The following is a 56,636-nucleotide window of genomic DNA, read 5'->3' as shown; positions in this document are numbered from 1 at the left end:
ATGTCGTTTCTGACCAGTTTTTCGTAGGCCTCCACCGGGCTGAATTCGGCTTTCGGCAGTGTGCCGAACGCCTGGGCCATGTTGGCGGTGGTTTTGTGTTTCTTCATGGCAGCGAAGATTTCGTCGGCCAGGTCCTTGAGGCCCATGCCGGCATAACGAGTCTGGTTGGCGGCCAGCATATCCGGCAGGCACAGCTCCAGTTCGACGTTGTCGTCATAGTCGCGTTTGAAGTCGAGCAGGGCATTGAGCAAGGTGCCCCATTTGCCTTTGGTGATGCCGATGGAGAACAGGAACAGGATGGTGAAGTCGGTGGTTTTCTCGACCACGATGCCCTGACGTCCCAGGTAGGCCGTGAGTACACAGGCCGGGATGCCAGAGTCGAGCAGGTTGCCGTCGTCGCCCATGCCGGGGCTGAGCACCGAGACCTTGATCGGGTCGAGCATGCAGTAGCCTTCTTCGATGTCACCGAAGCCGTGCCATACCGCGTTGGGATGCAGTACCCAGCAGTTCGGCTCGGTTTTCAAAAGCACCGGGTCGACTTCATGGAACGGCACGGTGGCCGCGCCAACCTGCACGGTCGGCGGCTGCCAGCAGGTAAAGAACCAGTCATCCTTGCCCAACATTTCGTTGTGCATGCGCGAGACAACCTGGCGAAAACTGATGGCTTCTTCGATCGATTCGGTGGTGAGGATTTGCCCGCTGGGCGCTTCCATCATCGCCGAGCTGACGTCGCAGGAAGCCATGATCGCGTAGTTGGGCGAGGTCGAGGCGTGCATCATGTACGACTCGTTGAAGCGCCCGTGTTCGATCGGGTTGCGGCCGTTACGCACGTGAATCATCGAGGCCTGGGACAGGGCGGCCAGCAACTTGTGGGTCGACTGGGTGGCGAACACAGTCGGCTTCGAGTCGTCGTGATCGTCCGGGCTGCCGTGCATGGCGTGGCGCTCGCGGTACAGCGGGTTAAAACGCGCATAACCGTACCAGGCTTCATCGAAATGTAGACGATCGACGCTTTGCCCCAGCAACTCTTCGACGCGGGTGACGTTGTAAGTCAGGCCGTCGTAGGTGGAGTTGGTGATGATGGCGTGGACGGGTGTCGGGTCGATGCCTTGCTTGACCAGCGGGTTGCTGGCGATAGCGGCTTTCACGCCGTCGCTGCTCAGGGTTTGCGGCAGGATCGGGCCGATGATGCCGTAGCGGTTGCGGGTCGGCACCAGATAAGTCGGAATCGCACCGGACAGGGTCATCGCATGCTCGGCGGACTTGTGGCAGTTGCGGTCGCACAGGGCGATCTGATTGCGGGTGACGCTGGCCATGAGGATGACGCGGTTGGACATCGACGATCCGTTGGTGACGTAGTAGGTGCGGTGGGCCCCGAACACCTTGGCGGCGTAGCGCTCGCCCTGGCCGATGGGGCCGCTGTGATCGAGCAGCGAACCGAGTTCACCGACTGAAATCGACAGGTCGGAACGCAGCAGGTTCTCGCCAAAAAACTCGTAGAAGGCGCGCCCCGCGGTGCTCTTCAAAAACGCTGTGCCGCCGGCATGTCCAGGGGTGTGCCACGAGTACTCATAGGTTCGGGAAAACTTCACCAGCGCTCCGAACATGGGGGGCAGTGCGGCTTGGCGATAACGCTCGATGGCCGCCAGGATGCGCCCGCTGAGGAAGCGGCTGGTGTCCTCGGGCAACCAGATGAAGTCGTCGGCGTGCTGCATGACCACCAGCGGAATGCTCGACGCGGTGCTGCGGTCGCTGATCAGGAAGACCGGCACCCGAGTGTTGCGCTCGCGCAGGCTGACCAGCAGTTGGATACATTCCTCGTGGCCTTCGCTTTTGTCCATTTCCCAGCTGAGCAACACGCATTGAATGGCCGGGTCCGAGCGCAGGATCGACGTGGCGTCGCTCAAGGTTTCCGACGCCAGTACCCGAACGGCGCGCTCCTCCACATCGTTGATCAACTGATGCAGGGCGCGACCAAAGACGGTGCGTTTGTCCGGCGGGCTGCTGACCAACAGTGTGAGCATGCCGAGCGTCTGTCTATATTCCGTCATGATTAAGCCTCTACTCTGACTGCTTGCAAGTTATTGACCGGCACCGGCTCGCCCGTGATGTGCTGAGCGCTGACGGTCTGTGTCGGTACGCTGTTGTTGAGCGCTTCGAGGCGGATCAGGCGGTTGTTGACGAAGCCGAACAGCGTGTATCCGAAGATGGTCGCCACGCCGCCGAGCATCAGTGCCTGCGCGCCCGAGCTGTACAGCGCCAGGTAGCTGTAAGCCGCCGCCACCCACGCAATGATGTTGGTTATCAGCGCCGTGCCCGCCGGAACGTTGGAGACCTTTTGAATGGTCATCAACGCGGCCATGGAGAGGATGTAGGGCACCAGGTTGGTGACCACCGCGAGGTTGACGAGAGTGTCGAACTGCTTGCTCAGGTCAGGGCTGATGGTGAGAAAAGCCAGCGCCGTCTGCACTGCTAGCAGCACCAGCATGCCGACAATGGGTGTTCCGGCCTTGTTGGACTTGGCAAAGATCGACAGGAAGTACCCGGTGTCCGCGGAGCTTTTGTAGACCTGAGCGATGGTGAATTGCCAGCCCAGCAGCGAACCGATGCACGCCAGTACCATCGCGGCCATCACAATGTCGCCGACTATAGGAGTGAACATCTTGGCAAAGACCAGCCCGAACGGTGCAGTGGAGGAGGCTAGTTCCGGGTTATCGACGATACCGGCGATGACGTTGGTGGAGACGATGTAAATCACCGCCGCGCCGAGGGTGCCGCCGAGTACCGCAATCGGTACGTTCCTCTCCGGATTTTCCACGGCATCGGTGTTGGCGCACGCCGACTCCAGGCCGAGGAATGCCCACAAGGTGATCGCCACCGATGCACCTGCGGCTTCGAACCAGCCCATGTTGTGGGGGTTCCAGCCGGCGGCGTAGACACTGCTGTCGAACCAGAACCAGCCAATGGTGGACACCAGCACCACCGGCGCAATCACCCCCCAAACCGTAATCGCACCGATCCGGCCGGTAATCCGCGCGCCGCCGAAGTTGGCGAACGTGGTGATCCACAACAGAGCGATGGTCGCCAGACCCACTTGCAGTGAACCCAGTTCAACATGGAACAGCTCCTGGATATAGCCGACCGCGGTAATACTGATCGCCACGTTGGCAATCAACAGCGAGAGGCCATAGGTGTAGTTCGTGATGTAGTTGCCCGCCTTGCCGAAGGTGTATTCGGCATAGCCTCCCATGCCCCCGGTCTTTCGGCTGAGCATCCCGCAGCGCGCAAAGGCATAGGCCAGCGCCAGGGAGCCAGTGGCCGTGATCAGCCAGGAAAGGATAGAAATACCGCCGACTTCGGCAAGTTTTGTGGGGAGCAGCACAATGCCGGAGCCCAACATATTGACGGCTGTCAACATCGTCAGTTGCCCCACTGTCATTTTCTTTGCGACTGACATTCCGTTGCCTCACTTGATTGCATTGAGAGGGTGTTAGCTATAGCTAAGGATTGAAATCTCGCCAGAAATGTCCGTAAGACACTGAGAAAACAGGCGATAGCGCACTTAAGGCATTTTGCTGGCCCCGAGGACTGAAACTTTTGATCAGAATCAATTAATTTTCAGATAGTTAGGATCGAATGCAAATGCGGAATGTGATGGTTGCGCTGATTTCGTTAGGCCTGGCGAGCGTTGCCGCCTCTGTCCAGGCCAAAGAACTGGCCTCGAATGATCGTTACATTTGCAGCTGGGGCGCAGGTACTGCGGCGAGAGCCCAGGAACTCAAGCTGTCCGGGGTTTCACTGTATGCAGCGCGGCAAAAGTTACATACCTACAAGTTCAGCAAACCGTGGATGCACATGATGGCGATGGGCATTACCGAGCAGACCTATGACAGTAATTCGCGGATGAAGCCCGCAGCCCTGCGCGAGAGCTTTTACGAGGAGTGCGTCCGGTACAAGTTGGCGCGCAAATGAGGAGGGCGGTCCGCCATAATCACCCGGACACGGCTACTGCGCCGTGCCGGGTTGGTTACGTCAGGCATTGGATACTTCAGACCTTCCCTAAAGAGAGAAAACTATCGAGTTCTTCTCAGGTTCTTTGCCTTTAACCTCCTGAGCATACCCATTACCGGCTGTAGGAGAGGCACCCTGTCAAAGATGGAAAGCTCATGCAGGTCCGTCCGCGAGGGCCTTTGATAGCCACAATTCCAGGTAAAGTAGTAAGCCAGAATTTCTTTATTCTTATGAATAAGCGTATTGAGAGCAGCGTCATAATGCATCGGACCTCCGTCAGGATGTCCCGGTGGTCGCTCCAGAACCTGGAATAAAAAATCCCTCAATTTCCCAAAGCATTTCCCGTTTACAGCATAGAAATGGGCCAAATGTATTGGCCGGTCGACTGCTTTCCAAGCGGGCAAGTTTGAATTTTCTTCAAACGGATGCCCAAAATAGACGATGTCCCACTCCATACCTTCCAGAGACTCGATCGCCGCTCTCCCATATTGAGAAATATGTCTGGAAAACTGTATGTCGTCCTCCATGATCAAGATATTTTTCAAATTCAGGCGCATTGCCTCTTCCAGCACCCCCAGATGACTCAAAAAGCAGCCTCTGACCCCGACGCTCGGGAAGCCATTTCCCTCACTGGGCGTAACAGCCTCAAAAAAGCCTATTTTTTCATCATCGATGTGAAAGCCGTTGCGAGTGAATTCTTCTACTGTTTCTAAACGGCGATCCTTTCTTGACGAGATATTGATGATTCTTACTCGATCAAAATATTCGATCACATTCATCTGTCAGGTCCTTAGCTCAGACAATCAGGGCAGTTGGATTGGGGAACCCGCAGATTTCGGAAAAAATCGTACGTAAGCACTACCGACAGGAGGCAATCCCTTACGTCTTCTGGGTTGTGTCCGTTTTCTCTATCGACCCCGGATTGCAGTATAGGCAGCATTTCCGGATGAAGTTTTAGTCTCGTAAATCGGCGTGCAGCACCAGTTCGAGAGGACACGCCAGATAGGTGCTCAGTGAATGGGGGCCGGGCGGAAAGCTCCGATAGGTCCGGGCATTTATCGCTGGCGCCAGCTCTTCGGCGGGGTGCAGAGCGAAGTCTTCAAGGTCTCCTATACTGGATCGTTCCGATAGTTTCCCTACCCTTCACAGCGAGGAGAACGCACATGACCATTCGTATTGGCGACGAAGCACCGGATTTCACCGCCGAAACCACCGAAGGCACGCTCCATTTCCACGAATGGATTGGCGACAAGTGGGCCATCCTGTTCTCACATCCGAAGGACTTCACCCCGGTCTGCACCACTGAGCTCGGTTATATGGCCGGGCTCAAGCCGGAGTTCGACAAACGCAACACCAAGATTGTCGGCCTCAGCGTCGACCCGGTCGGTAACCATCAGACCTGGGCCAAAGACATCGAAGAAACCCAGGGCCATGCGGTCAACTACCCCATGATCGGCGACGAGAATCTGGTCGTGGCCAAGCTCTACGACATGATTCACCCGAACGCCAGTGGCGGCGCTCGTACTGCCGTGGACAACGCCACGGTGCGTTCAGTGTTCATTGTCGGCCCGGATAAAAAGATCAAGGCGATGCTGGTCTACCCGATGAGTGCCGGGCGCAACTTCGATGAAGTGTTACGGCTGCTCGATGCTATTCAGTTAAACGCCAAGCACACGGTTGCCACACCGGTGAACTGGCGTCCGGGTGAGGACGTGATCATCCCTACGTCAGTATCCGACGACGACGCAAGGAAGAAGTACCCGGATGGCTTCAAGACGGTGAAACCTTATTTGCGTACGGTGGCGCAACCGAAGTAAAGGTCAGTCATTCATCCTGTCTTCAATCGCGATGCCTTTTACGCGCATTGCATTGATCTGCTCGGCGCGGGTGCCAGGGAGGTTGAGCATGGTTCCCTGTCACAGCGCCGAGACTTCTACAGTGTTCCAGGGCTGGGAATGCACGGGGAGGCTTTACCTGCATGCGCCTTCATGCGTCAAAAACTCTTGGTCGCCGGGTATTTTCAGAAAATTGCCGATAAACCCCGCCTTTACAGGCGTCGTCGGCGGTCGAGCCCATGCCATTGCCCAGGTGCCTCGTTGCCCGGTGTAAGGCGCTGCGCCGGGTCGTGGGCCAGCATCCTGATGCGGGCTGACGCCCATGCGTGAAGCTATTTCACATGGATAGAATTCACAGAGCTGACGTGGTGTTTGTGGCGTTATTTTGACGCCACCCTCCATGAAGGGAAATTTCAATTTATTATTGTGACGAGCTGTTGACGTAATGGCGATGTGCTTATAGGCTCAATTTAGCCGATACAGATTCCTTCAACCGACAAAAGAATAACCCCCTACGCAAGGAGGCGGTGTTATGCGCTCAACACTTGTCATTAAATTTGTGTTGTTTTCTGTGATCCTGAATGGTGCAGCCATTGCTAGTGCTCAGGCGACCAGTTTGGCCAATGAAATTAGTCGCATAGGCAGCGCTTGCGAGGAGTTAGGGCCTCAACTTTGTACGGCTCTCAAAGAGCACACGGGTGGCGCGCTGCTTACTTTTGGAAAGAGCCTTGGCTTGCCTTCATTGATCACTGATATTTACGTTGATGATGCCCATTCTGCGAAAGTTAACAGTGTCATACATCACGCTGACTCGGGCGTGGATGTATCCGTCAATTCTTCTTCGCGTGACAGATTAATGGCGGCGGTTGACAATAAGCAATTCAAGATTGATTCATCTCTCCAGGATAAAAGTCTGGTTGAGGTATCTGACATCAACCAACCCAATGCAGTACCGCTTTCTGCGGCAGCATGGTTATTTTCTTCCGCCCTATTTGGTTTTATTGTGGTCGCCAACCGACGGAAGATATAGGTGGTAGTTAACGTTATTTGGCAATAAGGGTTATTTAGACAGTCACTCTGGTGGCTGTGTAGACACACAGCTTTATGTATTGTTTTTGCGGATGATGTCTGTCTTGCAATGATACTTGGTTTGTAATTGTTGATATCAATTAGTTGCGCTGGCAAACGTAGTCTTAGCCAGGTTGACAGTGTCGCAGTTGAGCCGGCTCAAGCGGGCATGGTGTAGTTAATATTGGCGCGGAATACGTCGGGGGTGGTTTGCTTGCTCCAACCTGTTGTTAAGTAACACTATTTTGTTGTTTTGCACTAACGTTCCGGTTTCGGGTGTGTTGCATTGGCGGAATTGACCGCCCAGAAGCTCAAGGTGATTGCTGTGTAGTAGTTTCTTTGGCTTGAAATAGGCTAGAGTGATTTGACTAGGTTTTTTTGTTCTAAACTCCTTGCATGGCTACTTAGACGGAGGGATCCCGATGTTCCGTTCATTGATACCTGTGCTGTGCGCGCTGGCCGTTTGGCCCAGCATTTCCAATGCCGTCGAAAACGACCCGACTTACCGGCTGAGTCCGGGAGATAACCTTTCTGTTTCCGTGTGGGGCGAAGACAAGCTCAAACAGGATGTACGCGTACTCCCCGATGGCAGCATTACCTTCCCGCTGGCAGGGCAGGTCAATGTTGCGGGGCTTGATGCTACCGCTGTCGCGAAGCAAATCGCTGCCAAGCTTGAGGCTTTCATACCTGATCCGCAGGTGAGCGTTGTCGTCACCGGCACCGAAGGTAATCTCGTCTACGTTCAGGGCAAAGTGCTGAAACCCGGCACCGTGCATATGTCAGGTCAAACGTCAGTGCTGCAGGTAATAAGCATGGCGGGCGGGCTCGACAAATTCGCCGATAAAGGCGACATTAAGGTCGTGCGGCTCAATGGGGCTAGACAAGAGATCCTGCGCGTCGACTACAGCGAGTTGATGTCAGGGAAAGACATGACCACCAATTTTCTACTTAAAGCCGGCGATACGCTGGTCGTGCCTTAGCCTTGCGCGAGGCACTAGGGATTACTTTGCTTGGATTTCGAACTACCGGGGTTGCGACGGCAATCCTGGCTTTGTCGTGTTCGGACATGGCCTATGCTGCTACTTGGCAATCAGCAATAGCAGTGCCTTCGACGGTCGAGTACGACAGCAACCCACTGCTGCTTACGAGTGGTGAGAAGGGGGTGACCCGTACCATCATCGCCCCCGATTACAGCCTCGTGGGTACCTCCGGACGGGATGAGTTCCAGTTCGGTCTCGGGTTAAATATCGTGCGTTCGTCGGATACGTCCATCGTTTCGGACCGTGAAGATCCCAGATTAAAATTAGGGTGGCAGCGCGCGACCGAAACGGGTGCTTTTGGACTCACGGCGAGATATGAAGAAAACTCGACGCTTTCCACGGTGGTTCAGGAAACCGGCGTAGTTGCCTCTGATGGCACGCAAAAGATGTATTTGGTGGGCGGCAACTGGAGTACTGCTCTCAGCGAGCGAAGTACCCTGGTTAACGAGACCGACTACACTCATGTCACTTACGATGTTGGTTCACTGACCGACTATGACGAGCTGGCGACCCGCTTCAGCTGGAACTATGCATGGAGTGAGCAGGTCGAGCTGTTCACCCGTCTTGGCGTGAGGCGCTATGAGCCGGAGAAGGGGTCTGCGGTGGCTTCCTCAAACAGCTACACCCCCGCGGTCGGCTTGAATGTCCAATTCTCCGAGCGGCTTAAGGGGACGGCCTACGCGGGTCTCAACCAAGTCTCCGGCACCGGTAGCGGCCCCAAAGGCCAGGGCGGTTTAATGTTGCAATATGCCGGTGAGCGTATTGATACCAGCATCGACGCCAGTCGTAGCACTCTCGCCAGCGGCGACGGTGGTTTCGTCGAGGTTGATGCCATGAGGGGGACATGGAGCTATGCCGTCGACGAGACCCGGCGCACCGGTTTCGATGCCTCCTGGCAAGACTCCAAAGGACGGACGCCTAATACCCTGAAAAATTACAGTGCCTGGTTTAGCCAAGAACTCTCGCCTTTTTGGATTGCACGCCTATCCTACACATACAAACAACGCCAGCAAGATGGCTTGCCGGATGCCACTGCAAACGTCGTCGGGCTGATGCTGACTTATAGTTATCCCGGTCTCTGACATTCAGCTGTGTGAGAAATATGGCCTCTGAATACGAAATGTCGTTCAACGACTACCTAGCTATCATCAAGCACCACGCCCTGCTGTTGATCGTGAGTTTCGTGGTCATACTGGGCGTGTGCATAGCGGTAGCGATCTCTCTCCCGCCGACCTATGAGTCATCCGGTACGATTCTGGTGGAGTCTCAACAGATTTCGCCAGACTTGGTGGCGGCCAACAACAATACCTTTGCCGATGAGCGCATCGAAGTCATTCGCCAGCGCGTGATGACCCGTGAGCATCTGGAAGGGATCATCGACAAATACAATCTTTTTGCTTCGCAAAGTCGGCAACTGAGCGTTAGCGAGAAGATCGAAGAAATGCGCAATGCGATTGTGGTCTCCCTGGTCAGTGCTGCCGTTAAGGGGCGCGGAGAGGTGACGATTGCTTTCCGTCTTTCCTTTGAGCACCGGCAGCCAGAGATTGCGAACAAAGTTGCCAATGAGCTGGTGACGCTGTTTCTGGATGAAAACATCAAGCAGCGCACCGAGCGCGCCAGTGAAACGACAGAGTTCCTGACGCAGGAGGCGGACAAACTCAGGGTGGAACTGGAAGCCCTTGAGAACCGGTTGGCGGACTTCAAGCAGGCACACAGCAACGCGCTGCCCGAGCATCAAGAGCTGCGCATGAATATGTTGACGCGCGCAGAAACCGAGCTTAAAGAGGTCGACCGTGACTACAAAACTGCCCGTGAGGAGTTGCGCTTCAATGAGCTGGAGCTTTCCGCCGCGAATGCCGGGCTGGCGACCAAGCCTGGAGTACCCGGTGCGGCAGTTGATAAACCACAGGATCTGGCTAGCCTCAAAGCGGAGTACACCAGGTTGCAGTCGCTGTATACGCAAGCCCACCCCGACGTGCGTGCCGTCAAACGCAAAATTGCTGCACTTCAGGCTGGCAAAGGTGCTGGTGGTGCAGCGGCTTCGGTCAATCTGGACGTTGCCAAGGCCCAGACGCGGATCTCCGCAGCAGAAGCACGTATCAAGTCGCTGGCCGATCAAAAGCAGCAAATACTCGGAAAAATAGCCGAATACGAGGCGCAAATTCTTGAGACGCCGCAAGTCGAGCGCGGCTTGGTCACGGTGATGCGTGACCATGATAACGCTCGTAAAAAATATGAGGAGATTCGCACGAAGGAAATGGGTGCGAAAATTTCCGAAAGCCTGGAGCAGGAAAACAAAGCCGAGCGTTTTGTTCTTCTGGAGTCGCCGCTGATGCCCGAAAAGCCGGTACGGCCGAACCGTAAAAAAGTGGTTGCCATGGGTTTCTTGCTTGCCCCGGTGGGTGCTGGCGCGCTGGTGATGCTTCTCGAGATGATGAGTCAGCGTGTGCGCGGTGCCCAGGCCTTGGCCAGCGTGCTGGGTAGACGCGTATTGGTTTCCATTCCCTACATTCACACCAAGGCTGAACTGGCACGCCGCAGGAAATGGCGAATGCTATTGATCGTCTGTGGAGTCGCGATAATCGCGATCTTTCTGGTGCTCCTGCACTTCCTCTACATGCCTCTGGATCTTCTGATGTTTAAAGCTCTGGGCCGGTTTGCATAAGGAATATAACCATGGAAATAATCAATCTCGATACCGAAAAAGCCGAGCAACAGACCTCGTCAAAAGCCATGACACCGACCGCGCAGTCCACAGGTCTGAATGCACTCAGTTATGTGCAAACCAAGGTTGTACCTTTGCGACCAGATCACCTTGAGCGCAACCGCATTGTGGCTTACAACAAAAATTCGAGTATGGGCGGGGCATTCGATCTACTGCGTACACAAGTGCTGAAAATCATGGAAGAAAATGGCTGGCGCACGCTCGCCATCACCTCGCCGACTCCAGAGGCAGGCAAAACGGTGTTGGCTATAAACCTGGCAATGAGTATCGCGCATCACACGACCAAGACGGCGTTACTGGTGGACTTCGACTTGCGTCGTCCGAAGGTGGGTGAGTATCTGGGTCTGCCGATGGATAAATCGCTTAATGAATTGTTGGCAGATGAAGCTGAACTGCAAGAAGTACTGGTCAATCCGACCTTGCCGCGCTTTGTGGTCCTGCCGACGCGTGAGCCGATTCCTCTTTCCACCGAGGTGTTGTCATCGCCTGCAGTGAGCCATTTGATTGCTGATCTGCGCGAGCGCTACAACTCACGCATCGTAATTTTCGACTTGCCGCCGTTGTTGAGTTCGGATGATGTGATTAACGTCTTGCCCAGGTTCGACTGCGTCCTGCTCGTTGTCGCTAATGGATTGAACAGCAAGAAAGAGATCGAGGAAAGCCTGCATCATCTTGGGACAGCCAACCTGATTGGCACGGTGTTGAACAAAGCCGAGCGCGAAAACCGCTCTTACTACTAGAGCATCACCCGCAGGAGATCGGCGCTATTGGCTAGCGCCGACGGTAGTGCCAAGGGTACTTCTGCTCCCAGCTCCAGGCGTGCGCCACTATCTGTTCAAGTGAGCCAAATTGCGGTTGCCAGCCAAGTAATGTGTTGGCCCTGCGGGGATCGGCCACAAGGCGTGGTGGATCGCCCGCGCGACGTGGCGCTTCGCTGACAGAGATATCCTGGCCGGTCACGTAGCGCGCGGTATCTATCACTTGCTGTACTGAGAAACCTTGACCGTTACCGAGGTTGAACGCCGTGCTTGCACCCCCTGCCAACAGATAATCCACGGCAAGTGCGTGAGCGGCAACGAGGTCGACAACGTGGACGTAGTCGCGAATGCAAGTGCCGTCAGGCGTGTCGTAATCACGGCCATAGACGGTGATGGTTGCGCGCCGTCCGGAGGCTGCTTGCAGGATCAGGGGCAGCAGGTGGGTTTCCGGTTCATGGCGTTCACCTAACTGTCCTTCAGGGTCTGCTCCGGCGGCGTTGAAGTAGCGCAGGCAGACCGATTTCAGCCCGTATGCGCGGTCGAAATCCTCAAGCATCTGCTCCACCATCCACTTGCTGCGACCATAAGGGTTGATCGCGACCTTGGGATGCTCCTCGTCGATGGGTACATACACCGGGTCACCGTAGACGGCGGCGGTTGAGGAAAAAATGAAGTTTTTAACCCCGGCGCGAACCATCGCCTGGAGCAGCGTCAGGGTGGCGGCGAAGTTGTTTTGATAGTACTTGGCAGGTTCAGCGACGGATTCGCCCACCTGTATAAAGGAGGCGAAGTGGAACACGGCATCGAAGTGGTGTCCCGCAAACAGGGCGTCCAGCGCCTGTTCGTCGGCTATGTCCAGTTCGACCAATGTCCCGCCCCTCAACGCGCTGCGATAACCCGTTGAGAAATTGTCTGCCACCACAAGATCGTGACCCGCACTCAGTAGCTGCTTCACCATGTGCGAGCCGATATAACCCGCGCCACCCACCACCAAAAATTTCATCCTGATCTCCGATTTCCTGGGCACTATCGCTGTGCAAGCTTGCCCTGGGTGACACCTTTTTTCAAAAACAACCAGCTCGAACCCTGCAAGTCGAACTTGATTGTATAACGGCCATCAAGGCAGGTCGCGGGCAGCTTCTTCTTTTGCTCCAGAATGCCAAGGGTGAACTGTGCCAAGCCTTGCGACTCGCTACGTTTGGAGCGCCAAAGGAGAGATTATTTTGAACAAGATACCGCGAGAGCGCCAATTGGAGCTACCCTCTGAGGAAGCATATGGGCATCCTGCGAGAATAATAATCAAATGAAAAATCCTGCCAAAATTATCGATTACTCATTAAAAATATTTAAAGCAGAATGGCCAAATTTAGTATTGTGGTCATTTCTGCTATCACCGTTGATTGTTAGAGCGCTAACAAACAATCAATACTCTAAAGTTGATTTATTGGTCGTTTACACCCTTGGCATGTCGGTGTTGTGGCTTTTGGCAATTAGATTTATTTCATCCAATCAGTTCAAGGTGCACATCATTCTGCTGCCATTCTATTTGATAGCAGCTATTGATCTCTTTTTGGTGTTGAATTTCAACTCGAGATTAACAGCTGCCTATATATTTATTGGCATGACAAACTATCAGGAGGCAAGCGAATTTCTGCCGACCTATTGGCAGCCAATCAGTATCGTTCTGGTGATTTTCATATTTTGCTATGGGGCTGGATTAATCGGCCTGCATAAGCGCGAATTATATAAAAACAAGGGTATTTTTGTTTTGGTTGTTAGCGCCTTGTTAGTGGGCTATGGGGCGTATTTTTATAAAACCGTCAAACTTAATTCTTTCGGGAAATCTGCAGTCATGGATCTCCTTGCAAAAGATCAAAGCACGCCAGTAGGTTATTTGTCGCAGATTGCCCTGACTGCAAATTTGTATTTGGGGACGGAGGAGCTTATCAAGCGCCGTCGGGAATCCGATGTAAAAATAACCAGTCTGTCGAATCAATCCAATATAGAAACCATCGTTTTTGTAATCGGTGAGTCATCACGGCCGCAGAACTGGTCCCTCTACGGCTATAACAAGGAAACAACCCCGAATCTCGGTAAGCAGGCGGGGCTTTTCAAATTTAATCAGATCTGCACGACAGCTCCCTATACCTCGTTTGCGGTTCCTTCAATGCTGAGCCTTGAGCCTATATCGGATTGGGACGCCATTGCGTCAACAAAATCATTGGTGAGTATCTATCGCGCAGCCGGGTACATGACCTATTGGTTGTCTGTGCAGGAGGTTGATAGTTTTGGCGGAATAATTCCACAAATAGCCGCAGAGGCACAATACCGTCAGTATTTTGAGAGAAGCTATGATGGAGCATTGATTTCAGAATATGAAAAAATACTGAATAAAAGCGGTACAGAAAAGAAAGCCATATTCATTCATGTCAAGGGCAGTCATTTCGAGTATTCACGCCGATACCCGGAAAACTTCGATAAATTCAAGCCATCAACAGACAGCTTCAAAGACAAAATTACCGCGGAATATGACAATAGTATTTTGTATACGGACTGGCTATTGAGCACAATTATTGATCGATTGAAGTCAAGCAAAAAACCATCTGTCTTGTTTTATTCATCGGATCATGGTGAAAACATGATGGATGACAGTCGAGGGCTCTTGGGTCATGGAATTGGCAATAAATATGATCTTCCGGTTTCGGCATTTATCTGGGCATCCGATAATGTTTCAAGCCAGCAATCGCTCAAGCTTTTAAAGTTGAAGGAAAGAGAAAGTCAGAAAATCAGCATATCCTCCTTGCCACATACTCTTTTAAATATCACAGGGGTTTTCACGAGTAAGTACAGAAGTTCGGATGATTTATTAAGTGATGATTTTGTATCGTCGAAATGTCCACATCTGCTCGGCGCAGGCTATGTTCCATCGTTTGATTTTGACGCCCTTTAAATAGCCCTCGCGGAACAACGCCGCAAGGCGTTGTTCCATCAAGTTGAGGTCGGCTGCGCATCGCCTAAGGTTGTGCTTGCGTGACGTCTTTTTTCAAAAACAACCAGTTCGACGCCTGCAAGCCGTCGAACTTGATTGTGTAGCGGCCATCAAGGTAGGTCGCGGGCAGCTTCTTCATTTGCCCCAGAATGCCGTGGGTGAACAGTGTCAAGCCTTGCGGCGCCTGGATGGTTAGCGTGCCCTCGAGGGGCTCAACGTAAAAAGGTATTTTGTCGTCGTCTTGGGGAATGGCGCGGGTGCCTAACGAAATCAGTAAATCCTGCGATCGGCCCAAAGGCGCGTCGTCCAGACTTTGCACCACCACACTGGCGTTGGCGGTCTTCACTTGAACCTTAATGTTGCCCAGGCTGATCGATTCGCCGCCGATCCAGCCCGTAGCGGCCTGGGTACGCGGTGTATTAATGGTGTAGACGCCTTGTTTCCAGTTGCGCTTTAGCTCTCCCGTGTCGGTCGTGGACTCGATGGCATTGGCGTCCAGCAGCGACTGGTCAGGGTCATGAAATTCCTGTGCATTGCTTGGGATAACGCTCTGTTGCAACCAAGGCAACTCCGGCGTTTGTGGCATCGCGATTTCCAGCTTGCCTTTCTCCATGGCTGTGCGCAGTAGAGCAGAGTTGGCCGGTGTGATCATTTGGTTGAACAGGGTGCCTGGCGTCGGCGCGAAGACGTAGGTCGTTGTTGCTTCGCGAACGTCTGCACGGCGATAAAGCAAGGCGGCGGCGGGCAGGGTAGCCAGCATTGCAGGGTCGTTATAGGCGTGCCAGTTGTTGGCACTCATCCCTTGGCCCCCCAATGGCTCCTGGCTGTAGGCATATTGCATCAGTGCATCCCAGCCTTGGTGGCGGGCGGTGCCGGCGATATAGAGTGGCAGCGAATGGCGGTCTGGTGTCGGGAAGGGCTCATTGTTCCACTCGGTGACGGTCAAGGGTTTGCCGATGACCTGGCCGGCGGCAATCCAATTCACTATGCCGTCGCTGTAGAGCGGGTTTTTCTCTATCTGCCCCGAGCCCCCGTAACTATGGACATCTATTACGTCGCCGGCAGTAAGGGCCGGCAGGGAGTTCAGACCATTGCGGCCCCAGCTACTGGTCGTGGCGATGGGGACCTTCACGCCTATTCCACGCAGGTGTTGAATCATGTCGACGTTGAAACGTCGCTCCAGATCGTTAAGGAACAGCTTGGAGGGGCCTGGCTCCCAGGAGCGCCAGGTCTGGTTTGCAGACAGATTGTGCTGTTTGGCAAAAGCCTCGGCCTCCGCCATGTAGACGCGGTTGTGCTTCGGCACATTCTTGTCTGGCAACAGGGCGTTGCCAAAGTGGTTGGTGACGTCGTTTTCGTTGGTGATCAGTACGGCGGCAATCGCCGGGTCGTCTTTGTAGGCGAGACCGGTATAGCTGTTTACATGGGTCATGTAGGCTTCGGCAAAGCGCTTCATGGCTTTCTGAATGGTGAGATTCACATAGGAATAGCCCTTGAGGTAGGTAAAATTTTGCTCTTCTTTTGGCAACTCATCGAAGCCATAAATGTTGTCGTTTTCAGTAAAGACTCGCTGGACGTGCAGATCGAGCCACACATAAATGCCTTCGTCTTTCAGGCACTTGATCCACCAGTCGATTTTTTTCAGCGATTCCGGGCTCAATTGCTGGGTGGTGCTGCGCGTGACCCTGCCGTCGCCAAAGATGTTCGGGAAGACCCATGGCGAGTCATGGTGGTGCAGTCGTACAAGATTGAAGCCCAGTGCCGACAGGCGTTTGGCCTGCAGCTTGATTGCATCGTCTGATGTGAGGAACAGCGTGTAGGCCGAAAGGTTGGTGCCCCAGAAACGCGCCGCTGTGTTGTCGGCAAATAGCAATTGCTCGCCGGACGCTTTGATGAAGCCGCGCTTGCCTGCAGGTTTTTCCTGAGCGTTGAGAAAGGACAGGTCGACCGGCGAGGTTTTCCAGTCGAGCTTGTCAGTCGGCCAGCTCTTTGGGTCCGACAATCCGAAGCGCTCGGTTGTGGTCGGGCCGACCGCCACATCGCCAGAAACGCTCAAGGTGGCTGTGAAGTCCTGGCGGCCAGGTTTGATCGTGTTCTTGTAGAAAAAAGCACGCACCTCGGATTTACTGCCCGGTTCAAAGTACACACCCGCCAGTGCGGGCTCGAAGCGCATTTCGATGCGTCGCCCTTGTGCATTGCCCCAGGTCCAGCCGCGGTTGTCGGGTAGCAAAGTGGGCTCGCCCATTTCTCCAGCGAAAAGAGCGGGGTCGAATTCGAAGACGATGCCACCACCTGAAACGCCAGACTTCCCGCTGTGTGCATCCAGGACAAAGTTCCAGGTCAGCTTTTGCTCGTCTTGCTTCTGAATCTGCGCAGTCAAGTCGAAATCCAGCGCTTTGTTTTTACCTGCAAGGGAGTATCGATAAGGGGTATTTACCTTGAATTCGGTCTGCAAATACGTCCAGTCCCAATTGCGCCCAAAGAACGAGAATGTCGTAGCAATTACCGGACTGCCACCACGCGCCAGCATTGGCAGGCCATTGCGCTCATCCACACTGACGACCCAGTCCGACGCCCAGGTACGAAACGGCCAAATAGCAAAAAACAGCATTGGCAGGAGCAGTATCCGGGGGCGACGAAACAACTGGATCATGGGTTCTACCTGAGTTGGAGGTGGGCGCTCGCCGTGACGGCCGTCGAGGTGTGCTTGAGCCTGCGTGCCATCTGAGCGTAGGCGACGCCCAGTCCAGCCACCGACCAATACACCACGGGGATTACCGTGATACTGCTAACGGTAACGATGGTGATCAGGATCCCGGCCAGTGTCGCCAGAAGTGCACGTCCGAGTCGGCGTGCCTCATCGTCTTCGTTGGGGAACGAACGCATCCCCTTGCGGATGCCCTGCAGAACACTGACGAAAAAAACCACGAAAAGCGTCAAACCAATCAAACCGAACGACAGCGCTATGCCGATATAGGTGTTCACGATATCGATGATCCCCTGGCCCTGAATCATGGACTGCATTTCCGGTGTGCTGCGGAAATTGAAAGAACCCAGCCAAGGGTTGCGCTGGATAACGATCACGGCGTTATCAATCAAGCGCTGCCGGTAGGTGATATTTTCCACTTCCACCGTGCCGATAAACGGTAGCAGATCAAGCACTTTTTGCCCGCCCGGTACGACGGCCAGCAAGGGAAGGGCGAGCCCCCCGGCGGCGGCCAGCAGCATCAGGCGTTTGATCGCTTTACGGCCGGTGCCGATGAACACGACGATGATGACGGCTGCACCGATCCAGGGGCCACGCGACAGCGGTGCGAACAGACCACCGGCGAGCAACAGTGCGCCGAGGCTGCGCTGCAATTTGCTACGTACCTCCTCCTGCATGTACAGGTAAAAGCCGATGGCCACGCTGATGACGAAGCCCAGCGCAATGGCCTGGCCGGTAGTGGCGCTGGCGCGTAATGAGCCACCACGGCTCAAGTAGCCGGGATCCCATTGCATGCCCATGGCGTTGACAACCGCGCTGTACAGCTGCCAGCGCTTGGAATATTCGAAGAGACCTATAAGCGACAGCACCATGGCGGCGAGTACAAAACCGAACAGAGCGTCCTTGAAGTCGCTGAGGTTCTTCAGCGCCCGGCTGGCAACGTAGTAAGGCAAAAAAACTTCGAGAAACAGGTAGAGCATTTGGCGCAAGGTGTCGGTGACGGTGGTTTCGCGCAGCAAAAGCAGACTCGTCAGCAGGAGGTAGGCGGCTAACAGTTTGTCAGGCCAGGTGCGCCCGAAAGGGACCGTGTCGGCGCGCTTGCGCAGAGCCAAAAAAGCCGGAAGCAACACACACAGTGCCAGCAGACGAATATGGTTAAGGACAACAAAATAGTTGATCAGGCCGAAGCCGGGAATCTCCGCCGGGGACGGCGGGATGAGAAACAGCAGCAGGAAAAACAACGCCACGGGATTGCGTTCGTTTTTTCGTGCGAAGGTCAGAATGATCGTGGCAATGCCCGCGTACACCCAGAAACTGTGCGAAACAAATGCCAGTAGCGTCAATACGAACCACAGATTGCGCCGCCGAGTGAAATTACGGTCGGGAATCAGGTCTGCTGCTGGTCGACGTGCCATGGCAAAAACGATGCCAGCAAGGACCAGAATGACGATTAACGCGCGGAAGTGCTCAGGCATGGATGATTGGACTTATTGATTGATGAGCGACGACTAGTGGAATGGCCAGACGCGACTATAGTTCCTTTTGAGCCATTGAGTCCGGGGATGATGTTATGTCGTTAGTTGATTTGTCGCCAACGTTGGGCCTTCGTAAGCGAGCGATTTCTGCCGGGGCATGGAATCTGGGGGCGCTGGTTACGTCTCAAGCCTTTCGCTTGGGCGGCAACCTGATAATGGCCCGTCTGCTGATGCCGGAGATGTTCGGCATCATGATGATCGCCATCACCGTTTCTCTGGTTCTGCACATGCTTTCCGATGTCGGCTTGCGCCAGAACATCATCCAGTCCCCGCGTGGCGACGATCCGGTGTTTCTCAATACCATCTGGACCGTGCAGATCGTGCGCGGCTTTATCCTTTTTGCTTCGACACTTCTCCTTGCGGCCCTCGCCTGGTATGCACAGACCATTAATCTGTGGTCGCCCAATTCCACCTACGCCGCACCCGAGTTGCCGCTGGTGTTAGCCGTGACCGGTTTCTCGGCAATCATCGTTGGCTTTCAGTCGACCAAAATCGACCTGGCAGTGCGCGCTTTCCAGCAAAAGAAAGTGGTGCTCACCGAGTTTGGGTCTCAGGTCGTGGGGCTGGTGGTCATGCTGGGCATCGGTTACTTCACCAGGTCCATCTGGTCGCTGGTGATTGCAGGTCTGATCCAATCGATGGTCAACACGCTGTTGGGGCATTTCTGGTTTGAGGGCCCTTCTAACCGTCTGCAGTGGGAGCGTTCTGCGCTCGATGAATTAGTCGGCTTCGGCCGTTGGATACTGTTGTCGTCGGCAGTGGGCGTATTGGCCATGTACGGTGATCGTGTCTGGTTCGGCGGCAGCATGACGCCCGCTGAACTGGGCGTTTACTCCATTGCCGTGCTGATTTTGGGAGCTGTTCAGCTTGCGTTGCAAAAGGTAGTCGGGGCCGTGGCCTTGCCGGCCTTCAGTGAGGCCTCAAGAACTAATGACACCGTACGGCTCCACGCTTTGTACTACCGCTTGAAATTGATGCTCGATCTTGCATGCCTGTTCCTCTGTGGACTGTTCCTGACCGGCAGTCCCCTGCTCATCAGCATCTTGTACGATGAGCGTTACGCTGAGGCCGGCAACATGATGGCCATTCTTTCACTCTCTTTTTTCACCATGCGCTACCTGCTGGCGAATCAGGTCTGGATTGCCTTGGGACTCACCAAGTACCAGGCTATCGATAACATTATTCGCGTGGTCTCGTTGTGGGTGCTGCTGCCTCTGCTGCTGGCGATTGGTGGGGTCAAATATGCGATTTGGGGCGCTGCCCTGTACACGTTTCCTACGCTTATCCTGGTTTTTTATGTCAATTGTCGTCTGGGGCTGTTCAGTCTCAAGCGTGAGCTGGTAGTGCTGCCAATGTTGGCGGTGGGGGCTTTGTGTGGGGAACTATTGACGGATCTTTTTAAATGGCTTTGATCTGATCTGTTTCTCTTGATGTTTCCAAAGCTGTGGCACAGCGTCGCCATTGAGGTATTGATGGCGGTCGCCAAAAAAATATGGCCTTGATGTGTGGTTGAAATTTCCAACGTAATCTTGATGTCGTGGAGCTTTGAATCATGAGAGAAACTGATTTGAATACCTCTGTGATGGGGCGCAGAGGCTTCCTCCAGGCTTCTGCTTTATTGAGTATTGGAGGGCTCATATTCGGATTTTCCAAAGCCGTTGCCCGGCCTTCTGCTGCTAAATCCGAGTTTGTTGTCATCAACGGATGGGTGCTGCCTGCCCGGCATTTTCGGCAAACACAAGCATGATCAAAGACTACCAATCGCAGAAAGAACTCCGCGACCACTATGACGTCTGCATCATAGGCGGTGGGCCGGCCGGCATTACGCTGGCCTTGCGATTAGCCGGTAATGGTCGGCGTGTGGTGCTTGTCGAGGGCGGCGGGCACGAGTATTCGCCGGCTTCGCAGAGCCTCTATACGGTCTCATCGTCAGGCCTCGAGGTCTACGCTCATGAAACACGCCTGCGCTTTCTTGGCGGGACCTCCAATCACTGGGCAGGGCGATGCCGTCCATTCGAAAAGTCGGACTTTACCGTAGGCCCTCCGGTGCCCGTGCCCGGTTGGCCCATCGCGTTTTCCGAGATCGAGCGCAATCTGTCGGCGGCCATGGATATTGTCGATCTTCCGCCGCACTCCGGATTCAAGGCTATCAATGCGACTTTGGACGGCACCGACTTTGACGCTGATCGTTTTCTACTAAGCCCTCCGACGCGATTTGCACAAAAATATGCCAGGGAACTTAATGAGACCGAGGGGCTGGATGTCTTCATCCATTGCAATTGCGTCGATCTTGAATTCGACAGCGAGACCGGCCGCATAGCAACGATAGTCGTCTCGGACTACGAGTTGCATCGAGAGCGAGTCACGGCAAAACAATTCATTCTGGCGACAGGCGCGATCGAGAATGCCAGGCACCTGCTCAACAGCGAGTCCCTGGCAGCTGGCGGTATCGTAAGCAAGGATGGTTTCGTCGGTAGATGCTTCATGGAGCACCTGAACGTCGAAATGGGAAACTTCATCCTGAAAGACGGGCAGGGTACAGATGCTCGGCAGTACTTCACGACCGATGCATTCGTGATGCAGCACAAGTCAGGTAAAGGGAATGTGACGGCCACGCTTGTAGCTGAAGTGAAATCCTATGGGCGAATGGCTGCCATCAAGAGCTTTTTCGAGAACCTCGTTTGCGAAGTGGGTGCGGAGCGCAAGGTTGAATTTATTGCCAAGTTCGATTGCCCTGGAGATGGGGTGCTCGGCACGCTGATCGAGCAGTTTCCCAACCCTGATAGCCGCATCTCATTGCTCGACGAGCGAGATGCGTTAGGGATGAGGAAGGTCAAGATTCATTGGGAGCTAACTCCTGCAGACAGGGAAACCGTCAAGTCTATAGGGCTCGAAGTGGCAAAGTGTTTTGCCGACACAGGGCTGGGCTTCGTCAAGTTGGAAGAATTTGTGTATGACGTCGATTTGCCACTGAAGCTCAATCCCCATGCTCATCATATGGGGACCACGCGGATGGCGACTTCGCCTGAGTTTGGTGTGGTCGACGAGAACTGCAAAGTGTTTGGTGTTGAGAATCTTTACGTTGCGGGCAGCAGTGTTTTCGCTACAGGGGGGGCCTGTAACCCCACGATGCCTCTTTTGCAACTCGCTCTAAGGCTGGCAGATTATCTCCACCATCAGATGGGGCCCGGGGTGGGCAGATATTCATGAAGGGGGAGCATGTGTGGATTATTTGAGTGTTGGATTTTAGGGAAGCGTCTACTCTTAGGGTAGTGGTAATGAAGAATCAGGGTGTATCTAACTCTGGCACAGATGTCTATCGCTGAATTATTGAGGCTGACAGGATGATTGGTCTACTAAAACGTATTATTGCTCATATTGCAAAAACAACGGGGCATGGGACCTCGCTCTATAAAAAATTCTGTAAACCGGACGGGTATGAATGGGCTAAACATATGGTTCGGTGGGGGGGGCTGCACTCCATCGGTAAAGGCGTATGGATCAATCCTGCTGCCAATATAACTGACCCTTCGCTAGTACGACTCGGAAATAATGTAGGTTTATCTTGTTGCACGCTATTCGGTCACGATGGAATAGTCGGCTTGCTCGAGGTGCGCTATGGTAAAAAACTTGACTCTGTCGGCGCTATCGATATACGTGATAATTGTTTTATCGGCTATGGTTCTATCATCATGCCGCGTGTGACTATTGGTCCTGATTCGATTGTTGCAGCCGGTGCTGTAGTCGTAAAAGATGTTCCGCCTGGAGTAGTGGTTGCGGGTAATCCAGCCAAGGTTATTTGTACAATGGAAGAGGTGTTGGCGAAAGTCGAAGAGCGTAGCGCCACTTATCCGTGGATTGACCTTATCAGGCAGCGCAGTGGTGTATACGACCCGGCACTTGAACCGAAGCTTATAGCAATGAGAGCGCAACATTTTTTTGGCGAGCAACCCAATGGTTAGTGCTCCCCTTGACGTGTTGGTAGTTAATTACAATACAGCGGCGCTGTTGCAACCGATGTTTAATGCGTTACGCCAGTCCAATAGTGTGGATCGCACGCGCTATTTAGTGGTGGATAATGCCTCTGCCGATAATTCGCTGGAGTGTATGGCAACTATTTGTCCAGAGGCATTGCAACTGGCCAATGAAAACAATGTTGGCTTTGGGCGTGCCAATAATCAATTGGTTGAACACCTGCAGGGCAAGTATGCGTTGCTTCTCAATACCGACGCCTTTGTTGCTGCGGATACCCTGAGCAAGACCCTCGAGTACATGGAGACTCATCCTGATTGCGGTGTCCTCGGCGTTCGGTTGGTTGGACGAGAGGGCGATTTACAGCCCTCCTGTCGCTATTTTCCAACGCCGTTGAATGTCTTCCTCTCGCGTACAGGGCTTGAACGCTTTTTCCCTGTGGTTAAGAGAGTCGACGACATGGCCTGGGATCATGCTTCGGTGCGTGAGTGCGACTGGGTGCCCGGGTGCTATTACCTGATCCGCCGTGAAGTCATCGACCAGGTTGGCTTGTTCGACCCGCGCTACTTCCTTTACTTCGAGGAGATAGATCACTGCAAACGCGTTAAACAGGCGGGCTGGAAGGTGGTTTATTACCCGCATACCACGGTGGTGCATATCGGTGGTGAAAGTGCCAAGTCTGTTGACAAACTCAATGCGGTTAGTCGCCAGTTACCCACGTTACAAATCGAAAGTGAGCTTTTGTACTTCCGCAAGCACCACGGTCTGCCTGGTTTGGCCTCACATATGCTGCTGGTGAGTCTGGGTGATCTGATTTTGGCGCTCAAGGCGATATTGAAAGGCCGCGGCCGGGCCGCTTTAGGGGCGTGTTGGCAGCATACTCGTGTGACCTGGGCGTTGCTGCGTGATACCAAATTCGCTAGCCAACCAACACGGTAGAGCCAGTTATGTTCGAAAACATACGTGCGGACTTGCGTGCATACGCCGGAGATTGGGGGGCTCAGGGGTTCTGGGTGATGGTGGTTTATCGCTTTGGGCGCTGGCGTTACGGTGTGCGACCGGCACTGTTACGTAAGTTGTTCTCCTTTATATACAAAGTCCTCTTCAAACTGGTGCAGATCGTCACGGGTATCGAGCTGCCGTGTGAGGTTGTGGTCGGGCGCAACTTCGTCATCGATCATTTCGGCGGAATCGTGATCAGTGGCTTTGCGCAGTTCGGCGATGATTGCCGTATTCGCAATGGCGTCGTCGTGGGCCTCAAGAATGTGAGTGAGCCGATTGCTCCGGTGATGGGTAACAATGTTGATATCGGTGCAGGGGCCAAGGTGCTGGGCAATATCCGCATTGGTAACAATGTCGTGATTGGTGCCAATGCTGTGGTGCTGACCGATGTACCGGACGACTCGGTGGCAGTGGGCGTGCCTGCGACTATCAAGAAAAGGAAGTACGCAGAATCGAGGGAATTCTCATGAACCACCCGATGGATTACTTCAATTGCGTCGCTGAGTGAACGCCATGGCTATGGGGATGGGTGTCGTTGTTATCGGTCGCAACGAAGGCCTACGGCTTGAGCGTTGTCTGACTTCCCTCGTCGGTTCGGCGCAGAAGGTTGTTTATGTCGACTCTGGATCAACAGACGGTTCAGTGCAGATGGCACTCAGGCTTGGGGTCGAGGTGGTCGAGTTGGACATGACGATTCCCTTTACGGCTGCGCGTGCGCGCAATGAAGGATTTGCCTGCATACAATGCTTAATGCCGGTGATGCGTTATGTGCAGTTCGTCGACGGTGACTGTGAGGTTGTCGGGGGTTGGCTGCCCCGGGCGCAGGCCTTTCTTGATACACATCCTGACGTCGCGGTGGTCTGCGGACGGCGCCGTGAACGTTTTCCGCAGCACTCGGTTTACAACTTACTGTGTGATTTCGAATGGGATACGCCGGTAGGTGAGGCCAAGGCATGTGGTGGCGATGCGCTAATGCGGGCTGACGCCTTCGCCGAAGCGTCCGGGTTTCGACCGGGCCTTATTGCCGGGGAAGAGCCTGAATTGTGCGTGCGTCTGCGTGGGAATGGTTGGAAGATCTGGCGTCTGGGCGAGGAAATGACCTTGCACGATGCAACCATGACCCGGTTCGGCCAATGGTGGCAGCGTACCCTGCGCGGTGGTTATGCCTTTGCCGAGGGCGCATTTTTACATGGGGCCGCACCGGAGCAACATTGGTTGCGTGAGTCGCGCCGTGTCTGGTTCTGGGGATTGGGTGTCCCGCTGGCGACTGTTATCGCGAGTTTGGTGTTGGGATGGTTTGGGCTGCTTGTGCTGCTGGTCTATCCATTGCAGATCGTGCGCCTCGCCCGTGGGGGCGATAGGTCCACGCGCGAAAACTGGCTGCGGGCTTTCTTTCTCGTGCTGGGGAAATTTCCCGAGATGCTCGGGCAAGTCAAGTTTCTACTGAACAGATTCGGCGCCGGCAAGACGGCGTTGATCGAATACAAGTGAGACTTATATGAATAATTGGGTGATATTAAAGAGCGTGTTTTTTTTACACGCGGGGTATTCTTTAAGGGCATTGAATAATAAGTTTAAAATGCTGGTTTTGGTTGCAAAAAACTGGTCCGAGCTAAAGTTGTTTTGCGGGCGTATGTCGAGCGCTCTGGGTGAGTCCGGTGTTGAGAAGTTAGGCGGGGATTGTGTGGGCGTTGTTCATTGGCCATACATCAGTAGAAGCTGGAACCCCAAGAATAAACTTAGCGTATTGGCCTCGCATTACGAAGTGGTTACCAAAAGCTGTCCGCAGCTATTGCTGTTGGGGCGAAGTGACAGTTTGCTGCTGAGTGATTTGTCGGAGTTTGCGGCTGGCTGTTCCTTGGTGCTGGATCGTCCGATATGGTTTATGCGTGAAGGGGAGCTGGTGCTGAACTTGTTTCAGGGTGACCTGCGCATTGCGTCGATAGCCTTCACCTTGTGTCGCACGGACACTGAGTTATGTATTTTTATCGGTGCCGTTCAAGGGATACATAAAGGCGTCGAGAGTGAACTGTCGTTGAGTATCTACAGGGACCTGACAAAAGACTTTGAAGGCCTTCGGCCAAGAAGCTTTCTGATCGAAGTTATTAAATACATTGCCATCAATATCGGCGTTGAAAAAATTTATGCGGTAGGGGATGGGTATCGCCACCATCGTCATCCGTATTTTGGCGCTCACAAAGCTCTAGAACTGGCGGCAAATTATGATGTGATCTGGTTAGAGCATGGAGCGACTCCATCAGAGCGCGAAGATTTTTTTGAGATTCCCATGATTCTGTCCAGGAAACCGCTCGACTGTATTGCTTCAAAAAAACGTGCCATGTACCGCAGGCGCTATGAACTGCTGGATGACACCTTTAAAAAGATAGATGGCGTGTTGATAGGCAGTTATAGCAGCAGCCGTGTGGCTAGTTGACGTTCCTGATACCTGTACTACTGTGGGATTACTTGCAGTAATAATCCACCGCAACGACAACTAAGTCTGGTTCCTATGCGCATCGCTTATTTCATCAATCAATACCCCAAAGTCAGCCATAGCTTCATTCGTCGCGAAATTTTGGCGTTGGAACGTCAGGGGTTTGTGGTGCAGCGCATTGCTCTGCGTGGCTGGGATGCCGAATTGGTGGATGCCGAGGACGTGTCCGAACGCGATAAAACCCAGTATGTGCTGCAGGGCGGAGTCAAAGAGCTGTTAGTGCCTGTGCTGCAGCTGCTGCGCGCCCAGCCGCGACGCTTTTTTTCGGCGCTGTGGCTGGCGTTACGCATGGGCCGGCGTGCCGATCGCCCCTGGCCCTATCATTTGGTTTATTTGTCCGAGGCGTGTCGCGTGCTGATGTGGTTGCAGGCGTTCGGTGCCGAGCATGTGCATGCGCATTTTGGCACCAACTCAACCGAGGTGGTGATGCTGGCCAATGTACTCGGTGGGCCGGCGTACAGTTTTACCGTGCACGGGCCGGAAGAGTTCGACAAACCGCAGTTTATTCATTTGGGCGAGAAAGTTCGGCGCGCGGCCTTTGTCGCTGCTATCAGTTCCTATGGGCGCAGCCAGCTGTTTCGCTGGGTGGCTCATGCACACTGGGCAAGGGTAAAGGTGGTGCATTGTGGCCTGGAGCGGGCGTTTCACGACGTACCGGCCGTTGCCGTGCCATCCACGCCGCGGTTGGTTTGTGTAGGTCGTTTGTGTGAGCAGAAGGGTCAGCTTTTGCTGCTTGAAGCCGCCCGCATCCTGGCAGCTCAAGACGTGGAGTTCGAAATAGTACTGGCCGGCGATGGAGAAATGCGCGCGGAAATCGAAACCCTGATTGCACGGCATGGCTTGCAGGCGCGGGTGCGAATTACCGGCTGGATCAGCAGCGATCAGGTGCGGGCGGAGATTCTTGCGGCGCGGGCCTTGGTGTTGCCGAGCTTCGCCGAGGGGTTGCCGGTGGTCATCATGGAAGCCATGGCGTTGCGCCGCCCCGTACTGACGAGCTATGTGGCGGGCATTCCCGAGTTAGTGCAACAGGGTGTGAACGGTTGGTTGTTTCCCGCTGGTGCTGTGGATGAGTTGGCGGCGGCGCTGGCGGACTGTCTCGCGCAACCTGTCGAGGTGTTGCAGCGGATGGGCGAGGCGGCTTATCAGAGAGTGCTGGAGCGACACGACATCGATATCGAAGCGGCCAAGTTGGCTAATTTGTTTAGGGCGCAAGCATGATCACATTACTTAGTTGGCTGTTCAGCTTACTGCTGATACTCATCCTCCTGCCGGTGTTAGTGCTGTTTGTGCAGGTGTTGATGGCCTGCCTACCTGCACGGTCGCGCTCGTCGGCGCAAGGATCGCGACCGCGGGTGGCTGTGTTGATACCGGCACACAATGAATCCTCGATCATCGTCGCGACGTTAAATAGCATTCGGCTGCAGTTGCTTTTGGGTGATCGCCTATTGGTGGTGGCGGATAACTGTTCTGACGACACGGCCGCGCTGGCCCGCACGGCGGGCGCCGAGGTGGTGGAGCGCAGCAATGTTCAGCAGCGTGGCAAGGGTTATGCGCTGGACTGCGGGGTGCGTCATTTGGCGAGTGATGCGCCGGACGTCATGATTGTTATCGATGCGGATTGCCAGGTGGCCGAGGGTTCTATTGAGCGTTTGGCAATCTGTTGCATCGACTCAGGGCGGCCAGCGCAAGCACTTAATTTAATGCTTGCTCCAGCAGGTTCCGGGCTAAAAGTGCGGCTTGCCGAGTTTGCCTGGTGTGTGAAGAATCGGGTACGGCCGCAGGGTTGGACCCGGCTCGGTTTGCCCTGTCAGCTAATGGGCACGGGAATGGCTTTCGTCTGGCGGGATCTGATGTTGATCGATTTAGCCAGTGGCCACATCGTTGAAGATTTGAAGATGGGCCTGGATTTATGCCGAAGCGGCAAGTCGCCTTTGTTCTGCCCCGATGCTCTGGTGACCAGTTACTTTCCGCGCAGCGATGAAGGCTTAACTACCCAGCGTACGCGCTGGGAACATGGTCATCTAGGGGTAATCCTTGGGGATACGCCAAAGTTACTGGTGGAGTCGATTGGCCAGCGTAACTGGAGTCTGCTGGCTATGACGCTGGATTTGCTGGTCCCTCCGTTGGCCTTATTGACGTTGGCCTTGGGGGCGGTATTTGGTGTGGCATGGTTGGTATTTATGCTGTCCGGAGCTTTGGCGCCAGCCTTGATAGCTTCTTCCGGGGTGGCAATATTGGGTGTGACTATCTTGCTGGCATGGAGCCAATTTGGTCGCGGGATTATTTCTTTTTCAGCCTTGTTGTATGCGCCGTTCTACGCGGTGAAGAAAATCCCTCTGTATCTCGGATTTTTGCTTAAGCGCCAGGTTGAATGGGTGCGTTCGAAGCGAGATGACAACTAATGCGTGCTTTATCCTGGCAGCACAGCTGGCAAACGATTACCCAGAAACTCAGGGTGATCAGCGATGTTGATGACGAGCAAGCATTGATTGATGCGTTATCCAGACCTGACGTGACGACAGTGCTCGGGTTCGCGAATGCCCATGCCATGAATCTGGTGGCGTCCAATACCGACTACTTTAACGCGCTGCTGGCTGCGGACGTGTTATTGAGGGATGGCTCCGGCATGGCCATCCTGTTTCGTCGACTCGGCTTAGCGCCGGGGTTGAATATGAATGGCACCGATTTCATTCCCAAATTACTGGCCGTGTTCAAGGGCCGGCGCGTGGCTTTCTGGGGTACTGAAGAGCCCTTTCTAGCCAATGCAGTACAGCGTAGCGAAGCGCTATTTGGGGTCAATGTAGTCTCTGCTCACCATGGTTTCGCGCCGGTGGATGCTTACATAAACCTTGCCCGGCAGTTTCAGCCGGAACTGGTTGTGTTGGGTATGGGCATGCCCAAGCAAGAAGCCGTTGCTGCCAGGTTAGCCGACAGTGGCGTGCCCTGTCTGGTCGTGTGCGGAGGGGCGATTCTGGATTTTCTCGGCGGCAAGGTGACTCGTGCTCCGCAATGGGTGCGTCGTCTCGGTTGTGAGTGGCTGTTCAGGCTAATAGGTGAGCCAAAGCGATTATTCAGTCGCTATGTGGTGGGTAATCCGATGTTCTTGTTACGCACGTTGATCTACAGGGATTCCTGACATTACAAGAATTTGACGCCTGGCCGGCGCCATAAAAACACGGCTGAAATATCTTGCAAAACCCCGACGTAGCACCTTTACTCAGGTTGGAATTATCGACTTGACGGGTATGTTCGGGGTCGTTTTCATCATTAAGATTGGCGTCAACAAAATGTTGTCAGACGCCGCATATTTTGAAAAAAGTGCTCGGCTGTCGAGCGCTCATTTCGAGTAGTTAGGTTATTGATTTGTAAACTCAAATGGCCATTCCTTGAAGTGTGCTAATAACCAAATGAAAAAATACATAGCCGAATTAATACGTAAGTTAATCTCTCCTTCAAGGCGATTTGAGCTAAGGAAAGCGCTCGCCTGGCTGCAAGATATAGGGGGGAGGGCATGTTTTTGGCGCTGGGAAATTGCCAGATTCAAACTGCGCGAAGACAGCACCTATGACATTCTCTATGTGGGCAGGAAAACACAGCGGGAATTTGTAAAGGTTCTACTGGGCGCTGAATCTCAAGCGGTTAATAGCCAATTGAAGTTGGATAATTCAGAGCGGACAGTGTGGGTCAGTGAAATGCCGACCTTGGGTGCATTATATGTGCCTCAATATTTAAGTGCTGTCGTTCCGCTGAGCCGGTCAATTGAAGATATTACGGCAAGGTACAATACCGAGTTGCGTCGAAATCTGCGCAAGAACCGGTTGCGCTATCGTATGAAACAGGCCTTGAACGATGACGAAATTGAAATCGCAGATCGGGAAATGCTGAAGCCCTATGCCAGCGCAAGGCATGGAGCAGCGGCCTCTCAAATTGAATCCCGTGAAGTTCAACGGGTGGCAAAAAGCGCCGGGCGGCTCGATCTAGTACTGCTGGAGGATGAAATAGTTGCATGCCATCTTGGGTGCGTGATTACCCGGGCAGGAAAACGCTACTGGAGCACCGTCCGTTTCGGCTACCCCGATGTTGTATTTTCAGATGCTAAGAAATTACGTGAAATTAACTCGATTACCACGTTCATGGCGCTTGAATGGGCGATAGAAAATGGTTTTGACTATTATGATATCGGAACTTGCCTGGCACGCCCGGACGATGGACTTCTCGAATGGAAAAGACGCCGTGGTGGTGATGTCGATACGCTGGGTAACTACGGCTATTTATTTGTTCGACTGCCTAAGGTGGGCGCGGCGCAATTTCTTTGGGAGACGCCTCTATTTGCTGTCGAAGGCAAAAAGCTGACACTTCATCTTGGGTTGCCGGACGGACCAAGTGATGAGGAGGTCGCGGGTCGATATCGTGAAATGGGTTTTGGTGGACTGTTCAAAATATATCTTCATTGTTCTAGAAAACCGCAAGAGGCGCTTCTCGACACCTTGCGCGGCCGCTACGCTCATCTGGCATTACCCCCTATTCTGGAAACTATTGTATCCACCTGAATAGGTTGCTTTAAAGAAGTACGGTTTACGTGTTTGGCCATAAACGCTGTTTCGGTATAACCACACTACGATGGGGGGCATATGTCGAAATTTAACGCATTGACGAGTGGCGGCCAATCAAAGTGGAGCCTTGCTGCGTATAAACACATTCTTAAAACGCGACTTATACGGAAGCCGTCGTTAACGCTGCAAAGCCTAGCCGTGAAAACGTGGGAAATTGCTCCAGGCGAAATCTCAATTGCTCCGCCCGCTTTTTTCCTTCCCAATCAACTCGAACGTGTGACGGGATGGGCAGGGGAGCTTTTTTATCCTTACGAGCATCCCCGTCGCACAATGGAAGGAGTGGGCAGTGTTGAACATGGGTCAACACGAGGCTACCTGCTTAAAGATGTCTGGTTAATTGATGGCACTCTTTACAAAGGTAATGCCAAGTCTTCGTTGTCGCCTAGATCTGGATGGTTACCAAAGATTCGCGTAGAAAACGAAATTGATCGCGGTGCGATGTTTTGTACGGCGGGAGGGAATAAATGGTTTGGCTCGTGGTTAATGGATGATTGTATAACCTATCCAATAGCCTGCGAGGAAGGCGTTCCGGTGACCACGGCAGTGTCTGCCAACCTTGTGTCCACCGTTACGACCTGCATACTTCACGCCCCCGGCTATGAGGACTGGCTTGGTATGACGCCGGTTCGTTTACGCGATGCTTTTTTTCGTGAACTCGTTATCTTTGACGACCTAAGTCAAAATCGACATAAGCACCTGCGTTTTCGGGCGATGGGTGAAAAGTTACTCTCGCACGTAAAAGTTTGCGATCACCCAGGCGTGTTCGTTCTGCGAGGTGGCACGGGAGAATTGCGATTGTTACGCAATGAATTGGAACTTGCCGAGCGTCTGCGTGACCGCAGGGGGTTTCGGATTATCGATCCTGCAAAATCCGACGTTCCGACTATCGTGGCGGCCTGTGCCGGTGCAAGAACAGTGGTAGGGATTGAAGGGAGTCATCTAATACACGGCGTTAATGTACTCCAGCCGGGTGGTTCGCTGCTGGTTTTGCAGCCCCCTAATCGCTTCCTCTGTTTTTTCAAATATCTAACGGATCGTGATCACCAAAACTTTGGCTTTGTGGTCGGTACGCAAGAGGGCAATGGCTTTAGGATCGATCCCGATGAGGTTGAGCGTACGCTGGATCTATTTCCGGCATAACAGCTTCTTCAGGTTTCTGGATATATGAATTCATGCCGGGGCAGGAAGCCACCCCGGTATTCCGGGTAATGTCAGCTTAGTAGGCATGCTTGCCGGAGAAGGCAAACACAGTTCGTACAAGGATGACGAAATCGAGCCAAAGCGACCAGTTGTTGATGTACTCGATGTCCGAGTCAACGCGTCGGATCATCTGCTCTATATCCCTCGTTTCACCACGATAGCCACGTACCTGAGCCAGGCCTGTGATGCCCGGCTTAATGTTGTGACGCGCAAAGTAGCCAGAGACATCGGGCGAGTACTGTACATCGTGTTGAATAGCGTGCGGGCGAGGCCCCACCAGAGACATTTCCCCCACCAAAACGTTGAACAACTGCGGTAGTTCATCGAGGCTGGTCCGCCGAATAAAGGCGCCAACCCTGGTCATGCGCGGGTCATTCTTTTGCGCTTGCTTGACGACGCCGTCTTCCGGCTGGTGGACGACCATGCTTCTGAACTTCCAGATCCGGAAAGCTTCTCCACTCCATCCCATGCGCTGCTGACGAAAGAATATGGGGCCAGGGCTATCGAGCTTGATGGCAATGGCGACGGCTACCAGGACTGGTGCTGCAAGAACCAAAATGAGAAAGGCCAGGACTTTGTCCTCAAGGTTCTTCAGAAACAGACGCATCCCCATCAGTGGAGTTTCAGACAAGGTCAGCACGGGAATGCCGGCAATTTCGCGAACACTGTGGTTGATCAGGCGCAGTGAGAAAATGTCAGGCACCCAGTTAACAGAGATGTGTTTATCGAACAGCCTTAAATAAACATCCTGGATGATCTCTGAGCCACCCAGAGGGGTCACGAAATAGACGGTACGAATGGCATGTTTAACTACTAACTCATCAAGGTCGGAGATATCGCCCAGTATCGACAGACGTTGCGCGCCTTCCAGACTTTCCTTTCCCCGATCATCGTCCGCGCCAATCAACACACAGCCGACTATGCGCTCACCGAGCCAGGGATTATTGCTGATTTTCTTGTGAAGATAGCTGGCCAGTTCGCCCGAGCCAATGATGAGCGAGTTTTCCAATTGAGTCGGGTGGGTCAAAAACTTCTTTTGCATCTCGCGTGTCGCGAGGTGCAAAAGCAACTGGGCAAAATATCCAACAACAAATAACTGCCCGACCAATAAGCGCGAGTACTGTTCGCTTTGCTTGGTAAGAAAGGCCATGGCAACGAGAAAGCCAAATGTGGCAGTCCACGCTTTCAAAAGCTTGAAGGCTTTGACGGTAAAACCAACGTTGCTGCGGTAAATGGCATAGTGGTCGTATACGACGGCCAACGCCCCCAGCAGCAACAGGAGCAGGATGACATAGGACTGCGTTATGAAGCCGATATGATAATTGATCAAAAACCACGCAACACCGGTCACCGCAACACAATCGAGACCAGCCTGAATAACGATACTGGTACTGCTTCTTCGCTGGAGAACGGAACGGGTACTGTTGGGCTCAAATATCATATTTAGACCTCATGTCTGCTGCCCCTCGCGCTCGATGATGACGCGATTCAGTTCATGCTGCCCTCGCTTGAGAGCGTTGGCATCACCGTGATTAGCCACCCACCTTCGAAAATTACAGGCTTTGGGAGCATGTGGCGACGCGTGCTTTCACTTTAGCAGTACTGTGAAATCATTCACTGAATCTGCGTAGTTCTGAGTAGTTTAGTAGAACCTCCGGGCCTGAAAAAATGAAGCCCATCGAGATACCGACCGGCCTGCAGCGGGGCCGTCCGCGGTGTCTGCAGCAAGGTCGTGCCTGGTCAGTAATCGGGTATGGGGCGCGAGTGTGGTCGCGCAGTGATCGAGACTTACATCGAGCTGAAATCTGTGTGCATTGCGCACTGATTCCATCGCGGTAAAACGAGACGGCGCCCACAATGGGCGCCGTCTTCGTTTGGGCTGATCAGACGCGTTCGAACAACACGGCGATGCCTTGGCCGCCGCCGATGCACATGGTTGCCAGGGCATAACGACCCTGAACACGGTGCAGTTCGTGAATCGCCTTGGTGGCGATAATTGCACCGGTCGCGCCCACCGGGTGGCCCAGAGAAATCCCCGAACCGTTCGGGTTGACCTTCTCCGGGTCGAAGCCCAGTTCCTGCGCCACGGCACACGCCTGGGCCGCGAATGCTTCGTTGGACTCGATGACATCCAGGTCGGCAACGGTCAGGCCGGCGCGTTTGAGGACCAGGCGGGTGGCGGGAATCGGTCCCAACCCCATCAGCTCTGGCTCCACACCGGCATGGGCATAACCGACCAGTCGGGCGATGGGCTTGAGGCCTTGGTCGAGAACCATCTGACCCGTGGCCATGATCAGTGCTCCGGCACCGTCATTGAGACCGGACGCGTTGCCGGCTGTGACGCTGCCGTCTTTTTTGAAGGCCGGTTTCATCTTGCCCAATTGCTCGGCATTGACCTCGGCGCGGACATGCTCGTCCGTCGCAAACGTCACGGTGCCTTTGCGGGACGCCACTTCGATCGGCACGATCTGGTCAGTGAATCGGCCTTCGGCAATCGCCCGGGCCGCCCGTTGCTGGCTGAGCAGCGCCAACTCATCCTGAGCCTGACGAGTGATGCCATAGCGCTCGGCGATGTTTTCCGCAGTAATGCCCATGTGGAAACCGCCAAACGGGTCTTGCAGAGCGCCGAGCACGTAGTCGATGGCTTGCATATCTCCCATGCGTGCGCCCCAGCGCGCCTGCGGCAACAGGTAGGCTCCGCGGCTCATGGATTCGACGCCACCCGCCAGCGCAGCGCCTGCGTCTCCCAACATCAAACTTTGTGCTGCACTGACAATGGCCTGCAAACCAGAACCGCAGAGGCGGTTGACGTTGAAGGCGGGCGTCTCTTTCGGCAGGCCGGCATTCATCGCCACGGCACGAGAGATGTAGGCGTCACGTGCTTCCGTCGGGATCACATGCCCCATCACCACGTGACCGAAGTGTTCAGGTGCCAGCCCCGAACGTTCAATGGCGGCACGGCAAACGTCAGTGGCCAATTGAATGGGCGGCACATCTTTGAGCGAACCGCCAAAGCTGCCGATGGCCGAGCGGACGGCGCTGATAACAAAAATGTCGGATGGGTTCATGCGGGTTCCCCTGGAACAGTCCTGGACTCAAGTGTGCTTTCGCACTGTTATATGGGGATGAGTCTAGACACAGCGATGATTTTGGCCTATGCCAAAACTGCTCAAGGGGGGTGGCGTTTTTGGCCATTTCAGTTGAAGTCGCTTTTTGATCCGTCTGATCCGGTCAAAAGCGTAGAAAAGAAAATAAAAAAGCCCGGTACACGTCCGTAATGCTGTTCACTGAAGGTTGGGGTACATATCCGTTTCTGCGGTCACGGCGGCCTAGGGTTCCGCCCATAGATGTAAAAGCGAAACCGCCAGCAGCCGCTACCGCAGAAATGGATATGTACCCCATCCCATCCCAAACTTTTCTTAAGTGAACAGCATTAGGTACACGACCGGGCTTGATCGTTCCCACCCTGATTCGACCTTACTCATCCAATTGCCGCGCCGGAAAGAACAGCTCAAAGCACGTGATGCCCTCGCTGCTGCTAACGCTGTAAGCCCCATTGTGCAGCTGCATGATCGTCGCCACGATCGACAGGCCCAGGCCGTTGGAGTGCGCCGAGCTTTCGCGGGATTCGTCGACGCGGTAGAAGCGCTCGAACAGTCTGGGCAAGTGTTCGGCGGGGATGGTCGGGCCGTGGTTGCGCCGTGGTTGCGCACTTGCAGGCGGATGCCGTCAGCGGCGGGTGTGGCGCCACTTGCAGGCTGCCCAGGTCGCCGGAGTCGATGGTCGCCGCCAGCGCCGCGAAGGGCACGCCGTCCACACTCGGGTAATGCTGCACGTCGGCCAGCGCCAACGGATGGTCCATGGCCACCGGTGCCAGCGACGGCACGGCGAGGTTTCCGGGGTTGACCACCAGCAAGGGATTTTGTCCGGGGGCGCCGATGGTCAGCAGCGCCTCGCGGTTGCCGAGCATGTTCTGGAACAGCGCCGGTTTGGTCTTGATCAGGTCCAGCGTGTTGCTGTCGTTGAGGAAGGTGCGCTGTTGATCAATGCGATTCACCAGCGCGGCGTCGTCGCGACGGATCAGCTCGCGCTCCAGATCCCGGTATAACGCCACACCCAGCAGAGTCAGCGAGACAAAGGCGAGCAAGGCAAACACCAGTGCCAGGCGCAGCGTTAATGAGTGGCGAAGGCGGGAGGTCATGGTTGCGTATCGAAGCGATAGCCGATACCGCGCACGCTGTGAATCAATTTGAGTTGGAACGGGTCGTCGATTTTCAACCGCAGGCGCCGCACCGCGACATCCACGACGTTGGTGTCGCTGTCGAAATTCATGTCCCAGACTCGCGAAGCGATCATCGAGCGCGACAGAACCTGGCCCTGGTGCGTGGCGAACAGGTGCAGCAGGGCGAACTCCTTGTTGGTCAGTGTGATTCGCACGCCGGCACGGGTGATGCGGCGTTTGAGCACGTCGATTTGCAGGTCGGCGACTTGCACTGTTCTTCTTCCCGGGTGGGACCGCGCCGGGTCAGGGTGCGCAGGCGCGCCACCAGTTCGGCGAAGGAAAACGGTTTGATCAGGTAATCGTCGGCACCCTCCAGGCCCTTGATGCGGTCGGCGATGTCATCGCGGGCCGTGAGAAACAGCACCGGGGTGTCGGTTTCCTTGCGCAAGCGGCGCAGGACTTCCCAGCCATCCATTTTCGGCATCATGACGTCCAGCACAATGACGTCGAAATCGTGCTCCAGGGCCAGGTGCAAGCCATCGACCCCATCGCGGGCCAGGCTGACGGAGTAGCCGAGTTCCTGCAGGCCGTTGAGCAGGTAATTGCCTGCTTTGGGTTAGTCTTCGACTACGAGGATGTTCATGGGATCTGCCTGGTTCGGTGTCGGCAACATACATGTCGCGGCGGCGGGCTACAGAGGTCAGCCAGTGGCGCCAGTGTAGCCCGATCCTCTGTGAGTACAGGCGTCTGATCAGTTATCACCAATGCAACCCATGCCCTGGAACTGGTAATCCAGCACGTGCTTGCGACCCTGATGGTCGAGGTAAATCAGTTGCGCGGGGACGATGCCGCATTCTTCCGAGATGATGTTGCTGGACAGGTCTTTGGCGATATCCAGGTTGACGAAGAAACCGGTCTTGTCGTGGACGACAGGTTCGGTGGTCTGGGTGTCGGCAAACGCCGAACCGGTGGCGAGGAGAGCAGCAAAACCGAGGATTAACATTTTCATGATGATTCCTTCTATTCAGAGGCGGATTGGCTACCGACGGGTTGCCTGGCAGTGGATTCAGGTTAACCAGGCGATCCGCACAGCCGACCCACAGTTGAATGACAATTTTGTATTGAAACGGCGCCGAAGTTACGGTTGGCGACCAGCGGCTTCGAGGATCAGGTCAGCGATTTCTTTGGAGTGGGAGACCAAAAACAGATGGCTCGACGGCAGCTCGATGGTGGTCGCGTTCATGCGCTTGGCAAGGAAGCGTTCCAGGTCCGCGTTGATGGTTTGATCGAGGCTGGAGACCGCGTACCAGGACGGTTTTGTGTGCCAGACGGCAGCGGTGGTGCGGTCGGTGAACAGGGTTTTGGCGATCGGTTGCTGGACGGCAAACAGTTCCATCGCCTTGTCGTGGGGCACGTCACTGGCGAAGTACTTGAGGAAGGCGTCTTGCTTCAAGCTGATGAAACCATCGTGTTCCTCGGTGCCGGCGCGCACGGGCATGGTCGGGTACTTGGCCGACAGCGCGACGAAGTCCTCGCCTGCGTCCGGTGCTCGGGCTGCAACGTAAACCAGCGAACTGACTTTCGGATTGACCCCGGCCTCACTGACCACGGTGCCGGCGTAGGAGTGGCCGACCAGCACGGTCGGACCGTCTTGCTGATCGAGCACGCGTTGCGTGGCGGCAACGTCGTCGGCGACCGAGGTCAACGGGTTTTGCACCGCAGTGACGTGCAAGCCGGCGGCCTGCAACCGGGTGATCACATCCGACCAGCTCGAACCATCGGCCCAGGAACCGTGCACCAGCACGACGTTGTTGGCCTTGACCGGCGCGATGTTGCTGGCCATGGCGGAACCGGTGCCCAGCATCAACAGGCTGGCGGCGATCAGGCAGAGTTTGCTCATTGCTTTCATGGTGTCGACCCTTGTCATCAGTGTGAGGTGTGTCACCCGCGGTGGGTGACTGACGACGCCACTGTATGAAGCGAGGGTGCTGGCTACGCTGACAACTCAATGACAAGTTTGTAATGCACGGCGCGACTGGCTTTATGCCTGACTGCCGTATGTCGGGAGCGAGGAACGCCACCCATGAGAAAACTTCCAAATGAAGACTGTCTTTGGGAGTTTGAGCATGAGTGATGATCAAAAGAGCGATGCCCTGGCGGCCTGGTATCAGCTCCTGAAAGAGCCCCAGATCCGGATGGATTGTGAAGAACAGTACGACGAACTGCTCAAGGCTGCCGATGAGATGGAGCGCACCGGACTCATCAACAGCGTTGAATGGCGCAAGCTGGTTCAAGAGGCGAGCGCTGCTTTTGCCAATGCGACACAAGGGTTGGGGCGCGGAACATAGGCATCCAGTTTTGTTTTTGCGATTTTTGGTGTCTAAGCGTGCGCCATCGCGAGCAAGCTCGCTCCCACGGGGATCTTCGTTGTGGCTAGATCCAATGTGGGAGCGAGCTTGTCTCCGGGCGGCGATCCGACGATGGCTGTTCGGCCTGTTGGGCAAACCACTGCATGATCAGCGAGCAGGCTGGATGAGCGGCGGCGGAAGGTTGCAGGTTCAAGGCGTAAATGCCGCGGGTCTTCAAGGGGTGGCCGAACGGAACGACGAGCACGCCTCGATCGAGTGATTCGCCTGCCAGGGTCAGGTCAGTCATGGCGACCCCCAGCCCTCGCGCCGCCGCATCGAGCGCCAACTCGTCGAGGTTGAAGGGGATGTGGCGGTAGTCCTCAAGTGACTGGCCGCCATTGGCTTGCAGCCACCGAAACCAGTCATGCTTGTCCGCCGAGCGATGCAACAGCGGGAAACGCACGAGATCGGCCACCGATTCCAACGGCTGGGTCGTGCTACCCAGGCCTGGGGCGCACACCGGTACCAGTGCCTCCTCGAACAAGGTCAGGCAGTCAGGATCGCGGGAGGGCTCGGGCAGATAGAGGATGTAGGCGTCGCTGTCGATGGCCGGCTCCACCACTTCCGTGGCCACGGTTTCGATCGACAGCGAAACCTGCGGATGACTTCGATAAAACTCGCTCAACTTTGGCAGCAACCATCGAACCGCCAGCGACACATGCATGCGTATGCGGAAGGGTCGTTTTTGCGGTGTCAGCCGATCTTCAAGGGTTTTCAGTTGCGCCAGAATACTTCGGGCGGTCGCAAGCACCTGTTCGCCTTCCGGCGTCAGTCGAACACTGCGGCTATTCCGTACGAACATCGGCAAGTCGAAGTGGCTCTCCAACTGCTGGATTTTTCGGCTCACTGCGCTTTGGGTCAGGCACAGCTTTTGCGCCGCTTGCGTGAAGCTGCCCGAGCCTGCGACCTCGACCAGCGCCTGCAAGGCCTGGAGAGAAGGAACGTGGTGAATTTTATCCATGCGTTTTTTGAATGGCTCGATGATTTTATAACGTTGGTTGTATCACTACAGGCCTTATAGATTCTAGCTCTAGCCAGCGCCCGCCGGAAATACTCATGCGATGACGTCATGTGCGGTGCTTGCAGAACGACAGGCAGATGAGGTGATGCATGACCAATGTATGTGGCTGGATTGCGCAGGCGGGGAGTTCACCCGCTCGCGATGTTCTCAAAGGCACGCAAAAAGCCGACTGGCTGATTGTCGGTGCCGGTATCACCGGGCTGTGCGCCGCTCACACACTCGCTGAAATGCACCCTCAGGCGCGGATCGTGATTGTCGACAGACAACGGGCTGCACAGGGTGCCTCGGCGCGCAATTCGGGCTTCGTGGTGGGTCACGAACATCCGGCCAAGGATGAGCTGATCGGCAACCCGGGTTTTGCCGGTTTTGAAGTCGATACCTCGATTTCCCGTGCCGCCAGTGACGAAGTGCGCCGACGCATCGCTCGTCTGGGCATCGAATGTGAATTCAGGGAATCGGGCTACTTCTTCGCCGTCAACGATCCCGGCAAGTTGACCGATGTCGCGGCCAAACTGGCAACGCTAAGCGCTGTCGGTGCCTCTGCGCACTTTCTGGAAGGTGAACCGCTCAGCGAACAACTGGGCACCGCGCATTACCGGGCCGCGATCTGGTGCGGCAATGGCAACGCACTGCTGCAACCCGCGAAATACGTGAAGGGCCTGCTGGATACGCTGCCGGACACGGTGACCCTGTTTGAAAACACCGATATCACAGGCCTGGAGCGTTTGGGCAAAGGGCGTATTCGCGCCAATGGCACCGATGGAAGCATTGAGGCCAGGCAAGTCCTGGTGTGCCTGAACGCATTCATCCCGCGCTCTGGAATAGAAGACAGCGGGACGTTCCCGATGGAACTCAGCGCCAGCCTCACACGACCGCTCAGTGACGCCGAGTTCAAGTCCATCGGCGCGGTTGAGCCTTGGGGCGTGCTGTCCACCCGGCCCTTGGGCGCTACGGTGCGACTGACCCCGGACCGTCGCGTGATGATCCGCAACACGGCGGAATACCGTTCTCGGGATTTATCCGACAGTGAGCTGCTGCACCGTCGCAAACACCATGTGCTCGGCTTGCAACGACGCTTCCCGTTCTTGAACGAGCAGGACATTCAATACACCTGGACCGGACACTTGAGCGCTTCACGCACCGGGCAACCGTATTTCGCCAAGGTCGACGAAGGTGTGTTTGCGGTGGCTGGCTGCAATGGTTCGGGCGTTGCACGCGGCACCCTTTGGGGACGCTTGCTCGCCGAACTGGCATCGGGTGATAGCTCGCCCATCCTCGAATCGGTGATGCGCAGAGCCGCGCCGGGCTGGCTGCCACCGCGACCGTTGCTCGATATCGGTGCCATGCTTCGAATGCGCGTGGAGGCGGTCAGGGCCAAAACAGAAATCTAGAACACCCGGCGATCAAAGAATAAAAACTCATCAAACACACGGTGATTGAACATGCGCGTCAATAACATTTCCCTGATGGTCGTGCTGGCGACGTTGTCAGCAGCCACTTACGCTGACGAAGTCGTCAATATTTCAAACTGGAACGGCTACATTGCCGACGACACCTTGACCACGTTCACCAAGGAAACGGGGATCAAGGCAACGTACGACATTCACGACAGCAACGAAGTGCTGGAATCCAAGCTGATGACCGGCAACACCGGCTATGACGTGGTGAGCCCTTCGAACCATTTTCTGTCCCGATTGATCAAAGCCGGGGCGGTTCAGAAACTCGATAAAAGCCAGCTGCCCAACTGGAAAAACCTTGACCCGGCGTTGATGAAAAAACTCGAGGTCAATGACCCGGGCAACCAATACGGTTATCCGTACATGTGGGGCACGGCGGGTATTGGTTACAACGTCGAGAAGATCAAGGCGATCTTCGGCAACACCGATGTCACCCATTCCTGGAATCTGTTTTTTGATGAAAACAACATCAAAAAGCTGAGCCAGTGCGGCGTGGCGATTATCGATAACCCTACGCAGATCCTGCCGATCACCCTGAATTACCTGGGGCTGCCGCCCCATAGCCACGAGCCGGCGGATTACAAGAAAGCCGAGCAGGCGCTGCTCAAAATCAGACCTTACGTCCAGTATTTCCACGCCTCCAAATACATCAGCGACCTGGCGAACGGCAATGTTTGCGCGGTGATCGGTTTCAGTGGCGACATCGTGCAGGCGGCCGCGAGCGCCAAGGAAGCCAACAACGGCATCGACATCGCCTATTCGATCCCTGACGAAGGTTCCACTTTGTGGTTCGACATGGTGGTCATGCCCAAGAGCGCGCCGCACGAGAAGAATGGCTACGCCTACATGAACTACCTGCTGACACCTCAAGTCATTGCCAACATCAGCAACAGCATCCATTACGCCAACCCCAACCTTGCGGCGGATAAGTATGTTGTTCCGGCCGTGAAGCAGGATCTGGCGATTTACCCGCCGACACGTGTGTTGGACAAGTTGTTTACCGTCGAGGAACTCCCCGCCGCCATCGCACGGTTGACTACTCGTCTGTGGACCAAGTTGAAAACCAATACATAACAACATCGGCACGATCCCGCACTCAGGAGTGCAGACCTAACGTCAGTCAGTTAACCCGCAATGCAATCTACAAGGAAGTGCGTCGCAGCTGAAATTGCTTAACTGATTGGTATTAGGCTTACTCCAGAGATTCTTCGTTGCATGTCATCGCCCTAACCATGGCCTACGCTTATCCCGAGATGGATATTCACTGATCAGGGTTTGCTCCCTGATCGACGTTCAATGGGTGCCCATAAAAACAAAAAGTCTCGGGAGAAAACGCATGTTCGCTTTGTTTAGTCGATTCAGCCGCTACATGGCAGTAGGAATGACCGCTGCCGCGCTCGCGACACCGGCCTTTGCGCTGGACACCGTCAAGTTCATGGCCCCGGGTTCTGTGGGTGGCGGCTATGACCAGACCGCCAGGGTTCTGGGTAAAGCCTTGATCGAGTCCAACACGGCCAAATCCACCACCTTCGAGAACAAGGGCGGAGCAGGGGGGACGTTGGGGCTGGCGCAGTTTGCCAACAGCACCAAGGGCGATCCGAATGCGTTGCTGGTTGTCGGCGCGATCATGGTCACTGCCATTGAACAGAACAAACCGCAAATCACCTTGAAGGACGTAACGCCGATTGCCCGGCTGTTTACCGAATACAACGTGATCGCCGTCCGCAAGGAGTCTGAATTCAAAACCCTGGAGGACTTGCTGAAAGTCTTCAAAGACAAGCCGACCAGTATTTCCTGGGGCGGTGGCTCCAAGGGGTCGATCGATCACATCGGCATTGCCGAGTTGGCCGCGAAAATGGGTGTCCCGGTCAACAAGGTGAATTACGTCGCCTTCGCGGGTGGGGGTGAAGTCGTTGCTCAGGCATTGGGCGGGCAGATCAAGGTGATCACCGGTGGTTATGCCGAGCTTGGCCAATACATCAGAAACGGCCAGTTCCGTGTACTCGCCATCGGGGCGCCAGAACGCATTGAGGGCATCGATGCACCGACCCTAAAAGAGAAAGGCTACGACGTGACCATCGGCAATTGGCGGGGTGTTTACGGTGCCGCGAACCTCACACCGGAACAGCGCAAAGAAGTGACCGACGCCGTCGTGGCCGCCACCAACAGCAAAGTCTGGAAAGAAAATATCGACACCAACAAATGGTCACCCAACGTCCTGACCGGCGATGAGTTCGGCAAATTCGTCGACGAAGAGCATGTGCGGCTGCGTGCGATGCTGGTCGAGGTCGGGCTGGTTTCGAAATGACTCAGTCTCGCGCAATCGTGCCGGTGCAACTGGCGATCGGCGCCGGAGTGATTGCCATCAGCGCCGTGTTGGCGGTGGGCGCATTCCGGTTTCCGCCCGAGATGGGGTTCGTCATCCTGGGGGCCCATGTCTATCCGTACGCCGTCGCGGTGTTCCTGGGCGTCGTCGGTCTGTTGCTGTGTTATCAGGCCGTCACCGGTGGTTTCCGCGAGCTGGCAGACCACAGCGACGAAGCTGCCCAAGCGCTGCCCGGCGGCAAATCCGGCGCAGCCTGGGTGACGGCGGGACTTGTGGGGGTGGCCGTGCTGATTAACCTCATCGGCTTCGTATTGGCCGCCGGGCTGCTGTTTGCCTGTTCGGCGCGGGGGTTTGGCAGTCGCCGTCCGGTGCGTGACCTCGCCATCGGCATTGCCTTGACCCTGCCGATTTACTGGCTGTTCAACGCCGGGCTAGGGGTTTCCCTGCCGCCCCTTGTCAATGCCTGGATCTGACCCGGGCCGAAGGAGGTAAACAAGGTGGAAACTCTCGCGAACCTGGCCATTGGTTTTTCCGCAGCGCTGACACCGATCAATTTGATGTGGGGCTTTATCGGCTGTTTGCTCGGCACCGCCATTGGTGTATTGCCGGGTATTGGACCGGCGCTGACAGTGGCGCTGCTGCTGCCAATCACCGCCAAGGTCGATCCGACGGGCGCCTTGATCATGTTCGCCGGTATCTATTACGGCGCGCAGTTTGGCGGCTCGACCACCTCGATCCTGCTCAACACGCCCGGAGAATCGTCCTCCATGGTCACGGCCCTGGAAGGTAATCTCATGGCCCGCAACGGTCGGGCAGGGCCGGCCCTGGCAACGGCCGCGATAGGCTCATTTGTTGCCGGCACCATCGCGACGGTGTTGCTGACGTTGTTTGCCCCTGTTGTTGCCACGCTGGCGCTCAAGTTTGGTCCTGCCGAGTATTTCGCGATTCTGGTGTTGTCCTTCACGACGGTGTCTGCGGTACTCGGCGCTTCGATGCTGCGTGGTTTTGTCTCACTCGGGATTGGACTGACCATCGGCTTGATCGGCCTGGATTCGACCTCGGGCATTGCCCGCTACACCTTGGCGGTGCCGGAGTTGGTAGATGGCATCGAAGTTGTGCTCGTGGCGGTCGGGTTGTTTGCCGTGGGTGAGGCCTTGTACAGCCTGCTTTATCAAAAAGAAGAAGCGTCCGGCCGGCACCGTTTGACCTCGTTGTGGATGACGCGCGCTGACTGGAAACGCTCGGTCCCCGCCTGGCTACGAGGCACGTTGATCGGTTTTCCCTTCGGGTCGATTCCGGCAGGGGGCGCCGAAATTCCGACGTTCCTGTCCTATTCGGCGGAACGCAAATTGAGCAAGTACCCGAAAGAGTTTGCGGGCAGCAAGGGCGAGGGGGCGATCGAGGGGGTTGCCGGTCCCGAGGCGGCCAACAACGCGAGCGCGACGGGTTCTTTGGTGCCTCTGCTGACGCTCGGCATACCGACGTCCGCCACGGCGGCGATTCTGTTGGCCGCGTTCCAGAACTACAACCTGCAGCCGGGGCCGATGCTCTTCCAGACTTCAGGGGAACTGGTTTGGACCCTGGTGGCTTCGCTGTATGTCGGCAACGTGATCCTGTTGGTGTTGAATCTCCCGCTGGTGGGCCTCTGGGTCAAACTCCTGCAGATTCCCCGGCCGTACCTGAACGCCGGCATTCTGGTGTTTGCCACCATCGGCGTGTACGGCATGCGTCACTCTTCCTTCGATCTTTTGCTGATGTTGGCGATCGGTTGGGGCGGGGTCTTGATGCGCCGTTTCGATTTTCCCGTCGCACCGGTGATCGTCGGCATGCTGCTCGGGCCCATGGCTGAGAAGCAGCTGCGCAACGCCTTGTCCATCAGCGAGGGAGACTGGCTGGTGTTTGTCACGCAACCGATATCGGCCGCGTTCCTCGCGCTGACGCTGCTGGTGCTGGTGGTTCCACACCTGCTTCACGCCCGCGGTATCAAGTTGCATGAGGACGATTGAGCGCAGTGGCCAGCGCAGCCTGCCGGGATGGCAGGCTGCACGGGGTGCTTTGGTTAAACCAGATGGGTATTCGGCGTGAAGCGGTCTCGCCAACAGTCGTCGGGGGGACCGTTTTTGGCCTCACCATCACCCTCGTTTAGACAGTTTCCAGTCTGGCCGAATGAAATGGCAGGTGTAACCGTTGGGATAGTGTTCGAGGTAGTCCTGATGTTCCGGCTCTGCTTCCCAGAACGGGCCTGCGGGCACGATTTCAGTGACGACCTTGTCGGGCCACAAGCCAGATGCATCAGCGTCGGCCACGGTGTCCTCGGCCACCTGCTTCTGTTCATCGTTGAGATAGAAGAGAGCCGACCGGTAGCTCATACCCACATCGTTGCCCTGACGATTCGTCGTCGTCGGGTCGTGGATCTGGAAGAAAAACTCGAGGATCTGGCGATAGCTGATCTGGTCCGGATCGAACACGATCTCGATCGCTTCCGCGTGCGTGCCATGGTTGCGGTAAGTCGCATTGGGCACATCGCCGCCCGAGTAGCCTACCCGCGTGGATAGCACGCCGGGGTAGCGTCTCAGCAAATCCTGCATGCCCCAGAAGCAGCCACCGGCCAGGATGGCAGTTTCAGTTCGCGTCGTCATAGTACGGTCCCTCCCATCAGTGAATTTGGGATCAGGTATCAATGTACCTCAAGTAGTTTCGCCTTTTGGCCGAAAAAGCTCACTCAACTCTTGGCCAGCGATCCTCAATCTCATACCACGGCGCTTTCGATGCAACGCACACGTGTTTCTGTTTTTCACTCAGGAACGGCGTATCCAGCGTGCCTATCGCCACGGACATCCAATCCGAAAACTCACCTTTGGAATCAGTCCAGAACAGCGAAGCGCCGCAATCGCTACAGAACTGTCGGGCGACACCTTCGGACGAGTGATAGGTTTTCAGCGTCTCGACATCCGCAATGATCGTAATCGCCGACCTGGGTGCGCTCGCATACGTCGCGAAGGCTGCCCCGTGGCCCTTGCGACATTGGCTGCAATGGCAATGGGTAACCGCTTTCAGCTCGGTGGCCACTCGATATTTCACAGCGCCGCACAGGCAACTTCCTTGGTGGAGTCCATCCATGTTCATGTTTCTCAGGTGTCGGTCGCATCACTGTAGCGGTCTGGTGTGGAGTTTGGCGAGTTGGGTGAAACATCAGGCTCGCTGGCCTTTTCTACGAGTGGTCGCAGTTTGAATCGACAGACATTACCGCCGCGCACCATGCACTCCGTGTGATCGACTTCACCACCGCCTAACGCTCCGATCAAGGCCAGGTTTGCCCTCGCGCGGTATCAGAACTTGCCCGGTACGTCTTGCAGGCAAAAGAAGAGAGCAGGGGACACGCGTAGCCTGGCTAACAGGTGTCCCCTTGGTTACGCAAAAAATCAGAACTTGAACGCTTGTCGGCCTACCAGCAACCAGTGGCCTTTCTGTTTTTGCCAAATCTGGAAGTTCTCGATTTCGGTCGGAACCACTTCGGTGCCTTTGAGCGCTTGTGCCGAGAAGTGATGGCGAACCAAGGCCACGTCACCCGATACGGTGATGGTCTGGTTCTGCATCTCTAACGTTTTGAACGCGCTTTTGCCGGTTTCGATATCGTCGATGAATGCTTTCTTGTCCTGGATCTTCCCGCTGGAATGCCCGTAGGTCAGGTTCTCGGCGGTCAGCGCTTTCAGTTCGGCAATGTTCTTGTGCAACATGGCTTGCGTCAGATGATCGACGGCTTGCGCAACATCCTTGTCCGCGGAAGCGGGGGCGGCTGCTACATAGCCACTGAAGAGGCACAAGAATCCAATCAGCAGTTTCACTTTTTTCATGGGTGTTTCCTTGTTGTTGTGGGTCGTCGGAGCGAGAGTGAAAACGTCACTCGTCGGTCGTCGTACAACCTAGCATGCGACCAAGGAAAAAACGAACTTGCGTTGAGGGCCTGTCTCGAAGTTAAAGGTCGGGACGCTGTTCCAAAAAATGAAGGTGAAAACTCTTGGCCGGGACGACGCTGGGTTCGTTGTTTCACATCGGTTGTGCGGGCTGGAACCTGCCTCGTGAGCACTGGCCGATGTTTCCTGCCCACGGCACGCATTTGCAGCGGTATGCGTCGCAGCTGACAGCGGTAGAAATCAACAGCTCGTTTTATCGACCGCATCGCCCACAAACGTATTTACGCTGGGCGCAATCGGTACCGGTGCCGTTTCGGTTTTCGGTGAAGGTGCCCAAACTCATCACTCATGTGCAGCGATTGCAGGGTTGCGAGCAGCTGCTGGACGAGTTTCTTTCCCAGTGCACGGCGCTTGGCGATTCGTTGGGTTGTCTTCTGGTTCAGTTGCCGCCGTCGCTGTCTTACGACGAGGGCACCGCCACACAGTTCTTCCTGGCTTTGCGGCAGCGATATGCAGGGGCTTTGGTACTCGAGCCTCGGCATGAAACCTGGCTGAACGCAGACGCTTTATTGGTGGAGCAGAAAGTCGGGCGAGTCGCGGCTGATCCGTCGCCGATGCCAGGTGGTGGGACACCGGGTGGCTGGCCTGGCATTCAATACTGGCGACTGCATGGCTCGCCACGCATTTATCACAGTGACTATGAGCCGGATCGATTGCAGGCGTTGGCGCAGCAAATGCAAAAAGCGGCGCAGGCGGGGATCCCCACCTGGTGCATCTTCGATAACACCGCCAGCGGTTTTGCACTGGGCAATGCCCTGGCTTTGCAGGCGCACATCGACGAGTTCGGTATTGCTGGGGTTCCTGATCGCTCATGAAAAACCCAAAGACCACAACCGAAGCAAAGTCTTCAATTGCCGGGTGTAGTCGGCACGACTCGCCATTACAATGCAACATGTAGTAACTCATCATTTATAGGGATATTGGCTAGTGGATGACAACAGAAGGCCCATCAAGACGCGCTCTGCGGGCTGGGCAAAGCGCATCACCGACATTCTGGTGAAAAGAGACATTTCCCCCAATCAGATCTCCGTCGCCAGCATCGCCTTCGCGTTTGCCGGCGTCGTGGCGCTCAATATTGATAGCGGTGTCATTGGATCGATCTGCTGCGCGATCGGCATTCAGTTGCGCCTGCTGTGCAACCTCTTCGATGGGATGGTGGCGATAGAGGGTGGCAAGAAGTCCGACATCGGCAGTCTCTACAACGAATTCCCGGACCGGATTGCCGACAGCCTCCTGATCGTGGGGTTGGGATATGCCATTGGGCAATCCGACCTCGGATGGTTCGCTGCCCTGGCCGCTGCACTGACGGCTTATGTCAGGGTGTTTGGCGGCTCGATTGGCCTCAAGCAGACCTTCATCGGCCCTATGGCCAAGCAGCATCGAATGGCCGTGATGACCGCAGGACTGCTGCTGAATGCCATCGAAGCAAACGTTTATGGCACTCACTACATACTGTTGATCGCGCTGGCTGTCATCGCCATTGGCTCAGTCGCAACCTGCGTCACACGAACGCTGGCGATCGCCAGGCAGCTGAAGGGGACCGACCATGTGGATCAGTAATGCGCTGATTTCTGTTCTTCGACTGCTGATTGGCGTCACGGCCAGGTGGGAGAGCCCGCCGGATCTCACGCGTCAGCGAATCTATTTCGCCAATCACACCAGTCACATGGACACCTTGGCCATCATTGCGGCCCTGCCGCCCAAGGCCAGGTTGAATGTGAAGCCGATCGCCGCTGCCGATTACTGGGGAAAGAACCGGTTTCTGTCGTACATCTCCCAGAAAGGCCTGAATGCCGTGCTGATTGACCGTAAACCGGCGCCCGGTAAAAACGCGCTGGAGCCCATTTTCGATGTGGTGCAGGCGGGGCATTCGATCATCTTCTTTCCGGAAGGCACTCGCTCATCCGAGGCACTGCCCGGGGAATTCAAATCAGGTCTTTTCCGGCTGGCCGAGACCTTCCCCGATGTCGACCTGGTGCCGATCTACCTGGAAAACCTTCATCGCTCCATGCCCAAAGGCAAACACGTCCCTCTGCCGATCATCTGCACGATCCGTATCGGCAATCCGATGGAAAGGATTGCTGGCGAGGATAAACAGGTGTTTCTGGAACGCGCGCGTAACGCCATTGTGGGGCTGTCGAAATGAGTCTTGAAGCAAAGTTTTTGTGGTTCTTTTTTGGATTGGCCTGCTTGCTGGCGATTGCTTCGCTGGCCGGTCGATTGCTGGCCCGGCGGGCCAAAACGGAAGGCGCTGTCTCGACCATCGAAAACCTCAATCAGCGCGTGAATGCCTGGTGGGGGATGGTCATCATCTTCTTCGCTTCCTACCTGCTTGGCGGCAATGCAACGGTCGTCCTGTTCGGATTCATCTCACTGTTCGCGCTCAGGGAGTTCATCACCCTGACACCGACCAGACGGGGTGACCATAACGCCCTGTTTTCGGCGTTTTTCATCCTGATCCCGCTGCAATACATTCTGATCGGTACTCACTGGTATTCGATGTTCACGCTGCTGATTCCGGTGTATTCATTCCTGCTGCTACCGGCGATTGCGGTGCTGAGTCAGGACACTGACGGCTTCCTGGAAAGGACGGCAAAAATCCAGTGGGGCGTGATGATCTGCATTTATTGCATCAGCCATGCGCCCGCGCTTTTGCTTTTGGATCTGGAAGGATTCACGGGCCAAAACGCGCTGCTGCTGTTCTATCTGGTGTTCGTCGTTCAGTTGAGTGACGTGTTGCAGTACGTGTTCGGCAAGCTCTTCGGCAAACACAAGGTCGCGCCGCTGGTGAGTCCGTCAAAAACGGTGGAAGGACTGGTCGGTGGCGGCTTGTCTGCAACGCTGATTGGCGGCTGCATGTTCTGGATGACTCCCTTCAGCTTCTGGCAATCGCTGATGATGTCGTTCGTCATCGTGGTGATGGGCTTCCTCGGTGGTCTGGTCATGTCGGCGATCAAACGCAGTTTGAGTGCCAAGGACTGGGGAACCATGATCAAAGGTCACGGCGGCATGCTCGACCGGATGGACTCGATTTGCTTCGCAGCACCAATCTTCTTTCACCTGACGCGATACTTCTTCTCTGCAGCCTGATTCAGGCGCCCTCAAAACCGAAAAAACATACCGCATGTCGTAAAGACATGCGCGTATGGATATCCGCTTCAATAACCACTCGTGCCAGTCGATAACCTTTTCAGCAAACCAATCCGCAGTTGGCTTTACGCCACTGACAAACGTGCTGAGAGAGGATCCACAGAGTGTCCATAAAATTACGTTTGATTCTGCTGATTGGCACCTGGGCAGTTTCAGTAGCGTATTCAGCCAGCTGGAAGATCAGATGGCCGCCCTCAGCGAACTGATCGAAACCAATACCCAACAGACCAGTGTCGGCACTCAGAAAGTCATCAGTAACGCCAATTTCACCCTCGGCGGCGTCCTCATCGCCAGCCTGTTATTGCTGCTGGCCTTGGGGCGCGGGGTGATGCTGAGCATCATGGGGCCGTTGCAAACCGCCAGCCGCATCGCCGACAGCATCGCCCATGGCAACTTGAGCGAGCCGATTGTCGAGCCCACACACAACGACGAAGCGAGCGCGCTGATTCGCAGCCTCGCGACCATGCAGCGCGACCTGCGCGCCATGATCGAAGTCGTGCGCAGCAACGCCCACGGCGTGAGCGGCATGAGTGAGCAATTGAGCAGTGGCTGCCACGAAGTGGCCGGTAGCAGCCAGCAACAAAGCGTAGCCGCCAGCACCATGGCGGCGGCTGCCAGCGAAATGACCGCGAGCATCGAGGAAATCACCCGGCATGCCGAGCGCGCATTGAACATGGCCAATCAGGCCGAGGCACTGGCCAAGGATGGCGGTCGTGTGATCCATCAGGTGGTCAACGACATGGACGGTATTGCGCGTTCGGCGCAGCAATCGGCCCAGGTGATCCGCACGCTGGACAAGGAGTCCGAAGGGATTTTCAGCATCATTCAGGTGATCAAGGGCATCGCCGATCAAACCAACCTGCTGGCGCTTAACGCCGCGATCGAAGCCGCTCGTGCCGGTGAGCAAGGGCGTGGGTTTGCCGTGGTGGCCGACGAAGTGCGAAGCCTGGCGGGACGCACCAGCGCCTCCACCCAGGAAATTGCCACGATGGTGTCACGCATCCAGCAAAGCACCCGCGAGGCAGTGACCAGCATGGAGGCGGGTGTGGCGCAGGTCGACAAAGGCATGGCCGTGACCGCCGACGTCGAGCGCGCCATCCGCGAAATCCTCGACGCCACGCTGAACACCACGCAACTGGTCAACGACATCACCCGCACCATCGGTGAGCAGAGCCTGGCCAGCAACGAAATCGCCCATCAGGTCGAAATGATTGCCGGCATGTCCGAAGGCAACAGCAAGATCATCGGCCGGACCGCCTCGACCACCGATGAGTTGTCCACCCTGGCGGGCAAGCTGTCGCAGTCGGTGGATCGGTTTCGGCTTTGATGCGGGGCTAAAAGATCGCAGCCTTCGGCAGCTCGGGATTCGCGTACATCCGAGACGTACGCGATCGATGTAGGAGCTGGCGCAGCCTGCGATCTTTTGATCTAGAGGTATTTATCCGTCACCGCGCCTTCCGAGGCGCTGGACACGGTCTTCGCGTACTTGGCCAACACACCGCGTTTGTACTTGGATTCCGGGCGCACCCAGCGGGTTTTGCGCTCGGCCAGTTCGGCATCGGAAACATCGACCGAAATCTGCCGTGTTTCGGCGTCGATGGTGATTTTGTCGCCGTCTTCAATCAGCGCGATCGGCCCGCCATCAAAGGCTTCGGGCGTGATATGGCCCACCACAAACCCGTGTGAACCGCCGGAGAAGCGGCCGTCGGTGATGAGGGCAACGTCCTTGCCCAGCCCTTTGCCCATCACCGCCGAAGTCGGCGAGAGCATTTCGCGCATGCCGGGGCCACCTTTTGGGCCTTCGTAACGGATCACGATCACATCGCCGGCCTTGACTTCGCCGTTGAGGATGCCGGCCAGCGCACCTTCCTCGCCGTGATACACACGAGCTGTGCCTTCAAAGCGCAAGCCTTCCTTGCCGGTGATCTTGGCCACGGCGCCGGTGGGCGAAAGGTTGCCGCGCAACACCACCAAATGGGAGTCTTTTTTGATCGGTTGGTCGAAGGGCAGGATCACGTCCTGTCCCTCGGGATAGTCGGGCACGTTTTCCAGGTTTTCGGCCAGGGTTTTGCCGGTGACCGTCAGCGCATCGCCATGCAGCATGCCGGCGGCGAGCATGCGCTTCATCAGCGGCTGAATGCCGCCGATGGCCACCAGTTCACTCATCATGTATTGACCGCTGGGGCGCAGGTCGGCCACCACCGGGGACACCTTGCCCAGCTCGACGAAATCATCCAGCGTCAGCTCGACATCCACGGCATGCGCCATGGCCAGAAGATGCAGCACGGCATTGGTCGAGCCGGCGAGGGCGATCACCACCCGGATCGCATTTTCAAAGGCCTTGCGGGTCATGATGTCGCGCGGTTTGAGGTCTAACTTGAGCAGCTCCATGACCTGCTGACCGGCGCGGAAACTGTCCGACGCCTTGTCGCTGCCGACGGCGTCCTGAGAGCTGGAACCGGGCAGGCTCATGCCCAACGCCTCAATCGCCGAAGCCATGGTGTTGGCGGTGTACATGCCGCCGCAGGAACCAGGGCCTGGAATCGCCACTTCCTCGATTTGCTTGACCTGAATCTCGCTGATATCCCCCCGCGCGTGCTGACCCACAGCCTCGAACACGGAGATGATATCGGTGTGGCCGGCGCCCGGCCGGATGGTGCCGCCATAGACGAAGATGGAAGGGCGATTCAGCCGCGCCATGCCGATCAGGCAGCCCGGCATATTCTTGTCACAACCGCCCACGGTCACCAGGCCGTCAAAGCCTTCGCAGCCGGCCACCACTTCAATGGAATCGGCGATCACTTCCCGCGACACCAGCGAATACTTCATGCCTTCGGTGCCGTTGGCGATGCCGTCGGAAATTGTGATCGTGTTGAAAATGACGCCCTTGGCGCCAGCGGCATTCGCGCCTTTTTCGGCTTCAATCGCCAGCTTGTCGATGTGCATGTTGCAGGGCGTCACCATCGCCCAGGTGGAGGCGATGCCGATCTGCGGTTTCTTGAAGTCCTCGTCCGTGAAACCCACTGCGCGCAGCATGGATCGTCCCGGCGCGCGTTCCACGCCGTCGACCACTTGGGAGGAATATTTGCGCAAATCGGTTTTGTCGCTCATGACTGCTCCTCGCAGGCTCGTCGAGAAAATCACGATGAGTATAGTGGGCTCAGCGCTCGTGCCCGGACTATCAAGTCGGGAACAGACGCGCGGGTTTGCCCGGTCGTGATATTCTTCGCCCCAACTTGCTTTGACCTATTCAGTTTGCGCGTTCTCGAGACGCGCCAACAGAATCACTGTCGCTCAAGTAGCTGAAGCCAATAACGATAAAAAGTCAGTTCAGTAGGGACATATAAACTGAGGTCGATGCATAAGTCGGCCTTGTGTGCCCACCCTCCAATCCTGATCAGTGCGCAACCCACAGCATGCTGCCTGCATGCCGTGAACCAGGGGGCCTCATGCATGAGGATGGAAGGGCGGATGGCGTTTTATCATAGGTGCTACACATGTTTAAAAAAATGAACACGGCCCTGCTGGGGCTGGCTTTGTCGATGGGGATCGCGTCCGCGCATGCGGAAGAGGCAAAGAAAGTCGATGTGCTGCTCATCGGCGGCGGCATCATGAGCGCGACCCTCGGTGTTTGGCTCAATGAGCTGGAACCGGGTATGTCGATGGAAATGGTCGAGCGCCTCGACGGCGTCGCCCTGGAAAGCTCCAATGGCTGGAACAACGCCGGTACCGGTCACTCCGCCCTGGCCGAGTTGAACTACACCCCGGAAGACGATAAAGGCAACGTTCAGATCCCGAAAGCCGTTGAAATCAACGAAGCCTTCCAGATCTCCCGTCAGTTCTGGGCCTGGCAGGTTCAGCAAGGCGTGCTGAAGAACCCGCGTTCGTTCATCAACTCCACGCCACACATGAGCTTTGTGTGGGGCGATGACAACATCAAGTTCCTGAAAAAGCGCTACGAAGCCCTGCAAGCGAGCCCGCTGTTCGCCGGTATGCAGTACTCCGAAGACCCGGCTGTGATCAAGAAGTGGGTTCCGCTGATGATGGAAGGGCGTGACCCGACCCAAAAAGTCGCGGCCACCTGGAGCCCGATCGGTACCGACATGAACTTTGGCGAGATCACCCGCCAATTCGTCGCGCACCTGCAAACCACGCCGAAGTTCGACTTGAAGCTGTCTAGCGAAGTGCAAGACATCACCAAGAACGCAGACGGCAGCTGGCGCGTCAGCTACAAAAACCTGAAAGACGGCACCAAAACCGAAACAGACGCCAAGTTCGTCTTCATCGGCGCGGGCGGCGGTGCACTGCACCTGCTGCAGAAGTCCGGCATTCCTGAGGCCAAGGAATACGCAGGCTTCCCGGTAGGCGGCTCGTTCCTCGTGACCGAAAACCCGACCATCGCCGAGCAGCACCTGGCCAAGGCCTACGGCAAAGCCTCCGTTGGCGCACCGCCAATGTCGGTTCCGCACCTGGACACCCGTGTCCTGGACGGCAAGCGCGTCATCCTGTTTGGCCCATTCGCGACCTTCAGCACCAAGTTCCTGAAAGAAGGCTCGTACCTGGACCTGCTGACCACTACTACCACGCACAACGTGTGGCCAATGACCAAAGTCGGCATCAAGGAATACCCGCTGGTCGAGTACCTGGCTGGCCAACTGATGCTGTCTGACGAAGACCGCCTCAACGCCCTGAAAGAATACTTCCCGAACGCCAAAGCCGAAGATTGGCGCCTGTGGCAAGCCGGCCAGCGCGTGCAAATCATCAAGCGTGATGAAGCCGCCGGTGGCGTGCTGAAGTTGGGTACTGAGATTGTTGCTTCGCAAGACGGCACCATTGCTGGTCTGCTTGGCGCATCGCCGGGCGCTTCGACTGCTGCACCGATCATGCTGACCGTGCTGCAGAAGGTGTTCAAGGACAAGGTTGCTTCGCCAGCCTGGCAGGAAAAGCTGCACCAGATCGTGCCGAGTTATGGCACTCAGTTGAATGGCAGCCCTGAGAAAGTGGCTGAGGAGTGGGCTTACACCGCCAAGGTGTTGCAGCTCACTCCGCCGCCGGCGATTGGTCAGATGGTGGCTCCGGCTGCTGCTCCGGCTGCTCCGGCTAAGGCGCCAAAAGCTAATGCTGCGACTGATATGGCTCTGTAACTAGAGGCCTGATCAAAAGCCCACTGGATCGGTGACGGTCAGTGGGCTTTTTTGTGTCCGCAATTCGATCTTGCAGATTACGAAATGCTAAGGCTGACGAGTTTTTGTGGCGAGGGGGCTTGCCCCCGTTGGGCTGCGAAGCAGCCCCAGAAAGGTAAACGATCATTCAACGTCGTATATCAATTTCAAGCTATTTATCCATTCATTCGGCGCGTCGAACCTTGCGTAATAAATTTCCCTTTCTGCTCCGCTTAAATCAATAAAGAACGGCCAGAAGTAGTTGTCGTTGTAGTAACCCTGAGCGCCTTGCATATCACCTCCTCACCACAAAGGGTTGTACCCCTCAAACGCTATCCAGGGTGGCGGAACGGCCAATTTCTCAAGCTGAATGATGTTCAGGAATTCGACGCTGTTCGTAACCATCCGGATCGTTGTTGAGTTAAATTCTCCGTCGGATCTGAAATAGACCAGGTGGTTGTTTTCTCGGATATCTGAGTAACGTTTTACGGGAAGGTCGTTGAATGGCTTTTCAGACTTTAACCTGAAATTCGATTCGACGAGTGCCGAAAAGTTATGAGCGTCTTCATTGCCGATTAAGAAAGCAGAGTAATAGGCCGAGATACCGATATCGTCCAAAGATACCCCTTGCGGATAGTCGGTCAGAGACCGAGGGAGGCGTGATAGAGGCTCAGCAAAAACCGACTTCAACTCTGGTATGGAGTAGCCGGCAACTTGCTCTGCCTGGCCACGTCTTACGAAAGTTTTTATTCGACTGAAAATACTCATTCCCTATCCTCGATTCTTGAGATTACCCTCGCAATGGATATCGCAGTTGATCGATGGCGGGCCGACGATCATCGTCGAGAACGGCAAGGTGCTGCAATAACGCCTGCGCCTCGCGCGATTGATCGAGGCCGACATCATGGAGGCCGCACGCTCGAGTCAGGGCATCGAGACCCTTGATCAGATCAAGTTCGCGATCCTG

At 55.5% G+C, this 56,636-nt stretch carries 50 protein-coding genes and 5 pseudogenes (1 of these 55 running past the window's edge); 34 read left to right on the top strand and 21 right to left on the bottom strand.

Annotated features, from left to right (window positions below):
• Together E3W21_RS04080 and potE are read right to left on the bottom strand one after the other, a co-directional pair.
• Positions 1–2,051 carry the 5' portion of an Orn/Lys/Arg decarboxylase N-terminal domain-containing protein gene (locus E3W21_RS04080; RefSeq protein WP_134418542.1) on the bottom strand. Its footprint begins 235 nt before the window's first position, so the window shows 2,051 of its 2,286 coding nt (coding positions 1–2,051); its start codon is at positions 2,049–2,051; the stop codon falls past the left edge of the window.
• A 2-nt stretch (positions 2,052–2,053) separates the two neighbouring features.
• A complete protein-coding gene (gene potE, locus E3W21_RS04075; RefSeq protein ID WP_134418541.1) occupies positions 2,054–3,457 on the bottom strand; it encodes a putrescine-ornithine antiporter in 1,404 nt (467 codons plus the stop codon).
• 185 nt (positions 3,458–3,642) lie between these two features.
• Between potE and E3W21_RS04070 the strand changes: the two genes are divergently transcribed.
• Complete coding sequence (locus E3W21_RS04070) at positions 3,643–3,972, top strand: hypothetical protein (RefSeq protein WP_134418540.1); 330 nt, start codon at positions 3,643–3,645, stop codon at positions 3,970–3,972.
• A gap of 101 nt (positions 3,973–4,073) precedes the next feature.
• Here E3W21_RS04070 and E3W21_RS04065 read toward each other — a convergent pair whose 3' ends face one another.
• Positions 4,074–4,790, bottom strand: coding sequence for a glycosyltransferase family 25 protein (locus tag E3W21_RS04065; protein ID WP_134418539.1), 717 nt, complete (start codon positions 4,788–4,790; stop codon positions 4,074–4,076).
• Between the two features lie 384 nt (positions 4,791–5,174).
• Here E3W21_RS04065 and E3W21_RS04060 point away from each other — a divergent pair, with 384 nt between their 5' ends.
• From E3W21_RS04060 to E3W21_RS04035, 6 genes are all read left to right on the top strand, one after another.
• A complete protein-coding gene (locus E3W21_RS04060; protein ID WP_008155786.1) occupies positions 5,175–5,828 on the top strand; it encodes a peroxiredoxin in 654 nt (217 codons plus the stop codon).
• A 550-nt stretch (positions 5,829–6,378) separates the two neighbouring features.
• Positions 6,379–6,876, top strand: a complete 498-nt coding sequence (locus E3W21_RS04055) for a hypothetical protein (protein WP_134418538.1) — start codon at positions 6,379–6,381, stop codon at positions 6,874–6,876.
• Positions 6,877–7,336: 460 nt separating this feature from the next.
• On the top strand, positions 7,337–7,894 hold the full coding sequence (locus tag E3W21_RS04050; RefSeq protein WP_129436681.1) for a polysaccharide biosynthesis/export family protein: 558 nt from the start codon (positions 7,337–7,339) through the stop codon (positions 7,892–7,894).
• 86 nt (positions 7,895–7,980) lie between these two features.
• On the top strand, positions 7,981–9,036 hold the full coding sequence (locus E3W21_RS04045; protein ID WP_371927037.1) for a hypothetical protein: 1,056 nt from the start codon (positions 7,981–7,983) through the stop codon (positions 9,034–9,036).
• A 20-nt stretch (positions 9,037–9,056) separates the two neighbouring features.
• Positions 9,057–10,619 (top strand): lipopolysaccharide biosynthesis protein, encoded by a 1,563-nt coding sequence (locus E3W21_RS04040; protein WP_134418537.1) that lies wholly within the window; start codon positions 9,057–9,059, stop codon positions 10,617–10,619.
• Positions 10,620–10,687: 68 nt separating this feature from the next.
• Entirely contained in the window at positions 10,688–11,419 is a 732-nt protein-coding gene (locus E3W21_RS04035; protein ID WP_256657768.1) for a CpsD/CapB family tyrosine-protein kinase, read from the top strand.
• 31 nt (positions 11,420–11,450) lie between these two features.
• Here E3W21_RS04035 and galE read toward each other — a convergent pair whose 3' ends face one another.
• Positions 11,451–12,440, bottom strand: coding sequence for a UDP-glucose 4-epimerase GalE (gene galE / locus E3W21_RS04030; RefSeq protein ID WP_134418536.1), 990 nt, complete (start codon positions 12,438–12,440; stop codon positions 11,451–11,453).
• A gap of 23 nt (positions 12,441–12,463) precedes the next feature.
• Positions 12,464–12,616, bottom strand: a complete 153-nt coding sequence (locus E3W21_RS31095) for a hypothetical protein (RefSeq protein WP_166793808.1) — start codon at positions 12,614–12,616, stop codon at positions 12,464–12,466.
• Between the two features lie 124 nt (positions 12,617–12,740).
• Between E3W21_RS31095 and E3W21_RS04025 the strand changes: the two genes are divergently transcribed.
• Positions 12,741–14,387 (top strand): phosphoethanolamine transferase, encoded by a 1,647-nt coding sequence (locus tag E3W21_RS04025; protein WP_134418535.1) that lies wholly within the window; start codon positions 12,741–12,743, stop codon positions 14,385–14,387.
• Between the two features lie 64 nt (positions 14,388–14,451).
• Here E3W21_RS04025 and E3W21_RS04020 read toward each other — a convergent pair whose 3' ends face one another.
• Complete coding sequence (locus tag E3W21_RS04020) at positions 14,452–17,079, bottom strand: glycosyl hydrolase family 5 (RefSeq protein ID WP_134418534.1); 2,628 nt, start codon at positions 17,077–17,079, stop codon at positions 14,452–14,454.
• A 5-nt stretch (positions 17,080–17,084) separates the two neighbouring features.
• Positions 17,085–18,608, bottom strand: coding sequence for an O-antigen ligase (locus E3W21_RS04015; protein WP_134418533.1), 1,524 nt, complete (start codon positions 18,606–18,608; stop codon positions 17,085–17,087).
• 95 nt (positions 18,609–18,703) lie between these two features.
• Here E3W21_RS04015 and E3W21_RS04010 point away from each other — a divergent pair, with 95 nt between their 5' ends.
• The 13 genes from E3W21_RS04010 to E3W21_RS03950 all read left to right on the top strand — a co-directional run bounded on the left by E3W21_RS04010 (position 18,704) and on the right by E3W21_RS03950 (position 31,889).
• On the top strand, positions 18,704–20,080 hold the full coding sequence (locus E3W21_RS04010; RefSeq protein WP_134418532.1) for an oligosaccharide flippase family protein: 1,377 nt from the start codon (positions 18,704–18,706) through the stop codon (positions 20,078–20,080).
• Between the two features lie 140 nt (positions 20,081–20,220).
• Complete coding sequence (locus E3W21_RS04005; protein WP_129436673.1) at positions 20,221–20,415, top strand: hypothetical protein; 195 nt, start codon at positions 20,221–20,223, stop codon at positions 20,413–20,415.
• The gene (locus E3W21_RS04000; RefSeq protein WP_134418531.1) at positions 20,412–21,878 is read left to right on the top strand and encodes an FAD-dependent oxidoreductase; all 1,467 of its coding nucleotides are present in this window, start codon (positions 20,412–20,414) and stop codon (positions 21,876–21,878) included. The genes E3W21_RS04005 and E3W21_RS04000 overlap by 4 nt, the downstream gene beginning before the upstream one ends.
• A 134-nt stretch (positions 21,879–22,012) precedes the next feature.
• A complete protein-coding gene (locus E3W21_RS03995; protein ID WP_129436671.1) occupies positions 22,013–22,630 on the top strand; it encodes an acyltransferase in 618 nt (205 codons plus the stop codon).
• A complete protein-coding gene (locus tag E3W21_RS03990) occupies positions 22,623–23,579 on the top strand; it encodes a glycosyltransferase family 2 protein (protein WP_134418530.1) in 957 nt (318 codons plus the stop codon). Before E3W21_RS03995 ends, E3W21_RS03990 begins: the two co-directional genes overlap by 8 nt.
• 8 nt (positions 23,580–23,587) lie before the next feature.
• On the top strand, positions 23,588–24,112 hold the full coding sequence (locus tag E3W21_RS03985; protein ID WP_129436669.1) for a serine O-acetyltransferase: 525 nt from the start codon (positions 23,588–23,590) through the stop codon (positions 24,110–24,112).
• A 43-nt stretch (positions 24,113–24,155) separates the two neighbouring features.
• Positions 24,156–25,133 (top strand): glycosyltransferase family 2 protein, encoded by a 978-nt coding sequence (locus E3W21_RS03980; RefSeq protein ID WP_134418625.1) that lies wholly within the window; start codon positions 24,156–24,158, stop codon positions 25,131–25,133.
• A 7-nt stretch (positions 25,134–25,140) separates the two neighbouring features.
• Positions 25,141–26,076, top strand: a complete 936-nt coding sequence (locus tag E3W21_RS03975) for a DUF535 family protein (RefSeq protein WP_129436668.1) — start codon at positions 25,141–25,143, stop codon at positions 26,074–26,076.
• A 75-nt stretch (positions 26,077–26,151) separates the two neighbouring features.
• A complete protein-coding gene (locus E3W21_RS03970; RefSeq protein WP_134418529.1) occupies positions 26,152–27,354 on the top strand; it encodes a glycosyltransferase in 1,203 nt (400 codons plus the stop codon).
• Positions 27,351–28,538, top strand: coding sequence for a glycosyltransferase family 2 protein (locus E3W21_RS03965; protein WP_134418528.1), 1,188 nt, complete (start codon positions 27,351–27,353; stop codon positions 28,536–28,538). The genes E3W21_RS03970 and E3W21_RS03965 overlap by 4 nt, the downstream gene beginning before the upstream one ends.
• On the top strand, positions 28,538–29,272 hold the full coding sequence (locus E3W21_RS03960; protein WP_134418527.1) for a WecB/TagA/CpsF family glycosyltransferase: 735 nt from the start codon (positions 28,538–28,540) through the stop codon (positions 29,270–29,272). The genes E3W21_RS03965 and E3W21_RS03960 overlap by 1 nt, the downstream gene beginning before the upstream one ends.
• 271 nt (positions 29,273–29,543) lie before the next feature.
• On the top strand, positions 29,544–30,686 hold the full coding sequence (locus tag E3W21_RS03955) for a hypothetical protein (RefSeq protein WP_134418526.1): 1,143 nt from the start codon (positions 29,544–29,546) through the stop codon (positions 30,684–30,686).
• An 81-nt stretch (positions 30,687–30,767) separates the two neighbouring features.
• Positions 30,768–31,889 (top strand): glycosyltransferase 61 family protein, encoded by a 1,122-nt coding sequence (locus tag E3W21_RS03950; RefSeq protein WP_134418525.1) that lies wholly within the window; start codon positions 30,768–30,770, stop codon positions 31,887–31,889.
• Positions 31,890–31,965: 76 nt separating this feature from the next.
• Here the strand turns inward: E3W21_RS03950 and E3W21_RS03945 are convergent, their stop codons facing one another.
• The 6 genes and pseudogenes from E3W21_RS03945 to E3W21_RS03920 all read right to left on the bottom strand — a co-directional run bounded on the left by E3W21_RS03945 (position 31,966) and on the right by E3W21_RS03920 (position 38,080).
• Entirely contained in the window at positions 31,966–33,390 is a 1,425-nt protein-coding gene (locus E3W21_RS03945; protein WP_134418524.1) for an undecaprenyl-phosphate glucose phosphotransferase, read from the bottom strand.
• A 442-nt stretch (positions 33,391–33,832) separates the two neighbouring features.
• On the bottom strand, positions 33,833–35,017 hold the full coding sequence (locus tag E3W21_RS03940; RefSeq protein WP_129436661.1) for an acetyl-CoA C-acyltransferase family protein: 1,185 nt from the start codon (positions 35,015–35,017) through the stop codon (positions 33,833–33,835).
• 409 nt (positions 35,018–35,426) lie between these two features.
• Positions 35,427–36,150, bottom strand: a pseudogene (locus E3W21_RS03935) (ATP-binding protein).
• Positions 36,147–36,769, bottom strand: a pseudogene (locus tag E3W21_RS03930) (heavy metal response regulator transcription factor). Before E3W21_RS03930 ends, E3W21_RS03935 begins: the two co-directional pseudogenes overlap by 4 nt.
• Before the next feature lie 153 nt (positions 36,770–36,922).
• A complete protein-coding gene (locus E3W21_RS03925) occupies positions 36,923–37,180 on the bottom strand; it encodes a DUF2790 domain-containing protein (RefSeq protein WP_134418523.1) in 258 nt (85 codons plus the stop codon).
• Positions 37,181–37,309: 129 nt separating this feature from the next.
• Complete coding sequence (locus E3W21_RS03920; protein ID WP_134418522.1) at positions 37,310–38,080, bottom strand: alpha/beta hydrolase; 771 nt, start codon at positions 38,078–38,080, stop codon at positions 37,310–37,312.
• A 217-nt stretch (positions 38,081–38,297) separates the two neighbouring features.
• On the opposite strand from E3W21_RS03920, the gene E3W21_RS03915 reads away from it, so the two are divergent.
• Positions 38,298–38,519 carry a hypothetical protein gene (locus tag E3W21_RS03915; RefSeq protein WP_129436658.1) on the top strand — a complete coding sequence of 74 codons (222 nt, stop codon included), beginning with the start codon at positions 38,298–38,300 and terminating at the stop codon, positions 38,517–38,519.
• A gap of 85 nt (positions 38,520–38,604) precedes the next feature.
• On the opposite strand, the gene E3W21_RS03910 is transcribed toward E3W21_RS03915, so the two are convergent.
• Positions 38,605–39,540, bottom strand: a complete 936-nt coding sequence (locus tag E3W21_RS03910; RefSeq protein WP_134418521.1) for a LysR substrate-binding domain-containing protein — start codon at positions 39,538–39,540, stop codon at positions 38,605–38,607.
• Between the two features lie 149 nt (positions 39,541–39,689).
• Here E3W21_RS03910 and E3W21_RS03905 point away from each other — a divergent pair, with 149 nt between their 5' ends.
• The 5 genes from E3W21_RS03905 to E3W21_RS03885 all read left to right on the top strand — a co-directional run bounded on the left by E3W21_RS03905 (position 39,690) and on the right by E3W21_RS03885 (position 45,389).
• Entirely contained in the window at positions 39,690–40,991 is a 1,302-nt protein-coding gene (locus tag E3W21_RS03905; protein WP_134418520.1) for an FAD-binding oxidoreductase, read from the top strand.
• A gap of 51 nt (positions 40,992–41,042) precedes the next feature.
• Positions 41,043–42,131 (top strand): polyamine ABC transporter substrate-binding protein, encoded by a 1,089-nt coding sequence (locus E3W21_RS03900; RefSeq protein WP_134418519.1) that lies wholly within the window; start codon positions 41,043–41,045, stop codon positions 42,129–42,131.
• 262 nt (positions 42,132–42,393) lie between these two features.
• Positions 42,394–43,365, top strand: a complete 972-nt coding sequence (locus tag E3W21_RS03895; RefSeq protein WP_134418518.1) for a tripartite tricarboxylate transporter substrate binding protein — start codon at positions 42,394–42,396, stop codon at positions 43,363–43,365.
• Entirely contained in the window at positions 43,362–43,856 is a 495-nt protein-coding gene (locus E3W21_RS03890; RefSeq protein ID WP_129436653.1) for a tripartite tricarboxylate transporter TctB family protein, read from the top strand. Before E3W21_RS03895 ends, E3W21_RS03890 begins: the two co-directional genes overlap by 4 nt.
• Positions 43,857–43,880: 24 nt before the next feature.
• Positions 43,881–45,389, top strand: coding sequence for a tripartite tricarboxylate transporter permease (locus tag E3W21_RS03885; RefSeq protein ID WP_129436652.1), 1,509 nt, complete (start codon positions 43,881–43,883; stop codon positions 45,387–45,389).
• Positions 45,390–45,515: 126 nt separating this feature from the next.
• Here E3W21_RS03885 and msrA read toward each other — a convergent pair whose 3' ends face one another.
• From msrA to E3W21_RS03865, 4 genes and pseudogenes are all read right to left on the bottom strand, one after another.
• Positions 45,516–46,022, bottom strand: coding sequence for a peptide-methionine (S)-S-oxide reductase MsrA (gene msrA / locus E3W21_RS03880; protein WP_134418517.1), 507 nt, complete (start codon positions 46,020–46,022; stop codon positions 45,516–45,518).
• Positions 46,023–46,101: 79 nt separating this feature from the next.
• Positions 46,102–46,503, bottom strand: a complete 402-nt coding sequence (locus E3W21_RS03875) for a GFA family protein (protein ID WP_134418516.1) — start codon at positions 46,501–46,503, stop codon at positions 46,102–46,104.
• Positions 46,504–46,514: 11 nt separating this feature from the next.
• Positions 46,515–46,697 (bottom strand): annotated as a pseudogene (locus E3W21_RS31615) (hypothetical protein); the annotation flags it as partial.
• Positions 46,698–46,805: 108 nt separating this feature from the next.
• Complete coding sequence (locus tag E3W21_RS03865) at positions 46,806–47,237, bottom strand: nuclear transport factor 2 family protein (protein ID WP_134418515.1); 432 nt, start codon at positions 47,235–47,237, stop codon at positions 46,806–46,808.
• Between the two features lie 239 nt (positions 47,238–47,476).
• Here E3W21_RS03865 and E3W21_RS03860 point away from each other — a divergent pair, with 239 nt between their 5' ends.
• The 5 genes and pseudogenes from E3W21_RS03860 to E3W21_RS03840 form a co-directional block, all read left to right on the top strand.
• A complete protein-coding gene (locus E3W21_RS03860; RefSeq protein WP_134418624.1) occupies positions 47,477–48,172 on the top strand; it encodes a DUF72 domain-containing protein in 696 nt (231 codons plus the stop codon).
• 112 nt (positions 48,173–48,284) lie between these two features.
• A complete protein-coding gene (locus E3W21_RS03855) occupies positions 48,285–48,917 on the top strand; it encodes a CDP-alcohol phosphatidyltransferase family protein (protein WP_129436650.1) in 633 nt (210 codons plus the stop codon).
• Complete coding sequence (locus E3W21_RS03850) at positions 48,904–49,503, top strand: 1-acyl-sn-glycerol-3-phosphate acyltransferase (protein WP_129436649.1); 600 nt, start codon at positions 48,904–48,906, stop codon at positions 49,501–49,503. The genes E3W21_RS03855 and E3W21_RS03850 overlap by 14 nt, the downstream gene beginning before the upstream one ends.
• Positions 49,500–50,447: a phosphatidate cytidylyltransferase gene (locus E3W21_RS03845; protein WP_134418514.1), complete on the top strand. Its 948-nt coding sequence runs from the start codon at positions 49,500–49,502 to the stop codon at positions 50,445–50,447. The genes E3W21_RS03850 and E3W21_RS03845 overlap by 4 nt, the downstream gene beginning before the upstream one ends.
• Before the next feature lie 217 nt (positions 50,448–50,664).
• Positions 50,665–51,834, top strand: a pseudogene (locus tag E3W21_RS03840) (methyl-accepting chemotaxis protein); the annotation flags it as partial.
• Positions 51,835–51,935: 101 nt separating this feature from the next.
• On the opposite strand, the gene ilvD reads toward E3W21_RS03840, so the two are convergent.
• Entirely contained in the window at positions 51,936–53,618 is a 1,683-nt protein-coding gene (gene ilvD / locus E3W21_RS03835) for a dihydroxy-acid dehydratase (protein ID WP_134418513.1), read from the bottom strand.
• A 386-nt stretch (positions 53,619–54,004) separates the two neighbouring features.
• On the opposite strand from ilvD, the gene mqo reads away from it, so the two are divergent.
• Complete coding sequence (mqo, locus tag E3W21_RS03830) at positions 54,005–55,651, top strand: malate dehydrogenase (quinone) (protein ID WP_134418512.1); 1,647 nt, start codon at positions 54,005–54,007, stop codon at positions 55,649–55,651.
• A gap of 162 nt (positions 55,652–55,813) precedes the next feature.
• Here mqo and E3W21_RS31610 read toward each other — a convergent pair whose 3' ends face one another.
• Entirely contained in the window at positions 55,814–55,963 is a 150-nt protein-coding gene (locus E3W21_RS31610) for a hypothetical protein (protein WP_256661498.1), read from the bottom strand.
• A 9-nt stretch (positions 55,964–55,972) separates the two neighbouring features.
• Positions 55,973–56,437, bottom strand: coding sequence for a hypothetical protein (locus E3W21_RS03825; RefSeq protein ID WP_256661497.1), 465 nt, complete (start codon positions 56,435–56,437; stop codon positions 55,973–55,975).
• A gap of 28 nt (positions 56,438–56,465) precedes the next feature.
• Here E3W21_RS03825 and E3W21_RS31605 point away from each other — a divergent pair.
• A pseudogene (locus tag E3W21_RS31605) lies at positions 56,466–56,636 on the top strand (YetF domain-containing protein); the annotation flags it as partial.

Origin of the sequence: Pseudomonas sp. F01002, from assembly GCF_004402115.1 — a bacterium.
Lineage (GTDB): Bacteria > Pseudomonadota > Gammaproteobacteria > Pseudomonadales > Pseudomonadaceae > Aquipseudomonas > Aquipseudomonas frigoris.
The sequence above is the reverse complement of the archived record's forward strand: the minus strand, read 5'-3'. Positions and strand labels throughout refer to the sequence as shown.

What these genes read in the sequence shown, in the direction of transcription:
- E3W21_RS03990 (WP_134418530.1), top strand. Translation starts at nt 22,623, where the DNA reads ATGGTTAGTGCTCCCCTTGACGTGTTGGTAGTTAATTACAATACAGCG.
- E3W21_RS03970 (WP_134418529.1), top strand. Translation starts at nt 26,152, where the DNA reads ATGCGCATCGCTTATTTCATCAATCAATACCCCAAAGTCAGCCATAGC.
- E3W21_RS03975 (WP_129436668.1), top strand. Translation starts at nt 25,141, where the DNA reads ATGAATAATTGGGTGATATTAAAGAGCGTGTTTTTTTTACACGCGGGG.
- E3W21_RS03955 (WP_134418526.1), top strand. Translation starts at nt 29,544, where the DNA reads ATGAAAAAATACATAGCCGAATTAATACGTAAGTTAATCTCTCCTTCA.
- E3W21_RS03900 (WP_134418519.1), top strand. Translation starts at nt 41,043, where the DNA reads ATGCGCGTCAATAACATTTCCCTGATGGTCGTGCTGGCGACGTTGTCA.
- E3W21_RS04040 (WP_134418537.1), top strand. Translation starts at nt 9,057, where the DNA reads ATGGCCTCTGAATACGAAATGTCGTTCAACGACTACCTAGCTATCATC.
- E3W21_RS03980 (WP_134418625.1), top strand. Translation starts at nt 24,156, where the DNA reads ATGGCTATGGGGATGGGTGTCGTTGTTATCGGTCGCAACGAAGGCCTA.
- E3W21_RS04050 (WP_129436681.1), top strand. Translation starts at nt 7,337, where the DNA reads ATGTTCCGTTCATTGATACCTGTGCTGTGCGCGCTGGCCGTTTGGCCC.
- E3W21_RS04060 (WP_008155786.1), top strand. Translation starts at nt 5,175, where the DNA reads ATGACCATTCGTATTGGCGACGAAGCACCGGATTTCACCGCCGAAACC.
- E3W21_RS03965 (WP_134418528.1), top strand. Translation starts at nt 27,351, where the DNA reads ATGATCACATTACTTAGTTGGCTGTTCAGCTTACTGCTGATACTCATC.
- E3W21_RS03865 (WP_134418515.1), bottom strand. Translation starts at nt 47,237, where the DNA reads ATGAAAAAAGTGAAACTGCTGATTGGATTCTTGTGCCTCTTCAGTGGC.
- E3W21_RS03985 (WP_129436669.1), top strand. Translation starts at nt 23,588, where the DNA reads ATGTTCGAAAACATACGTGCGGACTTGCGTGCATACGCCGGAGATTGG.
- E3W21_RS03960 (WP_134418527.1), top strand. Translation starts at nt 28,538, where the DNA reads ATGCGTGCTTTATCCTGGCAGCACAGCTGGCAAACGATTACCCAGAAA.
- E3W21_RS03845 (WP_134418514.1), top strand. Translation starts at nt 49,500, where the DNA reads ATGAGTCTTGAAGCAAAGTTTTTGTGGTTCTTTTTTGGATTGGCCTGC.
- potE (WP_134418541.1), bottom strand. Translation starts at nt 3,457, where the DNA reads ATGTCAGTCGCAAAGAAAATGACAGTGGGGCAACTGACGATGTTGACA.
- E3W21_RS04010 (WP_134418532.1), top strand. Translation starts at nt 18,704, where the DNA reads ATGTCGTTAGTTGATTTGTCGCCAACGTTGGGCCTTCGTAAGCGAGCG.
- E3W21_RS04020 (WP_134418534.1), bottom strand. Translation starts at nt 17,079, where the DNA reads ATGATCCAGTTGTTTCGTCGCCCCCGGATACTGCTCCTGCCAATGCTG.
- E3W21_RS04025 (WP_134418535.1), top strand. Translation starts at nt 12,741, where the DNA reads ATGAAAAATCCTGCCAAAATTATCGATTACTCATTAAAAATATTTAAA.
- E3W21_RS03950 (WP_134418525.1), top strand. Translation starts at nt 30,768, where the DNA reads ATGTCGAAATTTAACGCATTGACGAGTGGCGGCCAATCAAAGTGGAGC.
- E3W21_RS03910 (WP_134418521.1), bottom strand. Translation starts at nt 39,540, where the DNA reads ATGGATAAAATTCACCACGTTCCTTCTCTCCAGGCCTTGCAGGCGCTG.
- E3W21_RS03825 (WP_256661497.1), bottom strand. Translation starts at nt 56,437, where the DNA reads ATGAGTATTTTCAGTCGAATAAAAACTTTCGTAAGACGTGGCCAGGCA.
- E3W21_RS03905 (WP_134418520.1), top strand. Translation starts at nt 39,690, where the DNA reads ATGACCAATGTATGTGGCTGGATTGCGCAGGCGGGGAGTTCACCCGCT.
- E3W21_RS04055 (WP_134418538.1), top strand. Translation starts at nt 6,379, where the DNA reads ATGCGCTCAACACTTGTCATTAAATTTGTGTTGTTTTCTGTGATCCTG.
- E3W21_RS03920 (WP_134418522.1), bottom strand. Translation starts at nt 38,080, where the DNA reads ATGAAAGCAATGAGCAAACTCTGCCTGATCGCCGCCAGCCTGTTGATG.
- E3W21_RS03895 (WP_134418518.1), top strand. Translation starts at nt 42,394, where the DNA reads ATGTTCGCTTTGTTTAGTCGATTCAGCCGCTACATGGCAGTAGGAATG.
- E3W21_RS03995 (WP_129436671.1), top strand. Translation starts at nt 22,013, where the DNA reads ATGATTGGTCTACTAAAACGTATTATTGCTCATATTGCAAAAACAACG.
- msrA (WP_134418517.1), bottom strand. Translation starts at nt 46,022, where the DNA reads ATGACGACGCGAACTGAAACTGCCATCCTGGCCGGTGGCTGCTTCTGG.
- mqo (WP_134418512.1), top strand. Translation starts at nt 54,005, where the DNA reads ATGTTTAAAAAAATGAACACGGCCCTGCTGGGGCTGGCTTTGTCGATG.
- E3W21_RS04035 (WP_256657768.1), top strand. Translation starts at nt 10,688, where the DNA reads ATGACACCGACCGCGCAGTCCACAGGTCTGAATGCACTCAGTTATGTG.
- E3W21_RS03915 (WP_129436658.1), top strand. Translation starts at nt 38,298, where the DNA reads ATGAGTGATGATCAAAAGAGCGATGCCCTGGCGGCCTGGTATCAGCTC.
- E3W21_RS03875 (WP_134418516.1), bottom strand. Translation starts at nt 46,503, where the DNA reads ATGGATGGACTCCACCAAGGAAGTTGCCTGTGCGGCGCTGTGAAATAT.
- E3W21_RS03850 (WP_129436649.1), top strand. Translation starts at nt 48,904, where the DNA reads ATGTGGATCAGTAATGCGCTGATTTCTGTTCTTCGACTGCTGATTGGC.
- ilvD (WP_134418513.1), bottom strand. Translation starts at nt 53,618, where the DNA reads ATGAGCGACAAAACCGATTTGCGCAAATATTCCTCCCAAGTGGTCGAC.
- E3W21_RS04070 (WP_134418540.1), top strand. Translation starts at nt 3,643, where the DNA reads ATGCGGAATGTGATGGTTGCGCTGATTTCGTTAGGCCTGGCGAGCGTT.
- E3W21_RS03925 (WP_134418523.1), bottom strand. Translation starts at nt 37,180, where the DNA reads ATGAAAATGTTAATCCTCGGTTTTGCTGCTCTCCTCGCCACCGGTTCG.
- E3W21_RS03860 (WP_134418624.1), top strand. Translation starts at nt 47,477, where the DNA reads ATGTTTCCTGCCCACGGCACGCATTTGCAGCGGTATGCGTCGCAGCTG.
- E3W21_RS03890 (WP_129436653.1), top strand. Translation starts at nt 43,362, where the DNA reads ATGACTCAGTCTCGCGCAATCGTGCCGGTGCAACTGGCGATCGGCGCC.
- E3W21_RS04065 (WP_134418539.1), bottom strand. Translation starts at nt 4,790, where the DNA reads ATGAATGTGATCGAATATTTTGATCGAGTAAGAATCATCAATATCTCG.
- E3W21_RS31610 (WP_256661498.1), bottom strand. Translation starts at nt 55,963, where the DNA reads ATGCAAGGCGCTCAGGGTTACTACAACGACAACTACTTCTGGCCGTTC.
- E3W21_RS03945 (WP_134418524.1), bottom strand. Translation starts at nt 33,390, where the DNA reads ATGATATTTGAGCCCAACAGTACCCGTTCCGTTCTCCAGCGAAGAAGC.
- E3W21_RS04000 (WP_134418531.1), top strand. Translation starts at nt 20,412, where the DNA reads ATGATCAAAGACTACCAATCGCAGAAAGAACTCCGCGACCACTATGAC.
- E3W21_RS03940 (WP_129436661.1), bottom strand. Translation starts at nt 35,017, where the DNA reads ATGAACCCATCCGACATTTTTGTTATCAGCGCCGTCCGCTCGGCCATC.
- E3W21_RS04045 (WP_371927037.1), top strand. Translation starts at nt 7,981, where the DNA reads ATGGCCTATGCTGCTACTTGGCAATCAGCAATAGCAGTGCCTTCGACG.
- E3W21_RS04015 (WP_134418533.1), bottom strand. Translation starts at nt 18,608, where the DNA reads ATGCCTGAGCACTTCCGCGCGTTAATCGTCATTCTGGTCCTTGCTGGC.
- galE (WP_134418536.1), bottom strand. Translation starts at nt 12,440, where the DNA reads ATGAAATTTTTGGTGGTGGGTGGCGCGGGTTATATCGGCTCGCACATG.
- E3W21_RS04005 (WP_129436673.1), top strand. Translation starts at nt 20,221, where the DNA reads ATGAGAGAAACTGATTTGAATACCTCTGTGATGGGGCGCAGAGGCTTC.